We start from the raw sequence: 57,098 nt of genomic DNA, 5'->3' as shown, positions 1-57,098 counted from the left end.
GGGTGTGGCTTTGGCAACGGTCGTGTTCTCACTCGGGCTCACGAGAGCGAGTCTAGGGTGAGGGTCTGACAGTCCTACCTGTCGTGTCGGTTGCGGGCTGTCGGCGGAGCTGCCCGCCAGGCCGGAGGCCCCGCGATCGGGGTGGCGGGTTCACGAATGTTAAGGAGCTTTGCGTGACCGATCAAGCCCTCGAATCCTTCGCCGGGATCGACCCGGCCTTCGCCGGCCAACAGCTCAACGACAAGCTCGGGCTCGAGATCAGCGAACTCGGTCCCGAACGCGTCGTGGGCAGCATCCCGGTAGAGGGCAACCTCCAGCCGTACGGCCTGCTCCACGGCGGCGCGAACGCCGTCGTCGCCGAGGCGCTCGGATCGCTGGTCGCCGCGCTCAACGCGGGCACCGACAAGGCGACCCTGGGCCTCGAACTCTCGTGCACCCACCATCGGGCGGTCCGCTCCGGCCGGGTGACCGGAGTCGCGACGCCGGTGCACGTCGGGCGAGGGACCATCACCGCGGAGATCGTGCTGACCGACGACGAGGGGCGTCGGTCGTGCACCGCGCGGCTGACCTGCATCGTGCGGGAGCGGCCGCCGGGCACCTGAGCACCGGTCCAGGGTGTGCAATGAGCCTTTTCCATCCTGAGGTTCAGAGGGTGTGGGGGCGTGAGTGGCGCCATTCACGAGCAGATCTTACCTCGCAGGTAGTCGACTGTGCGGTAAGACCTGGCCGGGGTGTCCTTCGCCCTTCCGTAAGGCGGCTGGAGGGTTTGACCCGGTCGGGTCGGGGTGGCGATGTGGGGATCGGGACAGTGAGTGTCCCGATTCCCACATCGTCGTGAGGTTGCCCCGGCCCGATGTTGATCAACGTCGTGCCGCTCGGGCCCCCGCGGCTGACACAGCCGAGTGGGGAGGATTCCGGCCGTTGGACGGCCGGAATCCTCCCCACTCGGACGTAGCGGCACCAAGGCGAGGTCAGGTTCCAGCAGGTCAGCAAGTACCGGTCCGCCAGAACCGTCATCACCACTCACGCCCCCCACACCCTCGAAACCTCAGGATGGAAAGGCCCCTTCATTGCACGACACGGGAGCAGGAGCGGGCGTGGACCTCGACACGGCTCAGGTGCGGGCGTTCGTCGCGACCGCCGACCACGGGCATTTCGGTCGCGCGGCCGAATCCCTGTTCCTCACCCAGCAGGCGCTGTCGAAGCGGATCCGGAAACTCGAGGCCACCCTGTCGGTCCAGCTCTTCCGGCGCACCAACCGATCCGTCGAACTGACTCCCGACGGTGACCGCCTTCTCCCGCACGCGCGCGAGCTGCTCCGCGCCTCGGACGCCGCCGTCGCCGCGATGGGGTTGCGGGACCGCCCGCCACGGCTCGACGTCATCGACCCGCGCCTGTCGCCCCTGTTCCTGCTGCGGCGCATCGCCGAACGCGATCCCGAGCTGGCCGTCGAACGCGTCGCCGGACGCGGGCTGGCCAACGCCCTCGACCCGCTGGTCCGTGGCGAGATCGACCTCGCCTTCGGCCGCGTCGCCGACCTCGGCCGCGAAGTACCCGCGGAACTCGATCATCGGCTCGTCCGACTGGAACCGCTGGTCGCCCTTCTCGCGCCGGAACACCCACTCGCGGACAACGATGTCCTGAAAATGTCCGATCTCCGGAGTGAGGGCATCTGGATCCCGCAATTGGCAGGCCCGGTCGAATGGCTTTCTTATTTGCAACGCCTATGCAAAGAATTCGGCGTCCCGATCGACGATTCAGGGGTCAGTTACGACCTCAGGCACACCCTGGAACAAACCCGTTACGGGAAGCGACGGGTAACGCTCGCCGGTGCCGACATGGATCTCGCCTCCGACCTCAATCTGCGGGTCCTGCCCTTCGAGCCTTCGCCCTTGTTCCCGTGGTCGATGGTGTGGCGGCGCGGTGAAGGCCCGGCCCTGCGGCGCCTGCTGGCGCTCGCGGGCCGGACCGGTCACGAAGAGGGTTGGTGCGCCTACGATCCCGAGCGGTCCTGGCTGCCAGACGACGACCTCAGACAGCTAAGTGCCGGGCGAACCAGCGGGTGAGTTCGGCGTCGACGAGCCGGGCGTGCGCGGTCTGTGGTGCCGGTTCGAAGCCCGGCGCCTCCGCGAATTCGTGCGCCATCCCGGGAATGGTGACGAGTTCGGATCGCCGCTCCCCCAGCGCCTTGTGCAGCGCTTCGGCCGGTTCGGTGATCGAGACGTCGTCCTCCTCGCCGACGACGAGCAGCACCGGCGCGCCCAGTTCTTCCGCCCGCCGCACGTAGTCGTACTCGTCCGTCACCGCGCGGGACCGGTCCGACCAGCGGTAGGTGACGTCGTAGACGCGCTCGTTCGCGGCGATCACCGGAGCAAGCTGGATCACCGGGTTCACCAGCGCGGCCGCGGCCACTTCGAACTCGGGGTGCGTCAACAGCTGCAGCGCGACCGCGCCGCCTTGCGAACCACCGACCAACCCGATCGGGCCGTCCTCAATGGACAAACGAGAGCACAGTTCCGCCAGCGCCGCCGGGAACTCCGCCTCGACCTGCCGGGTGAGCGGTTCGACGACGTTGAGCACGTTGTCCTCGCTCGCCAGGCGGAAGAAACCCTCGAAACCGCCTTCCGGGAAGCGTTTGCCGGTCAGCGGCAACCCGAGGTGCACCCGCCACGCGTGCAGCTCCCGCATCGGCAGCGCCGCCGCCATCGCCGCCTCGCTGAACGGCGCGCCCAGCAGATGCCAGGTCAGCACCAGCGGCGCCGGACGCTTTCCGTCCGACGGCGGCACCGCCACGAACGGGACTCCCGCGGCCATGCCTTCGATCGTTTCGACGCTCATCTTCATGCTCTCCCAGTCCTCGTTTCCGGCTCTGGGTACAGCCAATCCCCTGGCCAGGGCCGGAATCCAACAGCCGTTCGGATCTCGGTGACAACCGGCGGTTGTCAAGCCCGAAGGAGAAGAGGGCACCGTTGACGCCCTTTGGGGCAGCATTGTTACGGCGAACGGACGCCCACGAAGGTGGTGAAAAAGCCCAAGATACGCGCCTGAAACATGATCATTACCCACGAGCATGATCGACGTGGTAACGGTGAATCCCCAGCGTGACCAGCGGAGACTCGCCAACCGGCAACATTCGCCTTTTCGTGCAATTCGTTCTGGTTTCGACCGTCACGATGTGGACACAGAGTGATGGGCGCCTGTGCAGATCATGGCGTAGGGGGATATCTTCCTGCCCTAACCTAGCCCCTGTGTCGGGGGCAACGCCTACCGGCGGCTGGTTGGTCATGGGAGGTAGTCGGTGTCAGGAGTGCGTTTTGGACGGGTATTCGCCGTCGCGGCGGCTGCATCGCTTGCGCTGGCAGGCTGCGCTGGCGGCAGCAGCTCGTCCGGCAGCGGTGACAGCAGCACGCTGAAGATCGGGTTCATGGGTGACCTCACCGGTGAGAACTCCGGGATCGTGATCCCGCCCCGCAACGGCGCCAAGCTCGCTATCGACGAGTACAACAAGACGAACCCGGCGACGAAGCTGGAACTCAAGGAGTACGACAGCCAGGGCAAGCCCGAGCAGGCGACGTCGCTGATCGCGACCGCCGTCGGCCAGGACAAGATCACCGCGCTGATCGGCCCGGCCTTCTCCGGTGAGTCGAAGGCCATCGGCGGTCAGCTGGAGCAGAACAAGATCCCGAGCGTCTCGCCCTCGGCGACGGGCCCGGGCCTGGCCGCCAACGGCTGGAAGTACTGGCACCGTGTCGTCGCGAACGACAACGACCAGGGCCCGGCGATCGCGAACTTCCTCATCACGGCGAAGTCGCCCAAGAAGGCCTACGTCATCTCGGACGACCAGGAATACAGCGTCGGCCTCGCGGACGCCTTCGAGAAGACCTTCAAGGAAAAGAACGTCCCGGTCGATCGCGACAAGTTCGCCAAGGACGCGTCGGACTACTCCTCGACCGTGCAGAAGGTCAAGGCCGCCAACCCGGACGTCATCCTCTTCGGTGGCTACTACGCCCAGGGCAGCCGTCTGCTCAAGCAGCTTCGTGACAGCCAGGTGACCGCGACCTTCGCCACCGGCGACGGTTCGCTCGACGCCCAGCTCGTGAGCGGCGCGGGCACCGCCGCCGCGGAGAAGGCCGTCATCGGCTGCCCCTGCAACATCAAGGACGCCGGCACGGGCGACGAGTTCGTCACCAAGTACAAGGCCGCGTACAACGCCGACCCGGCGATCTACGCGACCGAGGGCTACGACGCCGCGACCGCCATCATCAACGCGGTCAAGGCCGGCAACACCACTTCGGAGAAGATCAACGAGTTCCTGAAGACGGTCGACTTCAAGGGTGTCTCGAAGCAGATCAAGTTCAAGGAGAACGGCGAGCCGCAGACGAACGCGATCTACGTCTACCAGGTCACCAACGGCGCCATCAAGAACCTCGGCGCCTCGACCGAAGCCAAGCTCAACGGCTGACGGAGCAGGTAGGAACACGTAACGGAGGCGGGGGCGCTGTGCGAACACAGCACCCCCGCTTCCCGCAAATGTGGCGAAAGAATCCGCCCCGTCCCGTAAGGCATCCACGTCATGCTTCAAGATCTGCAAGCCCAGTTCCTCGGTAGCACCATCGGCGGACTGGTCGCCGGAAGCATCTACGCCCTCATCGCCCTCGGCTACACAATGGTCTACGGCGTGCTCCGGCTCATCAACTTCGCACATTCCGAGATTTTCATGATCGGGACGATCACGTCCCTGTTCGTCCTGATCAGCATCGCGGGCGGCACCGCCCCGATCACGCTCGGCGTGTTCGGGATGATCGCCGTACTGCTGCTGATCATCATCGCTTCGGCCGCCGTGTCCGGCGGCGCAGCGGTGTTGCTGGAGCAAGTGGCGTACCGGCCACTCCGCAAGAAGGGCGCGACCCGCCTGGCCGCCCTGATCTCCGCCATCGGCGCCTCGCTGTTCCTGCAGGAGCTGTTCGGCCTCGAGGTCATCGAATGGATCACGGACAAATCCGGCCGGGTGCAACAGAACGCGCCACGGTTCATCCCGCACGAGGAGCTCTTCCGCATCGGCAACGGTGTCGTGCGCACGGACCACGTGTTCGTCATCGTCGGTGCCGTGATCATGATGGTGGTCCTCGACCAGCTGGTCAGCCGCACCCGCATCGGCCGGGGTATCCGCGCCACGGCGCAGGATCCCGAAGCCGCCGTGCTGATGGGTGTCAGCATCGACAAGATCGTGCGTCTCACCTTCCTGCTCGGTGGCGCGATGGCCGGTGTGGCAGCGGCGCTGTACGTCATGGAGTACGAGAACACCGATTACCGGATCGGGTTCCTCCTCGGCATCAAGGCGTTCACCGCGGCCGTGCTGGGAGGTATCGGCAACCTGCGCGGCGCTCTGCTCGGTGGCATCGTGCTCGGTCTGGTGGAGAACTGGAGTTCGATCTTCTTCGGTTCACAATGGAAGGACGTCACCGCCTTCGTGGTACTGGTGCTGGTCCTGATGTTCCGTCCCACCGGCATTCTCGGTGAATCGCTGCAGCGGGCACGCGCATGAAGGGCAACGAAGAAGTGGCTGAAAAGTCCTCAGAGAACGGAAAGTCCGCGCGCGCCGGCTTTCACCCCATCGACGGGATGCGGGATTGGTGGGCCGTTGCTCCGCATTGGCAGCGGTATGGCGTTTACCTCGCCCTGATCATCGGGGCGCTGATTCTTCCCGCGCCCGCGATCGGTTCCATCATGTCTCCGGACGCGGACTGGACGACGGTGCTGATCTTCCCGGTCGGGGTCTACATCCTGCTGGCGATCGGCCTGAACATCGTCGTCGGTCACGCGGGCATGCTCGACCTCGGTTTCGTCGCGTTCTTCGCGATCGGCGCCTACACACTCGCCGTGATGGGCACCACGTACGGTTGGGGATTCTGGGCCTGCCTCGTGCTGGGCATCTTCCTCGCGGCGATGTCGGGGGTGATCCTCGGTGCTCCGACGCTCCGGCTACGCGGTGACTATCTGGCCATCGTGACCCTCGGCTTCGGTGAGATCGTCCGGATCACCGCGACGAACACCGACGCCATCGGTGGCGCCCGCGGGATCACCAACGTCCCGCACCCGGAGCCGATGTTCGGTACCGAGTTCCTGCTCGACCCGGCGCCGTACTACTACCTGATCCTGGCCGCGATCGTCGTCGCGATCGTCTTCTCGGTGCGGCTGCACCGAAGCCGGGTCGGCCGGGCGTGGGCGGCGATCCGCGAGGACGAGGACGCCGCCGAACTGATGGGCGTCCCGACCTTCAAGTTCAAGCTGCTCGCGTTCGCCATCGGCGCCATGATCGGTGGGATGGCCGGTGTGGTCTACGCCAGCAAGGCCGTCTTCATCGAACCGAACAACTTCCCGTTCATCCTGTCGGCGACCATTCTCGCGGCCGTGGTGCTCGGCGGCGCGGGAAACCTGCCCGGCGTGATCCTGGGCGCGTTCCTCGTGGCTTGGCTGCCGGAGCGGTTCCGGTTCCTGTCGGAGTACCGCATCCTGATCTTCGGCGGCGTGCTGGTGCTGATGATGGCGCTGCGGCCGGAGGGTCTGCTGCCGTCGCGGCAACGCAAAGCGGAACTACACGAAGGAACGGGCGGAATGGGTGCCATGGGCGCCGAAGTCGCGGGTCCGGATTCCGAGGCTTCGGCGGAGGTGACGAAATGAGCGCGTTGCTCGAATTCGACAACGTGACGATGCGCTTCGGCGGCGTCACGGCCCTGAAGGAAGTCAACCTCACCATCAACCAAGGTGAGATCTTCGCCCTGATCGGCCCGAACGGCGCGGGCAAGACCACGGTCTTCAACGTGGTCACCGGCGTCTACCAGCCGACCGAAGGCCAGGTGCGCTTCAACGGCGGCCAGGTCAGCGGGATGAAGCGATTCAAGATCAACCAGGCCGGGATCGCCCGCACGTTCCAGAACATCCGGCTGTTCCACAACATGTCGGCGCTCGAGAACGTGATGGTCGGTGCCGACTCGCACCACAAGACCGGGGCGATTTCGGCGACGCTGGGTCTGCCCGTGCACCGCAAGGAAGAAAAGCGGGGCCGCGAGCTGGCGAGGGAACTGCTGGACTTCGTCGGGATCGGCCGGGTCGAGAACAACACCGCGAAGAACCTCTCCTACGGCGACCAGCGCCGTCTGGAGATCGCGCGTGCGCTCGCGACCGACCCGAAGCTGCTGCTGCTGGACGAGCCCGCCGCCGGGATGAACCCGGCGGAGAAGAACTCGCTGCAGCAGCTGATCCGCAAGATCCGTGACGACGGCCGGACCGTGCTGCTCATCGAGCACGACATGAGTCTGGTCATGCACATCAGCGACCGGCTGGCCGTGCTCGACTTCGGCCAGAAGATCGCAGAAGGGCTCCCCCACGAGGTGCAGAACAACCAAAAGGTGATCGAGGCTTACCTGGGGGTGGCGGAAGATGCTTCTTGAGGTCCAGGACATCAACGTCCACTACGGGAAGATCGCCGCGCTCAAGGGAATGACCATCGAGGTCGGCGAGGGCGAGATCGTTTCGCTCATCGGGGCCAACGGTGCCGGCAAGACCACGACGCTGAAGACGATCTCGGGGCTGCGTCCGCTGACCAGTGGCCGGATCCTCTTCGACGGCAAGGACATCTCGAAGACTCCCGGGCACAAGCGGGTCGAACTCGGGATCGGCCAGTCACCGGAAGGCCGGGGCGTGTTCCCCGGTATGACGGTGCAGGAAAACCTTCTGATGGGTGCCTACACCCGCAAGGACGACCTGAAGGCCGACCTCGACGAGGTCTACGAGCTGTTCCCGCGGCTGAACGAACGCAAGAGCCAGTTCGGCGGCACGATGTCCGGTGGCGAGCAGCAGATGATCGCCATCGGCCGCGCGCTGATGACCAAACCCAAGGTGCTGCTGCTCGACGAGCCGTCCATGGGTCTGGCGCCGATGCTGATCGCGCAGATCTTCGACATCATCCGCGAGATCAACAAGCGCGGGACCACGGTCCTGCTGGTGGAGCAGAACGCGCAGCAGGCGCTGAAGCTCTCCGACCGCGCGTACGTGCTGGAGACCGGTCAAGTGGTCAAGAGCGCCCGCGGTGCCGAGCTGCTGGACGACCCGCAGGTGCGGGCCGCCTATCTCGGTGGTGACCTCGGCGTCTGACGCCTTTCGGGAAGGGCCCCGTCGCGGTTCGCGGCGGGGCCCTTTTCTTCGTGAGAAGGAAATCGAGGCGTGGATGTCCGGTGGCCATGCCCCGGAGCATCGCGTTTGACCTACCCCTCATCCCAGCTTGACGTCGGTGCCGGTGAGGTTCTTCATATCGGTCAGCGTGGGACCGCCGAAAGCCCGTAGCACCACGGGTTTCGCCTCCTTGGGGAGGTCGAAGTAGAGGTCGAACTCGACCCGGACGCCGCGCCCGAGCTCGAACTTGTCCGGCTGCCGTTTGATCGTCATCGCCTGGTTGTCGACCGCGATGACCGCACCGGAATCGGTGACGAGTTGCTGGCGCCGCGTATCGAAGAGAATGCCGGACAGTCCTTTTCCGGTCACCACCAGGCGGAGCCGGACGAACTGTCCCTTGGCCTCGAATTCGGCGTGGCTGCCGGTGATGCTGGGGAGCCCGGCGGCCAGTCCGATCACCGAGAACTCGGTCTCGCCGTTCGTCGCCGGTGGCAGGTGCAGGGCGGTCTCGTCCGGCCGGACCTCCCGGGCGGGCAGGTCGTAGACGGGTTTGACGGGCGGCTGCTCATGCTCGGCTGAGCATCCCGTGAGCAGGGCCAGGACCGAAGCCGCCGCTGTCAGGCACTTTCTCATCGGACGACCTCCACAGTCCAGTACGGCCACCCGCCGACATCCGGCAGGCGCACCGGGACGCCACGTTCGTACCGCTGGGGTCCGAGAGCCGTCGGGGTGGACCGTGACGACGGTATTCCCGCCGCCATTCTCCTACGGGTTACTGTGCGGCTGTGGAGTTACGACGTCTTCGATATCTGTGTGCCGTGGCGGAGGAAGGGCATCTCACCCGCGCGGCGGAGCGTCTCGGCATTCGCGCGTCGTCGCTCAGCCAGCAGATCATCGCGCTGGAACGGGAACTGGACGCGACCTTGTTCGTCCGGACCCCAGCGGGGATGACGTCCACCGCCGCCGCGCTGGCGCTGCTCCCCCACGCTCGGCGGATCCTGGAGGAGGCCGAACTCGGCGCGCGGGCCGTCCGCGACACCGTGCGCCGGCCGCTCCGCATCGGCGTGACGCCGGGCGCGCCGCCGTCCGTCCTCGCGACCCTGTACGCCGAAGCGGTGGAGATCGACGACCTGTCCGCCGCGCGGCAGCTCGACCTTCTCCGTCGCGGCGCGCTCGACGCCGGGCTGCTCGCCCTGCCGGAAGACGTGGACGGTCTCCACGTCACCGTCGTGAGCGAGAGGCCGTTGGGCGCGCTCGTCTCCGAAGCTCACTCCCTGGCCCGGCTCGACGAAGTGGGCTGGGACGATCTCACCGGGCTGGACCTCCTTCTGTACGAACGAAACCTGGCTCCCGGCTACCACGACCGGCTGCTCGCGGACTGCGCGGCGGCGGGCTGGCGGCCGGCACACGTGCGCGCCGGGCCGCCTCGGCGATCGCTGTTCGTCGCCGAGTTGCGGCACGGCGGCGACGTCGTCGCCTTGCGTCCCCGGGAGGAACCGGCCGAAGGCCTGCGCTGGTTGCCGCTGCGGGAGGCACCGATCGTCCGGCACGCGCTCGTGTGGGATCCGGCGCACGAGTCTTCGGAGCGGATCGCGGCGCTGGTATGACAGCGCCCACATCGGATTCCCACGCTGCCCGCCCGGCCTCCCCTCTTCGGTGATCCCGAACGGCCGTACGGATCCGCCTCGTGGACGGCGCACCGCGTTTCGCGATTACCTCACGGTGTTCGAGAACGAAGGAGAATCGTCATGCGACAGTGGGGTTTCGTGTACATGGCCGATGGCTGCGACCCGGCGCGGGACGTGTCCCGTGTGGACAGTGGGGAATGTCTGACGGTGCTGATCGGGGTCGGCCGCGTGGACCAGGTCGTCGCCGCGGCCCGGCGGCTGGTCGACGAAGGGGCGCAGCTGATCGAGCTGTGCGGCGCGTTCGGTCCCGTGTGGACGGCGCGGGTGATCGACGCGGTGGGAAGCGAGGTCCCGGTCGGGAGCGTCATGTACGGCGCCGAGGCCACCGAGCAGCTTCACGACCTGTTCGGTCTCGGGGCCTGACATGCCGTTGGCCGAAGCCGGCCAGGCCGAGGCCGAACGAACGCGCCATCGCCGCGCTGTGGACACCAGTGGCCGCTTGATCGTTTCGAGGGGAATCATCGTGGTTCCCGGACGGGGCCGAAGGTCCCGAAGCGGGCTTCGAGTTCGCCGGCGGCGGCCAGGCAGACATCCTCGCGGTGGCGCGGTCCGATCAGCTGCACACCGAGCGGCTGGCCGTCGTCGATTCCGGTGGGTACGGCGACCGCGGGAACCCCGACACAGGTGGTGGCGGTGCACAACCGCATGCCGAACATGACCCGCAGACCCTGCTCCGGGTCGAACGGGTCGGCGTCGAAGGGGCGCCAGGTCGAAACCGGGCCGAGAATCACCGGATATCGCTCAGCGAAGGCCGCCCATTCGCGCATCACGCCGAAGCGGGTGGCGGTCGCGTCCAGATAGTCGTCGAGTGTCGCTTCAGGACGCTGAGCGAACGAGAGTTCCATGTGCTGCGCCGATTCTTCGGTGAGCAGCGGCCGGATCGACGGCCAGCGACGGCTGAACTCCGCGGTGATCAGCGTGCCGTAGGAGGTCAGCGCGTCCGCCAGTCGCGGCGGTTCGGCTTCCTCGACCTCGTAACCCGCTTCGGCCAGTGCGGCGGCGGCTTTGTCGATCTCGGCCCGGATCCGCGGGTCGACACCGAGTCCGGCGGGGTCCGCGCAGACGGCGACCCGGCGCGGCACCGCCGGAAGCCGCCCGCCGTACGGAATGGCCCGGGGATCGGCCGGATCGGTGCCCGCGAGCACGTCGAAGGCCAGCGCGAGGTCCTCGACGGTCCGGGCGATGGGACCGTCGACCGGGAACAGCTGCGAGGCGAGCGTCGGATCGGACCCGCCGATCCGGTGGTCCGTCGCGACCCGCCCGTACGAAGGCTTCAGCGCGGTCAGGCCGCAGAACAAGGCGGGTAACCGGACCGAGCCTCCGGAGTCGTTGCCGAGGCCGATCGACGCCATACCCGAGGCCACCGCGGCCGCGTCGCCACCACTGCTCCCACCGGGGGTCCGGATCGCACCCCAGGGATTGACGGTCTCGCCGAACAACTGGCTCACCGTGACATTGCCCGCCAGCGTCAGGTCCGGCATGTTGGCGTGCCCGAGTGGAATCGCGCCCGCCGCGCGCAACCGCCGGACCGGGGGTGCGTCCGCGCTCGCCACGGCGTCCTTGAACCGCGGGACGCCATGGGTCGTCGGATGTCCGGCGACGTCGATGTTCTCCTTCACCGTCACCGGGACCCCCGCGAGCGGACCGGGATCCACGCCGTCGCGGACCAGCGCGTCGATCCGATCGGCTTCGCTCGCCGCCTCGTCGAATTCGGCCGTCACGGCGTTGACCAGCGGATTGACCTCGGCGATACGGGTCGCGTGGACCTCCAGAACCACGCGGGCCGACACCTTTCCGCCGCGCACCGCGTCGGCGATCTTCGCCGCGGACCACGTCCAGATCTCGCTCATGGCAGCGAATATACACACCTGTATCCGAATTCAGATACAGGTGTGTATATCAAGGGGCCCGCGTCAGCCGATGCCCGCCGCGAAGATGTGCATCGCGGTGTTCGACGGAAGCGTCACCGCGACGACCTCCTTCCCCGCGGTCAGCGGGACGGAGTTCGCGAACACCCGGTACGGCGTGGTCGGATAGGCGGCCCCCGCACGGGTGTTCTTGCCCATCACGGTCGCCACCGTGGTCGCGCCGTAGTGGGCGGGATCCGCGCAGCACCAGTTGGGGAAGCCGAGTTCGGCCTGGCTCGTGCTGCCGTCGGTGTAGCGGACGACGACGGTGCCCTTCGCCGTGCCGGTACCGGTTCCCGCCAGCACCAGCTTGGCGCCCGCACCGCGCACCGCGATCGTCTGGCCGGACGCGAGGATGTTGTCCTTTTGCCCGGTGCCGGTTCGCGGCCAGGTCAGCTGGGCGCCGAGAGCGGAGAAGCCCGCCCCGGGTTCGAGACCGGCCTCGGCGAGTCCTTCCGCACGGAAACTGCTACCGCCACCGTCGAGGTCGCCCACCGTGACGTGGGCGGCGTCGGTGACACCGACGTTGTCGTAGGCCGCCGCCAGCGAACCGTGCGGGACGGTGACCGTCACCGAGTCGGTGACCCGGTTCTGCCCGAGCCGAGACTGGTACGACGCGGACGCGGTGAGCTGGTAGTCGTCCGGCTTGATACCCGCGTCCGGCGTGACCTTCACCGGCATCCGCACGGTCGCGCCGGGCATCACCAGCCGTGGACCGGCGGGCACCTCGACCCGGAAACCGTTGGCGGGGAGGGAGAACGCGACGTCCCGCACCGGCAGCGGCGTGCCGTTGGTGAAGCTCAGCGTGCCCGTCGCGGTCTGTCCGGGACCGGCGACCGCCGGCACGGACAGGGTCACCGAACCGTTGCGGTCTTCGGGGAAGATCCCGCCGACCGCACTGGTGCCGAACAGCCGGACGTCGTGGCGGGCACCGGCGCCGAGCACACCGGTCTTGACCCGCACGACTCCGCCGGCGGCCGGATCGAACCACCAGCCCGACGGGGCCGCGTCCAGTTGGGCCTTGCCGCCGTACTGCCGCAGGGGTGACGTGCCGGTCAGGACGGCGGCGGGCTTGCTTCCCGTGTGGACGGTCAGCTGATAGTTCCGCGCGGCGGGTTTTCCGGCATAGGTACCCGTACTGGCACCGATCCCGACCGTCACCGTGCCGAGACCGGACGTCGGCGCGTCCACGGTGAACGTCTGCTTCGCCTGGTCACCCTTCTTGTAGGCCCGGGTGACACCGTCGTCCTCGGTGAGCGTGAACGAGCCCTTGCCCTGCGGGTAGACGTCGAGGTCGAGCACCCCCTTGTCCCGGGTCTGCCACGACGTCGTGCCCTCGGCCCACATCGGGACCACGGCGCCCGCGCGGACGAACAGCGGCAGCGTGTCGAGCGGCGCGTCGTAACCGTCCACAGTGGTCGGTCCGGTGTAGGTCTTGCCGCTCCAGTAGTCGACCCAGGTCCCCTTCGGCAGGTAGATGCCGTTGCGGACGGTGGAGTTCTCATAGACCGGAGCGACCAGGAAGTCCTTGCCGGACAAGAACTCGTACTTCGCCTTCGCACCCCAGACGTTCGGGTCGTCCGGGTACTCGAGCGCCAGCGGCCGGACCTGCCCGACGCCGGTCTGGTGCGCCTCCACCGAATGACTGTAGGTGTAGGGCAGCAGCCGCTCCTTGAGCAGCAGGTACTTGCGGTTGATCGAGGTGTACGGCTCCCCGTAGCGCCACGGCTGCTTGTCCGACGCGGCCCAGCCGTCCATGGTCATCGAGACCGGCAGGAACGCCTTCCACTGCAGGTCGCGGACGTAGGTCTGCGGGCTGCCGCCGAAGATGCCGTCGATGTCACCGGTGTTGTACGCGATCCCCGACGTCGTGGCACCGGCGTAGGTCGGGATCTGCCACTTGATGTAGTCGTAGGAACCGGCCTGGTCGCCGCTCCACAGCACGCCGCAGCGCTGCGCGCCCGCCCAGCTGACCGGTGTCCAGACGAAGCCGCGCGCGTCACTGTTGTCCTCGATGCCCTTGTGCGCGGTGTCGCAGGCGTCCAGCGCGAACTGGTAACCCGGGCCGACCCACGCGACGTCGAGTTTGCGGATCCGGACCCCGGCCTTGACCTCCTCGGCCTGGTTCGGCACGCCGTTCTCGGTCCACAGGCCCAACTGCATGTTGTTCTTGCGCAGGCCTTCGCCTGTCTGCTGGAGGTTTTCGTACCCGCAGCCGTAGCCGTCGTTGACCAGCATCCAGCCGCTGGGCATCCCGTGCTCGGTGTACCCCTCCGCGACCTTCACCGCGTCCAGTGTGTGCCGTTCGCCGCGGTTGGCGTTGTGCAGGTAGCAGTCGGCGTCACCGTTCTCGAGCCCGTAGAGCGGTGGCAGGAAAGGCTTCCCGACCAGATCGGTGTAACCGGTGATGACGTCCTTGAGGCCGTCGCCGACCACGTAGGTCGCGTCGAAGCGGCGCTCGTCGTGGGTGGTGCGCACCGGCTCGGTGAAGGCGTAGGTGCCTTGCGCGAAGGTGTTGCGCAGCACGCCGTATCCCGCCGTGGAGGCGTAGAACGGCTGCGAATTCGGTGCGCCGCCGTCGTTCCAGTTGTAGTCGGCGAAGATCCGGATCGTCTGGTCGCGGTGACTGAACCGGCCGTTCTGCTCACCGCCGCCGACGAACTGCTCGGTGGCCGTCCGCGCCAGGGTCTGCGTGGTCTGCTTGTCGGTCCAGGACAGCGGCGCCGACTCCTCCCAGAGCCGCTTGCGATCCGCGCCGTCGTACAACGCCAGCCGCATCGGGTGTTTGTACGCCCGCAGCGTCGCTTTGGCCGTGGAAACCGCCCAGTAGTCCCCTTTGTCGGTCTTCTTCGGGGTGACCGGGTCGCCCGTGCGCGGCAGCACGATCTTGCTCCCGGCCGGATCGGTGAACGTGCCGTCCGGCGCCAGCCACACCCGGACGGCGCCTTCGGCCGGGAAGCTGACGCGCACCGCGGCGCTTCCCGAATTCAGGGTGACCGTGGCGCCGTCGCCGGAGATTCCGGTCAGCTCGCCCAGCTTGCCGGACGGCGCCGCGGCCGGGTCGGCGTGGGCGGCGACCGGGGAAAGCCCGAGTAAGGCCACTGCGGCCAAACAACTCAGGGATTGCGCAACTCTGCTCATTCGAGACACCTTTCGCGCATGAATACGCAAGATAGTCTCTGTATAGCGCACGGATCGCGCAATGTCATCCACCGAAGCGGTGCTGCCGACTTTCGTCGGGTCGCGGGAAGATCCTTATGTCACAAGGAGTGCGTAAAAGACGTGGTGGCCCCCTTCCCACCCGCAAGGCAGGGTCTCGGTAAATTCGAGGGAGTGCCGACTCGGGGTGCAGTGCGCGCCGGTGACCGGTCCCGACGTCGCCAATGTCCCTCAGGCGTTAGCCGTCCCGAAACCCACACAGTCCCGCACGACAGTTCTCTGCGACGACGGGATCGGAGGCACCGACCTGATCTCAGTGTCCACAAAGGACACATCCTGACCGCTGCATGTCCCGTTGATGCCTTTATGTCCGGTTCTAAGGTCGTGAGTGGCGATTCGGGTTCTCACCCGAATCGCCACTCACGACCCCCTGTACCGAACGGCCCGACCAGCGTTGTCAGAGCAGGGAAGTGACGGTCGAAACCGCTTCGTCGACGGTCACGGTCCGCTGCTCACGCGTCGCGAGACTGCGGACCGTCACGTTCCCGGCGTCCCAGTCCTCCTGGCCGACGATGACCACGGCCCGCGCCCCGGCCTTGTCGGCCCGGGTGAGTTCCTTGCCCAGCTTGCGGAGCTCGATGGGCGTGGACGTCCGCAGACCGGCCTTGCGTAGTCGCCCGGCGACGTCGCGCGCGGCGTCGGTGAGCTCTTCGACCACCGGGATCACCACGACATCGGTCTCGCTGCGCGGTTTCGGCGTCAGTTCGTGGGTGTCGAGGAAGTCGATCAGCGTGACGTCGCCCATGCCGAAGCCGATCCCGGGGATCTGCTGCGACGTGAACATCGACGCCAGGTCGCTGTACCGGCCGCCGCCGAAGAGGGCCCGGCGGTTCTCCGGCGAGGTGTCGAAGACCTCGAACACGGTCGACGTGTAGTACGCGAGCCCGCGCACGATCATCGGATCGAACTTGATCAGGTCCGCGGCGCCGCTGGCGAGCACCTTCACCAGGTTCGAGTTCTCCTTCACCTGCTCCGGCAGCTCGTCGAGCAAAGCCGTGCCGGACGACAGGATCTCGGTCAGCTTCTCGAACTGCTTGTCGGTCAGGCCCGCTTCGGCCGCGGTGTCGCTCAGCTTCGTGCGGTCGGACTTCTCCCAGCGGTCCACCAGGGTGAACACCTGCGGCAGCTGCTCGGGCGTCACGCCGACGATGTCGGTGAGCGCCGAAGAAAGCAGGTTCCGGTCGTTGGCCCGCACCTGGAACATCTCCGGCGTCGCCCCGAGGGCGCCCATCATGTCGTGGATGAGTTCGAAGATCTCGATCTCGGAGTTCGCGCTGTCCGAGCCGAAGATGTCCGCGTTGATCTGCCAGTGCTCGCGGACCCGGCCACGCTGCGGCCGCTCGTAGCGGTGGCAGTTCGGGTGGCTGTACCAGCGCACCGGGAACTGCAGCGACTTCGCGTTGCCCGCGATCATCCTGGCGACCGACGGTGTCATCTCCGGGCGCAGCGCCAGCCGCTCGCCGCCCTTGGTGGTCAGCGTGTACAGCTGCTGGTCCGCGATCTCCTGGCCGGATTTCCGCTCGTAGATCTCGGCGGGTTCGAGGATCGGCCCGTCGTAGCGGAGGAAGCCGCGGAGTTCGAGCACGTCGTAGAGATGGCCGAACACCTGCGTCCGGACGGACATCTCGGCGGGCAGGAAGTCGCGGGTCCCCTTGACGGGGGCTGTCGGCAGGTATTCAGGCACGTCAGCAAGCTTAACGAGCGGCCTCCAGCGGTGTTGTCAGGGGAAGGCCACGCCGTACGCGGTGGTCAGGATCGCCGCTCCGAGCAGGACGGCTCCGGCGCCGGTGACCCGCCCGCCGAGGTGGCCCTTGCCCGGCGCTAGGTGCAGGAAGAAGCCGCCGGACTGGGCGAGGACGCCGAACAGCAGCAGGAAGCACACGATCCACCGCGCGGTGACCGAAAGCCCGGTCTGCCCGAGGATCTGCAGCGCGACCAGCGCCAGTACCAGCAGGACACCGGCGTGGGCATGGCCGGCGCGGAACATCCCGCGCTGGTGCTCGGTCAGTTTCTTCTCGCGCAGGACACCCATCAGCGCGTAGCCGCCGTACATCACCGTCGGCAGCGAAACGAGCGCGATCGCCGTGAACAGCCTGATCGGGCCTTCCATGGTTCTTCCCTTCGTGGGGTGGGAGCGAAGGCAACGATAACACTGTTTTAAAACGCTGTCACCAAAGTTGTCGTCCCGCTTTGGGGAGTCAGGCGCGGGAACCGCGAGCGAGGACCAGTCGGACGTTCCGCAGGGCGGACAGGTCAGCGAGCGGATCGCCGTCGACGACCAGGACGTCGGCGCTCAGGCCGGGAGCGAGCCGTCCGGTGACGTCGCCGAGACCGAGCCCGGCGGCGCTGTCCTCGGTCGCGATCTCCAGGATCCGGCGACGGCCGAACCCCAGCCATTCGTAGAGTTCGAGCGCGCCGACGGGGTCGTCGAAGACCGAACCGGGAAGTCCGGCGTCCGTCCCCGCCAGCAGCGGGACGCCCAGTTCCTCCAGCCAGGACAGCCGTCCGTAGACGTTCTTCGCGAGGTCCTCGCCCATGCGCTCGGCCAGCATCCGCCAGTTGCGGCTGCTGGTCGAACACGCCGCGATACCTTCGGCGGCCATCCGCTTCGCGACGCTTTCGCGCCTGTCCTGCCGCTGCGGTCCGGTCATCCAGGTGCAGTGCTCGATCGTGCGGACCCCGGCTTCGACCGACGCCTCGATCGCGTCGGCGCCATGGGCGTGCGCGGCGACCGGAAGTCCGTGGCGCGCCGCGTGCTCGACGATCAGGCGGAGGGCGGGGAAGTCGAACTGGGACTCCCACATCTCCGCGCCGCCCTCGGTGATCTGGCCACCGCTGGCCATCACCTTGACGACGTCGGCGCCCGCGGCCGCGTTCGCGTCGATCAGGGCGCGGATGGCGTCGTCGTCGCCGACCTCGCCGCCGAAGAAATGGCAGTGTCCATCAGGGACGGTCAGGGGTGAGCCCGCGGTCAGCAGCCGCGGGGCCGGCACGCCTTCGGTCTCGAGTTCCGCCCGGACCCGCGCGCCGAGGGCGCCGCGATCACCGAGGTCCCGCACCGTCGTGACCCCGCTGCGCAGCAGCTGATCCAGGCGTTCCCGCGCGCCCGCGCGCAAGGCGGCGTCGTCGCTCGCCAGGAAGTTCGGGAGCATCTCGCGGGTGGCGTCGAAAGCCAGGTGTACGTGGGCGTTGAACAGGCCGGGCAGCAGTGTCGCGCCGGGGAAGTCGAGCCTTTCGGCGTCCGGCGACGCCTGTGCGGCGACTTCCGCGCGCGGTCCAGCGGCGAGGATCCGGTCGCCGTCGACGAGAACGGCGCCGTCTTCGACGGGGGTGCTCGGACGCGGCAGGATCCGGCTCGCGGTCAGCAAAAGCTGCAAGGTCATGCCCCGTTCCGGGAAATCGCGGCCGAAAGCGCGAGCAACGGCCGTACGTCGGATTCGATGTCGGCGCCACCGCCGGGGAGCACGAGTTTCGCCCGCCCGTCGGTCTCTTCACCGGCGGCTTGCCTGGCGATCGCCGTCTTCAGTGCCTCGGCCGCCGCCAAGGGGTCGTCGACGGCGAGCGCGGTGAGGTCCGTTTCCAGATAAGGGCTCAGCTGCACGAGTCCGTCACGGATCTCGATCACACGGCGGTAGTAGTGGCGGTGGACCGTGCGCGGGCGCCAGCGCTCCCACGGCCCCTGCGGGGTGCTCCGGAGCACGATGTTCGGGTAGACCTCGGCCAGTGCGGTCCACAGCGGTGTGAGTCGTTCGTGGTGGAGCCGATGCAGACGACGGCGGCGCAGTGCGGCGAACCGGGCGCGAACGCCGGGATAGGTGATCCCCGCGAGGAAGAGCACGATCCCGAGGATCACCAGCGGGACGGCGACGGTGAGCAGAATCGGGATCGACGGCCCGAACGCCCACGCGATCACGATGTAGAGCGCGCGGAAGACGCTGCCCGCCGACAGGCAGATCAGCCCGGCGGCGCTGAGTTTCAACCCGGTCTTCAGATGCCTGTCCGCGGTGCGGATGTACCGGAAGATCCACCAGGCGCAGGCGGCGAGGCCGTAGATCAGGTACAGCCCGGCCCCGAGGTAGAACAACGCGACGCCGGGCACGTGCACGAGCTTCGGGCTCAGCGCGAGCCCGCGTGCTTCCGCCGGGGTGAGCGCCATGGCGACCAGCATCAGCGCGATCGCGCCGGAGAGCGGGACCAATTCGAAGAGGACCCGGCGTGGCCTGCGCGGGCCCAGCGCGGAGCCGAGAAAGACGATCAACAGCGCGCAGACGCCGATGGCGAGCAGGATGTTGTTGACCAGACGGCCGGTACCCTTGCCCGCCAATCCGTCGAGCCAGCCGGAGATGACCTTCTGCTGGGCGAGGAAGGAACCGGCGACGCAGACGATCGTGACGGTGATCGCCCAGTTCGGCAGCACCCGCGGCGCCCGGTAGGTCTGGTAGATCCGCCAGGCGAGCGCGGTCGCGAACAGCGCCATCGCCACGATGTTGACGGGAGAGAACAGCGCGTTCACAGCCACCCTTGATGGTCGCCCAGCGCGCCTTGGACGCGGCGGACGTCATCGTCGTCGGCGCGACGGGGGATCGTGTAGTTCAAGACCGACGCCCATTCGAGGATGATGGTCGCCACGGTCTCGGCTTCCCATTCGTGCGCCTCATCGTAGGAGGTGCGGCGTAACGCGCGATGGACCGCGTCGCCGTCGAGGCCCGGTGCCGGGCCGCGCAGGAAGTCGGCGGGTTCGGCGTCGCCGCCGGGGTGGTGATCGGCGAGCATATGCCCGAGTTCGTGCAGGATGATGTGATCCTGATGGGACTTCGTGGTCTCCTGCTGGAAGAAGATGTAGTCCGCCGTCGAGGTGGCGATCCAGCAACCGAACGGGCCGGGCACTTCCAGCGGATACGGCATCAGCCGGATCGGCCTGCCCCGCTGCTCGCCGAGCCGCTCGCAGAGCACGCCGACGTCGAGCGGCGGTTCGATGTCGAGCTTGTTCAGCATCTTCCGGCAGCGTTTGCGGAGCTCGCGTTCCTTCATCGGCTTTCGCCAGGCTGGTCGCGTTCGGCGGCACGTTCGTACCGTTCGACGAGTTCCAGCAGGTCCATGACCTGACGACGGCCCTGCGGGGAAAGCTCCTGCGCGCGCATGGCCATGAGCTTCGCCTCTCCGACGGGTTGCGGTTCCTGGTCGTCGAAGAAGTAGGTGACCGGGACACCGAAAAGCCTCGCGAGAGCCTCGACGTAATGGATCTTCGGATTGATCCGCTTTCCGGTGGCGAGCTGCTGGAGATACGCGGGTGACATCGCGGGGCCGCCCGCGCGGTCGATCGCCGCGGACAGTTCGCGATAACTGTGCGGGGCACCCTCGTCGGCGCGCACCGAATCGATCAGCGCGCTGAGTTTCTCGGCGAAGGTCTGGTGCGGCGACATGACCCCCCGTTCATTTCCTCGTCCCGTTCCGTAGTGGGAGTGTAACGCGATCCGGCCTGTCCGCAGCTGTTGACAGCGCCTGTATGCAGTGGTTTACAGTTGTCAAGCGGTTTCGGACCGTGCCTGGCCTCTCTCTCCGGAATCCGTGCTCTGGGGGTGCCCGGATTACGGAGTGAGAGGCGTTTTTCCAGGTGGGTGCACAAGATCGTGCCGGGTGTAGTACGCTTCGGTGGTCAAGGTCGATCGCCATCACGGCGAACCCTTGACCTAGGCCTGTTGCCGGAGGTCGACCCCCAGGGCTTCCGGTGACAGGCCCCTTACTTTTCCGGGTCGTTTCGCATTTAGAGGACTGAACGCGGTGGTTCGTATCGCCAACTACCGCATCTAGAGGACTAAACGCGCGGCGAGGGTGCCGCCCAGTTCGAAACAAGCCGCCAAATCCGCTTTGCCCGGTTCGCCGGTGATGAGCACCGGGGCGGCGGCGAGTTCCCAGCCGAGGCCGGTGGTGATGCTCTCGATCCCGCGCACGGTTCCCGCGGTGTCGTTGTTGCCGTGCACGAAGAACCCGAACGGCCGTCCCCGCGTGGCATCCAGGCACGGGTAATAGACGGTGTCGAAGAAGTGCTTCAGCGCCCCCGACATGTAACCGAGGTTCGCCGGGGTGCCGAGCAGGTAGCCGTCGGCTTCGAGGACGTCGGGCACCGTCGCGGCCAGCGCCGGACGACGCACGACGTCGACGCCCTCGATGTCCGGATGCTTCGCGCCGGAGAGCACGCCCTCGAACATCGCCTGCGTCGAGGGCGACGGCGTGTGGTGGACGATCAGCAGCTTCGCCATGGATCGATGGTCAGGCCAGCCGGGACTCGATATCGGCCCGGAGTGCGGCAAGCCGCGTTTCCGCTGTGGCGCGCGCTTCGGCGAGGTCACCGGAAACCGGCTGCTTCACCTGGAGGTACGCCTTCAGCTTCGGCTCGGTTCCGGACGGCCTGATCACGACGCGCAGACCTTCACCGGTCAGGCGGAGGACGTCGGCGTCGGGCAGGAGATCTTCCATCGTGACGTCGGTGCCCGCCACCGACGCCGGGGGAGTGGCGCGCAGGCCGGCCATCAGCTTCTCCCGCACCGACAGATCGGTGACCCGCAGTGAGACCTGATCCGTCACGTGCACCCCGTGTCGCACGGCCAGTTCGTCGAGGACGTCCAGCGGGCCTCGGCCCGCCGCGCGCAGGGAGGCGACCAGTCCGGCGGCGTACACGGCGGCGGAGATGCCGTCCTTGTCCCGCACGAAGTGGGGGTTCACGCAGAGACCGAGCGCTTCTTCGTAGGCGAACACGAGCCGCTCGCCCGCGCGGACCAGCCACTTGAACCCGGTCAAGGTCTCCGCGTAGCGCGCTCCGGACTCCTTCGCGATCTCACCGAGCATCGACGACGACACGATCGTCGTGGCCACCAAAGGGTCTTCGATGTCCACAGTGGACAGGATATGCCAGCCGAGCAGGACGCCGGTTTCATCGCCCCGCAGCATCCGCCACGAACCGTCCCGCTCGCGCACGCCCAGCGCGCATCGGTCGGCGTCGGGGTCGAGCGCGATCGCCAGATCCGCGTCCACTGCGGACGCCAACGCCAGCAAGAGGTCCGTCGCGCCCGGTTCCTCCGGGTTCGGGAAGGAAACCGTCGGGAAATCCGGATCCGGCGTCGCCTGCTCGGTCACCTGACGCAGCTCGGTGAACCCGGCACGGTCGAACGCCGCGCGCAGCGTCTCCGCGCCGACGCCGTGCAGCGCCGTCGCGGCGACCTTGATCTCCCGTTCCGTGCCGCGGGGGAGGAGCGCGACCTTGCCGAGGTAGGCGTCCAGGAGTTCGTCGCCCAGCACCTCGGCGCCGGACGCGCGCGGTACGCCGATCGCGGGGGGAGCGGCTTCGATGGCCCGCTCGATCCGGCCGTCCGACGGCGGGACGATCTGGCCGCCGGTCGCGTCGTAAAGCTTGTAACCGTTGTCGGCGGGCGGATTGTGCGACGCGGTGATCTGGACGCCGGCGACCGCGCCGAGTTCCAGCACGGCGAACGCGAGCACCGGGGTGGGCAGCGGCCTCGGCAGCACCTTCACCGCGAATCCGGCGGCCGTCAGAACTTCGGCGGCGGCCGAGGCGAAGGCTTCCGAACCGTGCCGCGCGTCGCGGCCGACCACCACGACGCCGCCCGAATGTCCTTGCGCGCTCAGCCAGGCCGCGACCCCCGCCGTGGTGCGGGTCACGACCGCGACGTTCATCCCGTTGGGGCCCGCGCGCACGGGACCGCGCAGCCCGGCCGTGCCGAACGCGAGCGGTCCCGCCATCCGGTCCGCGAGTTCCTCCGCCGCCCCGGCTTCGCCGCCCATCGCGCGGGCGAGGATGTTCTGCAGTTCGACGCGGGAACCGTCGTCCGGATCATCGGCGATCCAGCGGAAAGCCTGATCCCTCAGCGCCGGGGTCAAGGAAGTCGTCACCGAGCCAGCCTACGGGTACCTTGGAAAAGGTGCGATTGATCTTCACTTCTCTGGTGAGTCATGGTCATCTCTATCCCCTACTACCGCTTGCCGTCGCCGCGCGCGACGCTGGGCACGAAGTACTCTTCGCCACCGGCGAAGACATGCGGCCGGTCGTCGAAAAGGCCGGTGTGGCCACGGAAAGCGCCGGATTCGGGATTCGCGAAGCGTTCGCCTCGCTCCTCGGTTCCGACGCCGATCCCCGTGACTCCACCGCCCCGCCGGAGTCGTTTTATCCCGTTATCGGGCAAGTGTTCGGAAGTGTGCTGCCGCGGCGGTTCGTGGCCGACCTGACGCCGCTGCTCGAGCGGTACCGGCCGGATCTGGTCGTCTACGAAAGCGGCAACCCGGGTGGCGCCATCGCCGCCCGGCTCGCCGGGATTCCCGCGATCGGGCACGGTTTCGGCCGGGTTTCGCCGAGCGAAGTCCTCGACCTCATCGACGGCCACATCGAGGACTACGCCGGCGAGGTCGGTGTCGATGGCGCCAAGCTGCCTTCCTTCGGGGACCCGGTCGTCGACATCTGTCCGGAATCGGTGCAGTCGCCCGATTTCCTGGCCGAGGCGAACAGGGTTCCGCTGCGTCCCGTCGGCTGGGCCGAGCCGGGTGACCTCCCCGCCGGGGTGGTGGGCCGCGACAAGAGCCGTCCGCTGATCTACCTCACGCTCGGCACCGCTTTCGGCGACGAGGGCGTGCTGAAGCGGGCCATCGCCGGTCTGGCGCGACTGGAGGCGGACATCGTGGTCGCCGCGGGTCCGACGGTGGAGCCGGCCCAACTGGGCGAAGTCCCGGGGAACGTGCGCGTCGAGGCGTGGGTACCGCAGACCGCGCTCCTGCCGCACGTCGACCTCGTGGTCCACCACGGTGGAAGCGGGACGACGCTGGGGGCTTTCGGCGCGGCACTGCCGCAACTGGTGCTTCCGCAGGGCGCGGACCAGTTCACGAACGCCGAAGCCGTGGTCGCGGCCGGGGTCGGCGGTCAGCTCATCGGCGAGGAAGGCACCGAGGAGGCGATTTTCGAGCAGTCGCGCAAGCTGCTCGCCGACGACGGCGTCCGTGCCGCCGCGCGGGAACTGGCCGACGAGGTCGCCGCGATGCCGTCACCGGCGGAGGTCGCCGCGCGGCTGCCGGAGTTCGCGGGCTGAAACCGGTAAAGCGCGTGAAGGCCCCTCCCTCGGCCGGTCACTCAAAACCTCAGCCGAGGGAAGGGGCCTTCACGCGCGAACAGGTCAGGCGCGGGCGACGAGTTCCTTGAGGAGGGTGCCCATGCGGGTGGCCGACTGACGACCGGCTTCAAGGACTTCTTGGTGGTTCAGGGGTTCTCCGGTCATCCCGGCCGCCAGATTGGTCACCAGCGAAAGCCCGAAGACCTCGACCCCGGCGGCGCGGGCGGCGATGGCCTCCAGCACCGTGGACATGCCGACGAGGTCGGCGCCGAGCGTCCGCAGCATCCGGATCTCCGCCGGAGTCTCGAAATGCGGTCCGGTCAGTCCCGCGTAGACGCCCTCTTCCAGCGACGGGTCGATCGTCCGGGCGATGTCGCGCAGGCGCTTCGAGTAGAGATCCGTCAGGTCGACGAAGTTCGCGCCGACGATCGGCGAACGCGCGGTCAGGTTCAGGTGGTCGGAGATCAGCACCGGCTGCCCGACGCGGAAACCTTCGCGCAGCCCGCCGGCCGCGTTGGTCAGCAACACTGACCGGGCGCCTGCCGCCGCGGCGGTACGCACGTTGTGCACGACCGGGGCGATGCCCTTGCCTTCGTAGAAGTGCGTGCGGCCCAGCATGATCAGCGCGCGCTTCTCGCCGACCTGGACCGATCGGACGGTTCCCCCGTGTCCCACCGCGCCCGGCGCGACGAATCCGGGCAGTTCGCCCAGCGGGATCTCCGCCTGGGGCTCCCCGATGACGTCCGCCGCCGGGCGCCAGCCCGAACCGAGCACGACGGCGATGTCGTGCTTCTCGACGCCGGTGCGTTCGGCGATGGCGGCGGCCGCCGCGACCTCGTTCTCACTCATGCCGACGAGCGTATCCGGACAGTTCGCACGACCAGGAACGCCACCAGCCCGAACGGCGACAGGAAGATCGTGAGCGCCAGGATCGGACCGGTCACCAGCGGATGGATCCGGTGCTCGCGGGCCTCGAAGTACATCCACCGCGCGATGAACAGGTCGAAGGCGATCAGATGGGCCCAGATCGCCGCCGCCCCGTACGGCGATCCCGTGAACGCGCTGAGCACGTCCAGATCCGGCCTGCTGACCGCCGTCCACAGTTCGCCGAAGTGCGGGATGGCGAGGGCGAAGTACGGCACGAGCGGCAGCAGCGGCACCCACGGCGAGGACAGGATCCGGCGGGTCCACGACCAGCCCGGCAGGAAGATCATCAGCAGCCAGAACGGCGTGGCGATCGGGAAGGTCCAGGTGAACAGGGTCTCGACACTCATCGCGGCGAAGCCTCCAGCTTCCGGTCCTTCGACGGCCGCCCCATCGCGATCAGCCCGCTAAAGGCGACGCCGGCCACGAGCAGGGCGAAGGCGGTCAGGGTGAGGCTGTCCGGGGCGACGATCGACTGGCCGCGCAGAGCCTGCCAGGTGACCAGTGCGAGCAGGCCCGCGTAACCGATGCCCGCGATCACCACGAGCCGCAACCGGAGGACGTCGTCGCGAAGGCGTGGGTAGCGCGCGGCCAGGACGCCGAGGGCGAGCGCGAGCAGCGGAAGCGCCTGAAGGGCGTGCAGCCCGAGGAAATGCGGGATCCGCAGGTCGCCGCCGACCGTGCTCCAGCCGAGGATCGGCAGGCCGGGGCCGCCGTCCGGCAGTCCGACGGTATGCGCGCCGATCATCGAGGAGGTCCCGGTCGTTTCGAGGGAAGCCTGCTGGTCGGCAGTCGGGCCGTTCATCAGAATCGCCAGCGAGATCCCGGCCATGCCGAGGAGCGCGCCGAGCCGGGCCGCCCACGCCGTCGCGCGGTCGGGGAGCCGGGTGAACAGGAGGGCGATCGTCAGCACGAGATTGACCAGCCACAGCGTCGCGATCATGCCGCCCATCACCTGGAAGATCGTGTTGTCCAGGGGGGTCTCGTTGTTGAAGTGACTCGCCCGGACGCGAAGGGCCTGGAACACCAGCAGCACGTACTCGGCCGCGAAAATCACGACGAGGGCGTTCGCCAGCCAGTTCGCCGTCCGCCGGAACTTGGGCAGCAGGGAGACGAGCCAGCTCCAGGTGAAGAAGTACAGCGCGCCGGAGATGGCGAATTTGAACGGTTTCGCCCAGAGCGGCGCGCCGTGCAGTGTCCGCTGGTCGACGATCAGGGCGACGACGCACAACACGGTGATCACGGCGAAGGCCTGGGCCGCGCGATACGAACCTCGGTGCCAGGTGCGGGTTCTCTCGTGGAAGTCGGTCAAGATGGTCATGGGTCCCTCCCAAAATGGATAGTCAAGCTCTCCGTTATGGGAAGTTAGACTATCCATGCTGAGAAGTCTTCAGGGTCGACCCTGAACCGTCCCGGAGATCGGAGCGACAACGCGTGCGCATGGCGGAACTGAGCGAGCGGGCCGGGGTACCGGTCGCCACGATCAAGTACTACCTGCGGGAAGGGCTGGTCCCACCGGGGGAACGGACGAGCCCCAACCAGGCCAGGTACGACGACGGGCACGTTCAGCGGATCAAGCTGATCAGGGCGCTGATGGACGTCGGCGGCCTGTCGCTCGCGACGGTCGGCGAGGTGCTCTCCGCGGTCGACGCCGGGAAGGTGAGCCCCCACCGCATCCTCGGCCTCGCCCAGGAAGGCATCACCGTCTCGCGGCAGAACGTCGACGACGAAAGCCGCGAATGGGCGCTCGCCACGGTCCGTGACCTCGCCGGACGCCGCGGCTGGCCCTGCAAGGACGACGAGGATCCGATCATCCAGGCCCTGGTCGGCGTCCTGTGCGCCATCCGGGACGTGGGGCACGGCTGGTACCTCGACAAACTCGACGACTACGCCGAGATCGCCGACCGGACGGCCGACCTCGACCTCCAGGGCCTCGCCGGGGTCGAGTCGCTGGAGCGGATCATCGAGATCGCCGTCGTGGAGACCGTGCTCGGCGACAGGCTGCTTTCGGTACTGCGGAGGCTGGCGCAGCAGCGTGCGTCGAAGGAGCACTTCGCCCGGCTGGCCGTCGAGGGTGAGTTGGGTTCGTAGCCGTAGCACCGCACTCGCGTGCTCGGAGCCGTATCTCGCGTGCTTGAACCCGGATCTCACTGGCTCGGATCAAGGCGCCTAGCCGTCGACGGTGAGTGACTGCGCCACCGGCTCGAAGATCGCCGTCTTCGCCGACGACTCCTGCTCGATCGGCGCGGTCACCGACAAGATCCACAGGTCCGTGCCCGCGCCGAACAGGTCCATGAACGTCGTGCGCCTGATGGTGTCGTTCGTGGCGTCCCTGGCCGCCACGGCGGCGCGCTCGGTCGTCCGGTAGACGTACCGCATGCTCTCCGGTCCCCGGCCGGGCACGGTGCCGGGCTGGCCGACGAGCGAGAGTTCCGGATGCTGCGACTTCAGCCAGCTGAAGTAAGCCCAAACCTCGGCGTCGGCCATGAATCCGCCGAGCCGTTCGACCCGGATGACCTGTCGGCCGTCGGGTGAGACGTACTGGACCACCGTGCTCGCCAGGCCTTTGGTGACGTGCGGTGCGACGAACTTCTTCCAGCCCTCCGGCACGCCGATGCTGAACCGGCCGCCTTTGACGCCGTTCACGATGCTGGCGTCACCCTGCTGAGTGAGCAGCTTCGGCGGCGGCTGGGGAACGATCGTGTCGCCCTGTTCCAGCGCGGCGGGCGGGCGCAGGTCCTCGCCGCCGACGGCCCTGGCGAGGACGAAGCCGCCGCCCGCGGCCAAGAGGAACACGACGATCGACGCGATCGCCAGTACCACCGTGGCCGCCGTCGACCGGCCCGGCGGACGCGGCGCCGCCGGCGTGACCGTCGGCATCGGCGCCAGTTCGGCAGAGAAGTCGGGAGAGCCGGTTTCCGGAGAGAGAGGTTCCGGAGAGCGAGGTTCCGCGGCGGGCTCGGACGGGCGCAGGAACGGCAGTGGACCGGGGTCGGCGGCGAGTTCGGAACTCGTGCCCTCCGACGGCTTTTCGGGGGCGACCGTCTTGATCACCTGGGTGTCGGTCGCGTCCAGATGCGCGGTGGTCTTCTTGCCGTCGGGCGTGTGGAACAGCTCGGCCGGGAAGAGGTCGATCAGCGTCTTGGCCTGCAACGGGTACAGGCGGCGCCGCACCTCGCGCAGCGTGATCCGCTTCGACGGCTCCTTCTTCATGAGCGCGCCGATGACGTCGGACAGCGGACCGGGGCCGGGCTTCGGCACCTTCCCGTTGACGACCTTCCCGACGGTTTCGAGCGGGTCGCCGTCGGCGTCGTAGGGCGGCGAGCCCTCGACGGCGGCGAACAGCGTCGCACCGAGGCCCCACAGGTCGGCGGCGGGGACGACCGCGCCGCCGGAGGCGACTTCCGGCGCGATGTAGGCGGGGGAGCCCAGCATCATCCCGGTGCGGGTCATGGTGGCTTCGGAGACGTTGCGGGCGATCCCGAAGTCGGTGAGCTTGATGCGGCCGTCGCCGGCGACGAGGACGTTCCCCGGTTTGACGTCACGGTGGGTGATTCCGGCGGCGTGCGCGGCTTCGAGCGCGGACGCCACCGCGATACCGACCGCCGCCGCCTGCTCGACCGTCAGCGGCCCGTGGTCGCGCAGGATGTGCGCGAGGCTGCGCGACGGCAGCAGCTCCATGACCACGAACGGTTCGTCGTTCTCGCGTGCGACGTCGTGCAGGATGATCACGTTGGGGTGACTCAGGACGGCGATCGCGCGGGCCTCGCGCAGGGTCCGTTCCCGTAGTTCGTCGGCCTGCGAAGCCGGGACGCCGGGCGGGAGCCGCACTTCCTTGACCGCGACCGGACGGTGCAGGAATTCGTCGTAGGCCGACCAGACCGTGCCCATCGACCCTGATCCGATGACCGAGCGCAACCGATATCGCCCGGCGACGACACGCGTCTCTTCGCCGGGGCTCTCGCTGGACTCGGTGGTGTCGGACGGCACGGCCCCAATTGTGTCGTATGCCCCCGTGGCGGCCTGATGCGCCGTGCCCTGTCGGAGTGAATGGGCCACCCCTTGGCGCGACTAGCGTCACAGGTAGGGGTAGTTGCGGGCCGTTAGCATCGTTGGTTATGACGGAAGTGGCCGAGACGGAGTCAGTGCGGACCCCTGACGAGCCCGACGCGCCCGAGGTGCTGAAGCTCGCCGCGGAGTTCCCGGAAGCAAGCCGGGAGCAGTGGCGAGAGCTCGTCGCCGGGGTGCTGCGCAAGAGCGGCGCGATCGACGAGGCGTTCGACGGGCCGCCCGAAAGCAAGCTCGTCACCCGGACGTATGACGGCCTGGAGATCCAGCCGCTGTACACCGCCGAGGACTCGGTCGAGGGCACCGGCTTCCCCGGTCTTCCGCCGTTCGTGAGAAGCGCTCGTCCCGAAGGTTCGGTGACGACGGGGTGGGACATCCGTGCCCGGTACGCGCGCCGCGACGCCAAGGTCACGAACACCGCCATCCTCGCCGACCTCGAAGGCGGCGTCAGCTCGATCTGGCTGCGCGCGGGCGCGGGCGGGGTGCCCGTCGCCGAGCTGGCCGACGCGCTGAACGAGGTCTACGTCGACCTCGCGCCTGTCACCCTCGACGCGGGCGAAGAGTACGAAGCCGCGGCCACCGCGTTGTTCGAGATCTTCGCCGAACGCGAGATCCCGGCGAGCGCGGTCACCGCGGCCCTCGGCGCCGACCCGATCGGGTCGACCGCGCGCACCGGTACGGCGAGCCCGCTCGCTCCCGCCGCCGCGCTCGCGGCGCGAGTCGCCACCAGTCACCCGAAGGTGCGGACGATCGTCGCCGACGGCCTGCCGTTCCACGAGGCGGGCGGTTCGGACGCGCAGGAACTCGGCGCGGCCATCGCGGCGGGCGTCGCGTACCTGCGGGCGCTCACCGAAGCGGGCTTGGACGTCGACACCGCGGCCGGACAGCTCGAATTCCGGCTCGCCGCGACGGCCGACCAGTTCCTCACGATCGCCAAGTTCCGCGCCGCGCGGCGGCTGTGGGCCCGGGTCACCGAGGTCTCCGGCGGCAAGGCTTCCGGTATGCGGCAGCACGCGGTCACCTCGCCCGCGATGCTGACCCAGCGCGACCCGTGGGTGAACATGCTGCGCACGACGGTCGCCTGTTTCGCCGCCGGGGTCGGTGGCGCGGACGCGATCACCGTGCTCCCGTTCGACGCCGCGCTCGGTCAGCCGGACGCGTTCTCCGCGCGGATCGCGCGCAACACGCACGCCGTCCTGCTGGAAGAGGCCAAACTGGCCGGTGTCATCGACCCGGCCGGTGGCTCCTGGTACGTCGAGAACCTCACCGACGAACTGGCCAAGGCCGCCTGGCGCGAATTCACCGCCATCGAAGCCGCGGGCGGGATCGAGGCCGAACTGGCCTCCGGCTCACTCGCCGGACGGCTCGCGGAGACCTGGGAGAAGCGGTCGAAGCGGCTCGCGACCCGGCGCGACCCGATCACCGGGGTGAGTGAATTCCCCAACCTGACGGAAAAGGCGGTCGTCCGCGACCCGGTCGGTGACCTGCCCGGTGGCGGCCTGCCGCGGCACCGGTACGCCGAAGCCTTCGAAGCCCTGCGCGACCGCGCGGACGCGCACCCCAGCCGTCCCCGCGTCTTCCTCGCCACCCTCGGCCCGGTCGCGGCACACACCGCGCGGGCGAGTTTCGCGGCGAACCTCTTCCAAGCGGGCGGGATCGAAGCCGTCAACCCCGGCGCGACCGAGGATGTCATCGCGGAATTCCGGGCCAGTGGAACGAAAATCGCCTGCCTCTGCGGGAGCGACACCTCCTACGCGGAAGAAGCCGCCAGCGTCGCGAAGGCGTTGAAGGAAGCAGGCGCCACAGCGGTGCTTCTCGCCGGAAAACCCGGCGACCACCCGGACATCACGGACTATCTCTTCACGGGCTGCGACGCCCTCGAAGTCCTGACCGGCACCTTGAACGAGCTCGGAGTGCAGTGATGACCATCCCGAACTTCGCCGGTGTCGACCTGGGCACCCCCGACCCCGCCGACCGTCCTCAGTGGACCGAAGCCCTCCAAGCCGCCACCGGCAAGGGGCCCGACGCGCTCGCCTGGGAGACGCCGGAGGGCATCGGCGTCAAACCGGTCTACACCGCCGACGATCTGTCCGGAGTGGACTTCCTCGGCACGTATCCCGGCATCGCGCCGTTTCTGCGCGGCCCGTATCCGACGATGTACGTCAACCAGCCGTGGACCATCCGCCAGTACGCGGGTTTCTCCACCGCCGAGGAGTCGAACGCCTTCTACCGCCGCAACCTCGCCGCCGGGCAGAAGGGCCTTTCGGTCGCCTTCGACCTCGCGACGCACCGCGGCTACGACTCGGACCACCCCCGCGTCGCCGGTGACGTCGGCATGGCGGGCGTCGCGATCGACTCGATCTACGACATGCGCCAGCTCTTCGACGGCATCCCGCTCGACAAGATGAGCGTCTCGATGACCATGAACGGCGCCGTGCTGCCGGTGCTCGCGCTCTACGTCGTCGCGGCCGAGGAGCAGGGTGTCACGCCGGACAAGCTGGCCGGGACCATCCAGAACGACATCCTCAAGGAGTTCATGGTCCGCAACACCTACATCTACCCGCCGCAGCCGTCGATGCGGATCATTTCGGACATCTTCTCGTTCACCTCGCGGAACATGCCGAAGTACAACTCGATCTCCATCTCCGGCTACCACATGCAGGAAGCCGGGGCGACCGCCGACCTGGAGCTGGCGTACACGCTCGCGGACGGCGTCGAGTACCTCCGCGCCGGTGTCGAGGCCGGGCTCGACGTCGACAAGTTCGCACCGCGCCTGTCCTTCTTCTGGGCGATCGGGATGAACTTCTTCATGGAGGTCGCGAAGCTTCGCGCGGCACGACTCCTGTGGGCGAAGCTCGTGAAGGGCTTCGAGCCCAAGTCGTCGAAGTCCCTGAGCCTGCGGACACACTCGCAGACCTCGGGCTGGTCGCTGACCGCGCAGGACGTCTACAACAACGTCGTCCGCACCTGTGTCGAGGCGATGGCGGCGACCCAGGGACACACGCAGTCGTTGCACACCAACGCCCTCGACGAGGCCCTCGCGCTGCCGACGGACTTTTCCGCCCGCATCGCGCGGAACACGCAGCTGCTGCTGCAGCAGGAATCCGGCACCACCCGCGTCATCGACCCGTGGGGCGGCAGCGCGTTCGTCGAGAAGCTGACCTACGACCTCGCCCGCAAGGCTTGGGGTCACATCACCGAGGTCGAGCAGGCGGGCGGGATGGCCAAGGCGATCGACGCGGGCATCCCGAAGCTGCGCATCGAGGAGGCCGCCGCGCGCACCCAGGCGCGGATCGACTCCGGCCGCCAGCCGGTGATCGGCGTCAACAAGTACCAGGTGACCGACGACGAGCAGATCGACGTGCTCAAGGTCGACAACGCCGGCGTGCGCGCGCAGCAGCTGGAGAAACTGCGGCGGTTGCGTGAGGAGCGGGACGAGGACGCCACCCAGGACGCGTTGCGGCGGCTCACCGCCGGCGCCCACGCCGACGGCAACCTGCTCGCGCTGGCCATCGACGCCGCCAGGGCGAAGGCCACGGTCGGGGAGATCTCCGACGCGCTGGAGAAGATCTGGGGACGCCACTCCGGTCAGATTCGTACCATCTCGGGTGTGTACCGCGAGGAGGTCGGCAAGACCGAGAACGTCGAAAGGGCCCGTGAACTGGTCGAGAGTTTCGCTCAGGAGGAGGGCCGCCGTCCCCGGATCCTGGTCGCGAAGATGGGCCAGGACGGCCACGATCGCGGCCAGAAGGTCATCGCGACCGGTTTCGCCGACATCGGTTTCGACGTCGACGTCGGCCCGCTGTTCTCCACCCCCGGCGAGGTCGCCCGGCAGGCGATCGAGGCCGACGTGCACGTGATCGGCGTTTCGTCGCTGGCGGCCGGGCACCTTTCGCTCGTCCCGGCGCTGCGCGCCGAACTCGCCGAACAGGGCCGTGAGGACATCATCGTCGTGGTCGGCGGCGTCATCCCGCCGCAGGACTACGAGGAACTGCGCGCGGCGGGCGCGGCGGCGATCTTCGGTCCCGGCACGGTCATCGCCGAAGCGGCGATCGACCTCATCGGACAGCTGACCGCGCAGGAGCCCGTAGGCGGAGCTGAGATCGATCCGGGGAACGGACACAACGCGTGAACCCGCCCGGCCGAAGGCCCCGCTATCGCGGTGGCAGGGCGCCCTTCTCGGTCGACGTGACAGGTTCGCCCAGGCCGCGCCCTGGCGACTCGATCGCGGACGCGGGTTCACAGACCGAGATACAGGAGTCCTGAACCTTGCCGCGCAAGATCGACGTCGGGGCGCTGGCCAAGGGTGTCCTCGCGGGTGACCGCGGCCTGCTTTCGCGGGCGATCACGCTCGTCGAGTCGAATCGCGAGGACCACCGGGCGCAAGCGCAGGAACTGCTGGTCGAGCTGCTCCCGCACGCGGGCGGCGCTCGGCGCGTCGGCATCACCGGCGTCCCCGGTGTCGGCAAGTCGACTTTCATCGACCAGCTCGGCACGGATCTCACGCAGGTCGGGCACCAGGTGGCCGTCCTGGCCGTCGACCCGTCGTCGACGCGGACCGGCGGTTCGATCCTGGGCGACAAGACCCGGATGGCGCGGCTCGCGGTGGACCCGAAGGCGTTCATCCGTCCTTCGCCGACTTCGGGCACGCTCGGCGGTGTCGCGAGGGCGACCCGCGAAACGATCGTGCTGATGGAAGCGGCCGGATACGACATCGTGCTGGTCGAGACCGTCGGCGTCGGGCAGTCCGAGGTGACCGTGGCGAACATGGTCGACTGCTTCCTCTTCTTGACGCTGGCCAGGACCGGCGACCAATTGCAGGGGATCAAGAAGGGCGTCCTCGAACTCGCCGACGTCATCGCGGTCAACAAGGCCGACGGCGACCACGAACGAGAAGCGAAGCGCGCGGCCCGCGAGCTCTCCGGGGCGCTGCGGATGATCTACGGACGCGACGCCGCATGGACCCCGCCGGTACTGACGTGCAGCGCGCTCACCGACGTCGGGCTGGACGAGGTGTGGGCCGAGATCGGCCGTCACCGTGACGTCCTGCTCGCGTCCGGCGAACTGGCCGAACGGCGACGGCGGCAACAGGTGGAGTGGACCTGGTCCATGGTCCGGGAACAGCTGCTCGGAAACCTCGCCGCGCATCCGGACGTGCGAGCGGTCGTTCCGGACGTCGAACGGGCGGTCCGGGACGGTGAACTGACCCCGACACTGGCCGCCCAGCGGATCTTGGCGGCGTTTTCCGGTCCTCCGCGTGGCGGCTGACGCGGGAACACGGCAAAGTGCAGAATCGGATTCGCACTCTGTCAACGAGCACTCTGTCAACGAGTGGAGTGCCGACGAAAGGGAGTCATGCCGAAAAGGTCTCGCCTCGGACAGCTGGCCGGGCTGATCGCCGCCGGGCCTCTCCTCTGCGCTCCGATCGCGCAGGCCGCGCCGGTCACGGCGCTCCCCGCCGCGTCGTCGGTGATCACGCAGGCGGCGGCGGTGCACGAGGTGCCGTCGCAGGCGCAGCCGGGCCCGGTGCTCGACCCCGCCGAGACCGACAAGGCCAACAGCCAGGAGACCAAGAACAAGATCATCGCCGGCATCGTCGCGGCGGTGCTGCTGGGGCTCGTGATCCTCGGTCGCCGCACCCGTGCCAAGAAGAAGAAGTCCTGAACCGCTACCGGTAAGTAGTAGAGCTCTCCGCTTAGTCCGGGCTGAACTCCTCGTAGCCGTTCAACGCAGATCCACTACCGGCCGTCTAGGGCTCGATCACTCGACGAGCGGCTTGTCATCTGCATGGTGCACGATCTATCGCAAATGCGTATCACAGATCGAACGGCACCCAGCGTGTCTTCAGCGACCACTCCTACGGTGGTAGACGAGGGCAACTGTGTTGCGGGAGGAGGGGCGGCGTGACGGTGCTCGATTCACGTCCGGACATTCCAGGCGACCCCGAGGGTCGCGTCGTTGCCCCTATAGAGGCGCCCACCGCGCTCATCTCCGAAACCGGCGTCAGCATGGCACCTGTGCATGATCTGGGTGCCGGCCGTGGCCCCTTCTGGCTCGACGACTGGCTCCGCGCGAACGCCACCGACGTCCTCGCGTGGCGCCGGCACATCCACGCGCACCCGGAGCTCTCCCGCCACGAGTTCGCCACGACCGAAATGGTCATGTCCCTGCTCCGCTCGGTCGGGCTCAAGCCCTGGGTGCTGCCCGGCGGCACCGGTGTCGTCTGTGACATCGGGAGCGACGACGCCGGTGGTGGCCGCTGTGTCGCGCTGCGCGCCGACATGGACGCCCTGCCGCTGACCGAGGCCACCGGGCTCCCGTACGCCTCCAAGACCGACGGCGCCGCGCACATGTGCGGGCACGACGCCCACACCGCGATCCTGCTGGGCGCGGCGCGGGCGCTGGCCGGCGCGCCGGAGCTGCCCGGCCGGATCCGGCTGATCTTCCAACCGGCCGAGGAGGTCATGCCCGGCGGTGCGCTGGACATGATCGCCGCGGGCGCGATGGAAGGCGTCGAGCGGATCTACGGGCTGCACGTCGACCCGCGGCTCGAGGTCGGCAAGGTCGGTCTGCGCGAAGGCGCGCTGACGTCGGCCGCGGACATCATCGAACTGCGGCTCACCTCGCCGGGTGGCCACACCTCGCGGCCGCATCTGACCGCCGATCTGGTGCACGCGCTCGGCACGGTGATCACGTCGCTGCCCGCGGTGCTGTCGCGGCGCGTCGACCCGCGCTCCGGGACCGTGCTGGTCTGGGGCGCGGTGCACGCCGGGCAGGCCGCGAACGCCGTCCCGCAGGACGGCGTGCTCCGCGGCACGCTCCGGACGGCGGACCACGAGGTCTGGACGATGCTGGAGCCGCTCGTCGCGGCTTCGGTGGAGTCGCTGCTCGCGCCGACCGGTGTCGGCTTCTCGCTCGACTACCGCCGCGGCGTCCCGCCGGTCGTCTCCGACGCGGAATCGACCGCGCTGATGCGCGCCGGTGTCGAAGCCGCGCTGGGCGAGAGCGCGGTGGCCGAGACGCAGCAGTCGTCCGGTGGCGAGGACTTCGGGTGGTACCTGGAGCACGTCCAGGGCGCCTTCGCGCGGCTCGGCGTGTGGCCCGGTGAAGGCCCGATGGCCGACATCCACCGCCCGACCTTCACCTTGGACGAGCGCGCGCTTCTGTGCGGTGTCCGCACGCTGGTCCACACCGCGTTGGCCACCCTGGCCTGAACCGCCCTCAAGCACGCGAGTTACGTCCCCAAGCACGCAAGCCCCGTGCACAGAGTTATCCACAGTCTGACCAAGTTATCCACAGCTCTGAAAAAGTCCCTTCCCAAGACCGAATCGATCTTCGATTCTCGAAGGCGTGATCAACTGGGGAGGACGTCATGGGGCCGTCTTGCGTAGCGAGGCGGACAAGATCTTGGGGCGGCGAGCCGTCAAAGAAGGGCTGGCGCGTGGTGTGCTGGCCCAGCCTTGGCGCGGCGTGGTGATCCACGCGGCGGATCTGCTGCAGTTGCCGAGCCTGGCGCAGGCGGCACTGCTCGCGGTCGGACAGCCCGCAGTGCTTTCCGGCGCCACATCTCTTGCCCTACATGGGATTTCGGCTGCTGAGGCAACCACTGTCCACTTGACCGTTCCCTACTCGAGACGGGTCGGATCAAGGCCGGGGCTCGTGGTGCACAGGGCGGAATTTCACCCGTCCGATGTGCTCGAACTCGACGAACTCCCGGTGTTCCCGTTGGATCGCGCGCTGGCCGATCACCTCTGCGACGGCGACAAGCGAACGGCGTTCGCCGCGCTCGAAGAGGCACTGCACAATCTCGCTCCGGACCACCGGGGAGTCCTTCACGCCAACGTCCGGGATCGCATCATCGACCGTCGCGACCGGCGAGGTATCCACAGGGCACAGATGCTGCTCGCGCTCGCCACGGGCGAGGCCGAATCGCCGTCGGAGAGCATCCTTCGCTTGATCGTCGTGGAGGCCGGGCTGCCCGTACCGGTCGCCCAGTACGAGATTCGCACCGTCGATGGACGGAAGCTGTACGTACTCGATCTGGCGTGGCCTGAGCTGCGCATCGCCCTGGAGTACGACGGCTACGCCGCTCATGAGGGAAGACAGGACTACGACACGGAGCGAGATGCCCGGATGGCGGCGCGCGGGTGGATCACGATCCGCGCGACGGCGGCCGATCTGCGGGATCCACGACGGTTGCTGGCGAAGCTGCGTGGAGCGTTCGAGCGACGTACGGCGCGACTCGCGTGATCGGCGTCGGGCCTCGCGTGCTTGAAGGCGAAACTCGCGTGCTTGAAGACGGGACTCCCGTGATCAGCCGGTGATGCCCCGGCAAGGGCGCGTGCGGAGCGCTTCGACGTAGTCCGCCGGGGCGCCCGCGGCTTCGGCGGCGTCGGCGAGAACGCCGAGGTAGCGGGCCGACGGGAGGCCGCCTTCATAGGCGTCCAGGACGTACAGCCACGGCAGCACGGACCCGTCCATGGTCTGCACGCGCAGCCGGATCTTGGTGTGCACGCCGAGCTCGCCGCCTTCCCAGCGGTCGAGGCCGTCCTCGTCCAGCGGGGTGACGTCGTACAGCACCACGAAGACCCGGGAACCGGGGTCTTCGACGATGGTCGCCAGCGCGCCTTCCCAGCCGATGTCCTCGCCACCGAAGGTCAGTCTCCAGCCCTCTAGCCAGCCGGTGCCGGCCATGGGCGAGTGAGGAGCGCGCTCCAACATCTGGGCGGGCTCCATATTGGATCCATACGCGGCATACAACGGCACGGCCACAGCCTAGCGACCCGTCGGTCACCCGGCTGGACGCACATGCCGTGTCCGGCCACTCAATCCGCCCAGCGGTCGCCCGCGTACGGTAAACGCAGTCACAGACACCGCTAAGAGGAGGAGACCAGTGACCAAGATCGTGATCATGGGCGGAGGCCCCGCCGGTTACGAAGCGGCACTGGTCGCGGCCCAGCACGGAGCCGACGTCACGATCGTCGAACGCGACGGTCTCGGCGGCGCGTGTGTTCTCTACGACTGTGTCCCGTCGAAGACCTTCATTGCCTCCTCCGGCGCTCTCGCGAACATGCACGACCTTCGTGAACTGGGCATCAACACCGACATGGCCGACACCAGTGTCGACCTGCCGACCGTCCACGGCCGCGTCAAGGGACTCGCGCTCGCGCAGTCCGCCGACATCCGCGCCCGGGTGCAGCGTGAGGGTGTCCGCGTCGTCATCGGCCAGGGCCGCTTCGACGACGAAGAGACCGGCCTCGCCACCCACAAGGTCGCCGTCACCGCCCCCGACGGCTCCGTCGAGGTGCTCGACGCCGACGTCGTCCTCATCTCGACCGGCGCCACCCCGCGTGTGCTGCCCGGCGCGGTGCCGGACGGCGAGCGCATCCTCGACTGGCGTCAGCTCTACGACCTGCGCGAGCTGCCCGAGCACCTGGCCGTGATCGGCTCGGGGGTCACCGGTGCCGAGTTCGCCTCGGCCTACACCGAGATGGGCGTCAAGGTCACCGTCGTGTCCAGCCGCGACCGCGTGCTCCCGCACGAGGACGCCGACGCCGCCGCCGTCCTCGAAGAGGTCTTCACGCAGCGCGGCACCACGGTCGTCAAGCACGCGCGCGCCGACAAGGTCGAGCGCACCGAAAAGGGCGTCGAGATCCACCTCTCCGACGGCCGCGTGATCGAAGCCAGCCACGCGCTGATGACCGTCGGTTCCGTGCCCAACACCGCCGACATCGGCCTGGAGAAGGTCGGCATCGAGCCGGGCCCCGGCGGATTCATCGGGGTCGACCGGGTCTCCCGCACCAGCGCGCCCGGCATCTACGCCGCCGGCGACTGCACCGGCGTGCTGATGCTCGCCTCGGTGGCCAGCATGCAGGGCCGCATCGCGATGTGGCACGCGCTCGGCGAAGGTGTCGCGCCGATCAAGCTCAAGACCGTCGCCGCCAACGTGTTCACCCACCCAGAGATCGCGACCGTCGGCATCAGCCAGCAGGCGATCGACTCGGGTGAGGTGCCCGCCCGCACCATCATGCTCCCGCTCGCGACGAACGCCCGCGCGAAGATGGAAGGCCTGCGGCGCGGTTTCGTGAAGCTGTTCTGCCGCCCCGCCACCGGCGTGGTCGTCGGTGGGGTGGTCGTGGCGCCGACGGCGAGCGAACTCATCCTTCCCATCGCGCTCGCCGTCCAGAACCAGCTCACAGTGGAGCATCTGGCACTGACATTTTCGGTGTACCCGTCGCTCTCGGGGTCGATCACCGAGGCCGGCCGCCAGCTCATGCGCCACGACGACTTGGACTGATCTTCACCGGCGAAGCAACCCTCGCGGGGGTGCCCGCGTCTAGCGCGTGTCAGGTGTTTCGTTGACAGCTAGGGGTTTTCGTGGTCCGCAGGGTTCTTTTCGGAGTGGTGGCGATCGGCGCGGCGGTGCTGGCGGGTCCGGCGACCGGTCTCGCCCAGCAGCCTCAGCCCGACCCCCAGCCCGGTTCCGGTGTCACGGTGCAGCTCAACGACGACACGGCCTACGACCTCGGACTCGTCAACAAATACGTCCACGGTGATTCCAACGTCGCGTTGGCGCAGTGCCCTGGCGACGGGCTGAAGGCGCCGAAGTCGACGACGTTCTCTTCGCCCGTCCTCACCGTCGGGAAGTACGACTACGGCCCGCTTATCGGGGTTCCGGCGAACGTCAGCGCCGAGGTCGAACTCAAGGCGGGCACGGCGCCCGGCACCTACCCGCTGACCGTCAACTGCAGCGGAAAGTCTTATACGGCAACGTTTTCCGTTCCCGCCCGGCAGGTGAACGCGGTGCCTTCCGGCGGTGCTCGCGCGGGTGACGGCAGCATGGCCTCCTGAGGTCCTCTCTCTTCGAAACCGCCCTCGGACCTGTCTGGGGGCGGTTTTCTTTGCCCGGACATTCGCGACCTTTTCGTGATGGAAGCGGGCAACCACCCGGGCACGTACGGCGTCAGGCAGGAGTGGGGGCAACGAAGAGCCGGTCCCGGCCTGGGGGCGGGGTCGGCTCGCGTCACCCCGCCACCGGTTCATTACAGGGGTGAAGATGAAGTCGACTTGGTTACGGGGATGGCGGGCGCCGCTGGCGCTCGCCGTCGTCCTGCTGGCGGTCTTGGCGACGCTGGCCTTCGTCCTGTCCGGTCCGGGGGAGACCGGACAGGACGCCGCGCCGCAGGTCACGGGGGAGACGTCGGCGGCGGAGCCGGGTTCCGAACCCGGCGCGTCCGGAACGGAGGCCGCCGTCGAGGGCATGCCGAAGGCCGACCCGGTGTCGATCGAAGTGCCGAAGATCGAGGCGAAGTCCAGCTTGATCCCGCTCGGGCTCAACGCGGACAACACCGTCGAGGTGCCGCCGGTGACCCAGCCGATGCAGGCGGGCTGGTACCTGAACGGGCCGACCCCGGGGGAGGTCGGGCCTTCGGTGATCCTCGGGCACGTCGACGGGAACAAGCAGAAGGGCATCTTCTTCCGGTTGAAGGAGCTCGCGCCCGGCGACAAGGTGTCGATCGCGCGCAAGGACGGCACGACGGCCGCGTTCGCGGTCACGAAGGTCGAGCGGGTGGCGAAGGACAAGTTCCCCACCGACGCGGTCTACGGCGACACCACCGCGCCGGAACTGCGGTTGATCACCTGCGGCGGGGTCTTCGACAAGGCGTCGCAAAACTATCTCGACAACATCATCGTTTTCGCTCGGCTGATCGCGAGGTGAGTTCCATGATCAGGTACCGGTCCGCCCTGCTGGTGGCGTGCGGAGTGGCGCTGGCCGTCCCGGCCGTCGCCTACGCGCAGGACGACGTGCCGCCCACCACGACCGCGAGCCCGAAGGCGGATCCGTACCCGTTCCTCGGCCTCTCCCCGCGGCAGGCGATGGCGGGGGAGGACATCCTGGTCTCGGTCGGTTGTCCGGTCGGGGAACTGGGCGAGGTGAAATCGATGGTGCTCGACCACATCGGGGAATTCGAGGTCACGAACCCGGATCCGGTGATCCACGGAGCCGTCGCGCGGGTCAGTGACAAAGCGAGGCCGGGCTTCTACGCGATCACGGCGACCTGCAAGACGACGACGATGACGGCGAATCTCCAAATCGTGGCGAAGCCGACTTCGTCGGACAAGCCGCCGAAACCGACTCTGACTCCGACTCCGGGTCCGGCTCCTGGTCCGGCTTCGGCTCCGGTGAAATCGGGTTCTGCGGTGAAACCGGCGTCGGGGCGGCAGGTCTCGAAGATTCCGGTGGGAGCTCCGCAAACCGGCGGCGGGGGCACGGCCCACTGACTCGTGAGTGGTAATGACGGTTAGAACCCTCATTGCCACTCACGATTCTTTTTTCGGGCGAAGGCAACCGATTCCCTTTCCCGGGAGTGTTCTTTGTGCGAGGGCACGCACTGAGGGAGAAAGAACATGGGAATCAAGGGAATCGTCGCGGGCGCGGGTTTGCTCGCGATGACGGCGGGGGTGCTTTTCGCGCCACCGGCGGCGGCGACGGCGCCGCCACCGAAACTGTGGGTCAGTCCGGCGAAGGTCGCGCCGGGGCAGGCGCTGGAATTCACGGCCAGCTGCTACGGCACGCGCACCGCGGTGACGTCGGACGGCTTGACCGGTCCGGTCACGCTCGAAGTCCAACCTGGCTCGGGGAATCAGGCGCCGTACATCGGGCACGGCAAGGCGGGCGCGAACATCGGCAAGTTCAAGGCGAGTTTCCACTGTGACGGTGGGCCGAACCTCCCGGCGGCCAGCGGGACGGCGACCGTCGAGTTCGAGGTCGTCTGCCTGCCGCCTACGACGTCGCCCACGGCGCCGCCGTCGAGCAGCAAGCCGCCGTCGAGCAGCGAACCCCCGTCGAGCAGCAAGCCGCCGTCGAGTTCGAGCGCGCCGCCCAGCAGCGCGCCGTCCTCCAGCGCACGCGCCGTCGTCCCGGCGGCATTGACGAAGTCGTGCGCGACGCCGCCGTCCTCGCCGGGCAAGCAGCCGCAGGTGAAGGTCACGCCGAAGGGTGCTCCGCAGACCGGTGGCGGCGCACTCGGCTGAAGTACATGAAGGCCCCCTTCCTTGCGCCAGACGCAAGGAAGGGGGCCTTCATGTACTCGGAATCAGTCCTCGCCCTCGACCCAGTCGAAGGTCTTGGTGACGGCTTTCTTCCAGTTGCGGTACTCGGATTCGCGGCGGGCCTCGTCCATCGACGGGTCCCACTGCTTGTCCTGCGCCCAGTTGTTGCGGATGTCGTCTTCGCTCTTCCAGAAGCCGACCGCGAGACCGGCCGCGTAGGCCGCGCCGAGCGCGGTGGTCTCGTTGACCACCGGGCGGATCACGGGCACGCCGAGGATGTCGGCCTGGAACTGCATGAGCAGTTCGTTGACGACCATGCCGCCGTCGACCTTCAGCGACTTGAGCGGGACACCGGAGTCGGCGTTCATCGCGTCGATGACCTCGCGCGACTGGAACGCCGTCGCTTCCAGGACCGCCCGCGAGATGTGACCCTTGTTGACGTACCGGGTCAAACCGACGATCGCACCGCGGGCGTCGGAGCGCCAGTACGGCGCGAAGAGGCCTGAGAACGCCGGGACGAAGTACGCGCCACCGTTGTCCTCGACGGTGCGGGCGTGTTCCTCGACCTCGGCCGCCGAGCCGATCAGGCCGAGGTTGTCCCGTAGCCACTGCACGAGGGAACCGGTGACCGCGATCGAACCTTCGAGCGCGTACACCGTGTCGTTCGAGCCGATCTTGTAACAGACCGTGGTGAGCAGCCCGTTGTTCGACATGACCTTCTCGGTACCGGTGTTGAGCAGCATGAAGTTGCCGGTGCCGTAGGTGTTCTTCGCTTCACCCGGCGAGAGGCATGCCTGCCCGAACGTCGCGGCCTGCTGGTCGCCGAGGATGCCCGCGATCGGGACGCCGGCCAACGCGCCCTTCTCGCGGACCTTGCCGTAGGTCTCCGAGGACGACCGGATCTCCGGGAGCATCGACAGCGGGATCGTCATCTCCTCGGCGATCCCGGCGTCCCAGGTCAGGGTGTCGAGGTCCATGAGCATGGTCCGCGAGGCGTTGGTCGGATCGGTGACGTGCACGCCGCCGTCGACCCCGCCGGTCATGTTCCACAGCACCCAGGTGTCCATGTTGCCGAAGACCAGGTCACCCGCTTCGGCCTTCTCGCGGGCACCGTCGACGTTGTCGAGGATCCACTTGATCTTCGGTCCGGAGAAGTAGGTCGCCAGCGGCAGGCCCACCTTCTCGCGGTAGCGCTCCTGTCCGCCGCCGAGCGCGCCCAGGTCGTTGACGATCTTGTCGGTGCGGGTGTCCTGCCACACGATCGCGTTGTACACCGGCTTGCCGGTGGTGCGGTCCCAGACCAGCGTCGTCTCGCGCTGGTTGGTGATACCGACCGCGACGATGTCGCCGGCGACCAGGTCCCCCTTGGCGAGCGCGCCCGCCGCGACCGCGCGGGTGTTCTCCCAGATCTCCTCGGCGTTGTGCTCGACCCAGCCCGCCTTCGGGAAGATCTGCTCGTGCTCCCGCTGGTCGACGGCCACGACCCGGCCCGAGTGGTCGAAGATCATGCAGCGGGTCGACGTGGTGCCCTGGTCGATCGCGGCTACGTACGAAGTCATCGAAGCTCCAGTCTGTTTGTCGTCGGTGAACCCGCGCCCGCGATCGACGTCGGCAGGGCGCCACCTGGTCATCCATCTCACGATGGCGGACAAGGCGCCCCGCCACCGCGATAGCGGGGCCTCCGGCCGGGGCGGGTTCACTCGTTTGGTCCTGTGCGCAGTGCGTCTTCAGCTCCGCCGACAGGCTCTCAGGTCAGGTTGTGGACGGCGAGGAAAAGCAGGGCGGCCAGGGCGCCGCCGACCAGCGGGCCGACGACCGGGATCCAGGAGTAGCCCCAGTTCGGGTTGGCCTTGTTCTTGATGGGCAGGAGGAAGGCGTACGCGATGCGGGGGCCGAGGTCTCGGGCCGGGTTGATGGCGTAACCGGTCGGGCCACCGAGGGACTGGCCGATGACCAGCACGACGAACGCTACACCCGCGTAGCCGAGCGCGGAGTTGCCGAAACTCGGCGTTCCGTTCTCGCCCGTGGCGTTGGCGTAGACCGGGCTGAGCAGGATCCACGCCACCAGCACGAAGGTGCCGATGATCTCGGTGACGAGGTTCCAAGCCTTGTTCGGGATCTGCGGCGCGGTCGAGAAGATCCCGAGGGTCTCGTCGCGCTGCGGGTGGTCGTCGAACTGCAGTTTGTAGGTGGCCCAGCAGAGCACGGCGCCGAGGATCGCGCCGACCATCTGGCCGGCGAAGTAGATCGGGACGTCCGCCCATTTCGTCTTGTCCGCGATGGCGAGCCCCAGCGTCACCGCGGGGTTGAGGTGCGCGCCGCTCGGCGCGGCGATGCTGGCACCGGTGAAGACCGCGAACGCCCACCCGAGGGTGATCATCACGACGCCGCCGTTGTGGCCGTTGTTCTTCCGCAACACGTGGTTGGCGACCACGCCGTTACCCAACAGGATCAGGACCGCCGTTCCCAGCAGTTCCCAAACGAATATGGCTCCCACACTCACCGCATGACCTCCACTTTGGACATTCCGCGCAGGGTCGAACACGGTGTGCTACGGCGCCCTTGCCGACCCACGTCCGTGGCACGTTACCGTCGCGTATTTGTTCCTTCCAGGCGTCGCGGGCACCAATCCTTCCAAGATCGACGAGGGTTACGCCACACGTGTCACCCGCACAACGGACCGGTCGCGGCCGATCGTGCGATGCTGGAGTCACAGCGGCACAAGGAGGAATGTCACGTGGCAAGCTCTCAGCGCGAAGCCGAAAACAGCCCCGCCAGGCTGGGACCGCTCAAGCGGGAAGAGTCTTGGCAGCGGCTGGGTGAGGACAAGTTCGACCTCGTCGTCATCGGTGGCGGAGTGGTCGGGGCGGGCACGGCGCTCGACGCCGCCACGCGCGGCCTGCGGGTCGCCCTCGTCGAAGCGCGCGACCTCGCGTCGGGGACTTCGAGCCGGTCCAGCAAGCTCTTCCACGGCGGGCTCCGGTACCTCGAACAGCTGGAATTCGGTCTCGTGCGGGAGGCCCTGCGTGAACGCGAGCTGATGCTGACGACGATCGCCCCGCATCTGGTGAAGCCGGTCAGCTTCCTGTACCCGCTGACCCACCGGGTCTGGGAGCGTCCGTACACCGCGGCCGGTCTGCTGATGTACGACACGATGGGCGGTGCCCGCTCGGTCCCCGGCCAGAAACACCTGAGCCGCGCGGGTGCGCTGCGGATGGTGCCCGCGCTGAAGCGGTCCGCGTTGATCGGCGGGATCCGTTACTACGACGCGCAATCCGACGACGCGCGGCACACGATGACCGTCGCCCGCACCGCCGCGCACTACGGCGCCGTAGTGCGCACCTCCACCCAGGTGGTCGGTTTCCTCCGTGAGGCCGACCGTATTTCCGGTGTCCGCGTCCGCGACGTCGAGGACGGCCGCGAGACCGAGATCCACGCTTCCGCGGTGGTCAACTGCACCGGCGTCTGGACCGACGAACTGCAGCGCCTTTCCGGCGGCCGCGGCCGGTTCCGTGTCCGGGCGAGCAAGGGCGTGCACATCGTCGTCCCGCGCGACCGGATCGTCTCGGAAGCGGGAATGATCCTGCGCACCGAGAAGTCCGTGCTGTTCGTCATCCCTTGGCGCAATCACTGGATCGTGGGCACCACCGACACCGACTGGAATCTCGACCTCGCGCATCCGGCCGCGACGAAACACGACATCGACTACCTCCTCGAACACGTCAACACCGTGCTCGCGACCCCGCTGACACACGACGACATCGAGGGCGTTTACGCGGGACTTCGGCCATTGCTGGCCGGGGAAAGCGAAGAGACGTCGAAGCTTTCGCGTGAGCACGCGGTCGCCCGGGTCGCACCGGGACTCGTGGCGATCGCCGGCGGGAAGTACACCACCTACCGGGTGATGGCGGCCGACGCCGTCGACGCCGCGGCGGTCGACCTTCCCGGCAGGCCGCAGCCGTCCATCACGGACAAGGTGCCGCTGCTGGGCGCCGACGGGTACCACGCGCTGGTGAACCAGGCCGACCATCTGGCGAGCGAGCACGGGCTGCACCCGTACCGCGTCCGGCACCTCCTCGACCGGTACGGCTCGATGGTGCACGAGGTCCTCGCGCTCGGCGAAGGACGGCCGGAACTGCTGAAGCCGCTGGAGCACGCGCCGGACTACCTCGGTGTCGAGGTCGTCTACGCGGCCAGCCACGAGGGCGCGCTTCACCTGGAAGACGTCCTGGCGCGCCGGACGCGGATCTCGATCGAGTACGCCCACCGCGGCGTCGACTGCGCCGCGCAGGTCGCCACGCTGGTGGGCGAGGTGCTCGGCTGGTCGAAGGACCAGGAGAAGCGCGAGGTCGAGGTCTACCAGGCACGGGTCGACGCGGAACGGGAGTCCCAGTCGCAGCCGAGCGACGAGGCCGCGGACGCGTTGCGTTCGGCCGCACCGGAGGCGCGTTCGGGGATCATCGAACCGGTGAGTTGATTCCCGCTGCCGAGTGGTGTGCCGAGCGCGCAGGGATCATTGCCTGACCCGGTGAATCTGCCATAGCGTCGGCCGTCCCCGATACGGAAGGCGGCCTTTGTGGTGTTTCTCGACTCGTCGACGTGGACGGACCGGATCTTCGCCGGAGGTTCCTGGGTGCCCGGGACCGGCGGCACCCGTGAGGTCACGGAGCCCGCGACCGGAGCGGTGCTGGGAAGCGTGGGGATCGCCTCGGCCGAGGACGCCGCGAAAGCGGCCGAGACCGCGGCCGAGGCGCAGCGGGCCTGGGCGGCGACGCCGCACGCCCAGCGGGCCGCCGTCCTGCGCAAAGCCGCCGGGCTGTGGTCCGAGTACGCCGACGAGATCCGCTGGTGGAACGTCCGCGAGGTCGGCGCCGTGCCGGCAGTGGCGGGTTTTTCGCTGCACGTCGCGGAGCAGGAGTGCTACGAAGCTGCGGCGCTGCCCGGCCGTCCGTACGGCGAACTCCTGCCGAGTGAAGAGCCGCGGCTTTCGATGGCGCGCCGCGTCCCCGCCGGTGTCGTGGCGGTGATCTCGCCGTTCAACATGCCGATAATTCTCGGCATCCGCTCGGTCGCCCCGGCGCTCGCGCTGGGGAACGCGGTCATCCTGAAGCCGGACCCGCGCACCGCCGTCACCGGTGGCGTCGTCCTCGCGCGGATCTTCGAGGAGGCCGGCCTGCCGCCGGGAGTGCTGCAGATGCTGCCGGGCGGCGCTGACGTCGGCGAGACACTGGTGACGCATCCGGCGGTCCGGGTCATCTCGTTCACCGGATCGACCGGTGCCGGGCGCAAAGTCGGCGAACTCGCCGGAAAGCATCTGAAGCGGGCACATCTGGAGCTGGGCGGGAACTCCGCGCTCATCGTGCTCGACGACGCGGACGTGGACGAAGCCGCCGGAGTCGCCGCGTTCGGCTCCTTCTTCCATCAGGGCCAGATCTGCATGACCACCGGGCGGCACCTGGTGCACGAGCGGCTGTACGACGATTTCGTCGAGCGGCTCGCGGCGAAGGCGGCCGCGTTGCGGGTCGGTGACCCGGCGCGGGACGAGGTCGCGCTCGGGCCGATCATCGACGCCGGGCAGCGGGACAAGATCCACGATCTGGTCACCGCCAGCGTCTCGGCGGGCGCGCGGATCGCCACCGGTGGCGAGTACGACCGGCTCTTCTACGCCGCGACGGTGCTCGCCGACGTCCCGCCGACGGCGCCCGCGGTCGCCGAGGAGATCTTCGGCCCGGTCGCGCCGGTCGTGCGGTTTTCCGACGCGGAGGAGGCCGTCCGGCTCGCCACGGCGAGCGAATACGGGCTCTCGCTGGGAATCGTCACCCGTGATGTCCTCAAAGGACTGGAGCTGGCAGACCGCGTCCCGACCGGGATCGTGCACATCAACGACCAGACCGTCAGCGATGAGGCGAACAGCCCCTTCGGTGGCGTCGCCTCGTCGGGTACCGGAAGCCGCTTCGGTGGCGCGGCGGCGAACATCGAGGCGTTCACCGAGACACGCTGGGTCACCGTCCGGAACCCGCCCCCGACCTACCCCTTCTAACCCCCGCATTTCGTCCTCTAAACGCGCTAGTTGGCACTACGTACTACCGCATTTAGAGGACGAAATGCGGGGGTGCGGGGCGGGGTCAGGCGGTGCGGTGCCAGCGGATGAGGCGTTCCCCGGTCGGGGCCGGGGCCGGTTCGGGCCCGACCAGGGTGAACCCGCATTTACGGGCGACCGAGGCCGAAACCTCGTTCGTCTCTTCGTAGCGGTAACTGACTTCGCGCAGGCCGAGTCCGCCGAAGCCGAACCGCAGGGCCGCGTTGAGCGCGGTACTCGCGACGCCCTTGCCCCGGGACGCGGCGCGCACCCAGACCGACGCCTCCGCGTAGCCGAGGTCGAGGTCGAGATCCCGCAGGCCGACCTCGCCCAGCAGCTCCCCGGTCGTCGGCTCGGCCACCGCCCAGGAGCAGCGTTCGTCACCGGCCCACTGCGCCACCCGCAGCGCGACGTACTCGGTCGCCTCGTCGAGGTCGCGCAAGCGGTAGTTCAAGACGTACTTGCGGTGTGTCGGGTCGGCGAAGGCCGCGACCAGCGCCGGACGGTCGTCGATGGCCTTGTCCGCCCGCAGCTGCCGCAGGTAGTACTCGCCCGCGTTGATCTCCACCGGTTCCACCCTTCGAGGGTAACCGGAACGACGGCGCCGCTTCAGCGACGGCGGCTCATGATCAGCGCGACCGCCAGCGGGAGCAGGAACACCAGGAACGTCCCGCGGGTGAAGAAGAACAGGGCGATCGCGACCGCCGCGGCGATCGGCACGGCACTGGCCGTCAGCCATTTAGGCGTCTGGACCTCGTTCTTCGCGGACGCCTGGGCGACGCCGGGCATCGGGGCCAGCGGGAGAAGCGCGCTGGGTCTCGGCGAGGGCAGGTCCGTGAACAGCGGTTCGAGGTCGCTCACCATCCGCGCGGCGCTGACCTTCGCCGACCGCGAGCCGAACTCGTCGAGGTCGAGTCTGCCGGTGCGGACATGTTCTTCCAACGCGTCGAGCGCGTCTTGGCGTTCGGCGTCGCTCAGCCGCATGTCCGGTCTCTCGGCACTCACGGTCCGAGTCTACGGGCGGTTCAGCTCTCGAGTTCCCCGTGACGCCCGTGCCGTAGATCCCGGCGGTGCTGTTTCGCGAGCTTTTTGTGGGCGTTGTCCCACCCTTTGCCCCAGATGCCCTCGCCGACGGCGCTGATTCCGATCGGAACGAGGATGAACCACCAGGTGAGGTCGGTGGTGACGATGAGCGCGATGGTGGCGATGAAGAGGATCGGCAGGAGTGCGCCCATGACGCGTTGCATCGGGGAGATGCCCGCCCACGGCGTCGCCGGTTTCTCGGGTTCGCTCACCGCCGCCTGGGGTTTGTCGAAGACCGGATGCGGTTCGGGCAGGTCGAGGAAGACCTCGGACAACTCGCCACGCGTCTTGGCCGCGGTGACCTTCGCCGATCGCTCACCGAATTCGTCGATGTCGATCCGGCCGACGGTCAGGTGGTCGCCGAGCGCGGCCAGCGCGGACTCACGATCCTGATCACTGATCCGCAAGTGCGGTGACGGCGCCTCGTTCACCCTTTCGATGGTAGGCCGGGCGAGGCGCCGTCGACCACGACATTCGTCAGTCTTTCAGCTCGAACAGCTGGGTTCCCTGGGTGACCGCCGCGCCGACCTCGACCGAAAGACCGGTCACGGTGCCCGCTTTGTGCGCGGTGACGGGGTTTTCCATCTTCATCGCTTCGAGCACGACGACCAGCTCGCCCGCTTCGACCCGCTGGCCTTCTTCGACGGCGACCTTGACGATGGTGCCCTGCATCGGCGCGGTGACCGCGTCGCCGCTCACCGCCGCCTTGGTGCCACCCGCACGCTTGCGCGGCTTGGCCTTGACGGCCGTGGCGCCGCCACCACCGGCGTCCAGCGAGAACCCGCCGGGAAGCGACACTTCGAGACGACGGCCGCCGACCTCGACGACGACGTTCTGGCGCGGCTGCTCTTCCTCGGCCTCGGCGGCTTCGGGCGCGACGAACGGTTCGATGGTGTTCTCGAACTCGGTCTCGATCCAGCGGGTGTGCACGCTGAACCCGTTCCCGTCACCGATGAAGGCCGGGTCGTTCACGATCACGCGGTGGAACGGCAGCACCGTCGCCATTCCGTCGGCGACCATCTCGGCCAGCGCCCGGCGGCTGCGTTCGAGCGCGTTCTGCCGGTCCGAACCGGTGACGATCAGCTTCGCGAGCATCGAGTCGAACTGGCCGCCGATGACACTGCCGGACTCGACACCCGAGTCCACCCGGACTCCCGGCCCGCTCGGCGCGACGAACTTCGTCACGGTGCCGGGCGCGGGGAGGAATCCGCGACCGGCGTCTTCGCCGTTGATGCGGAACTCGATCGAGTGACCGCGCGGCTCCGGGTCCTCGGTGATGCGCAGCTTCTCGCCGCGCGCGATGCGGAACATCTCGCGCACGAGGTCGAGACCCGTGGTCTCCTCGGACACCGGGTGCTCCACCTGCAGCCGCGTGTTGACCTCGAGGAACGAGATCGTCCCGTCGACGGCGACGAGGTACTCGACGGTCCCGGCGCCGTAGTAGCCGGCTTCCTTGCAGATCGCCTTCGCGGATTCGTGGATGCGCTTGCGCTGATCGTCGGTCAGGTAGGGCGCGGGCGCCTCCTCGACCAGCTTCTGGTGGCGACGCTGCAGAGAGCAGTCGCGGGTGCCGACGACGATGGCGTTGCCGTGCTGATCCGCCAGCACCTGGGCCTCGACGTGACGCGGCTTGTCCAGGTAGCGCTCGACGAAGCATTCGCCGCGGCCGAAGGCGGAGATCGCCTCCCGCGTCGCGGATTCGAACAACTCCGGGATCTCCTCGCGAGTGCGGGCGACCTTGAGACCGCGGCCGCCGCCGCCGAACGCCGCCTTGATCGCGACCGGCAAGCCGTGCTCGTCGGCGAAGGCGATGATCTCGTCCGCGTTCGCGACGGGGTCCTTCGTGCCGGGCACGAGCGGGGCCCCGGCGCGCAGCGCGATGTGGCGCGCCGTGACCTTGTCGCCGAGGTCACGGATGGCCTGCGGGCTCGGCCCGATCCAGGTCAGCCCGGCGTCGATCACCGCCTGCGCGAAGTCCGCGTTCTCGGAAAGGAACCCGTAGCCGGGGTGGACCGAGTCCGCGCCCGACCGCTTCGCGGCGTCGAGCAGCTTGTCGAAGACGAGGTAGCTCTCAGCCGCGGTCGTGCCGCCGAGGGCGAAGGCCTCGTCGGCGAGCCGGACATGGGGTGCGTCACGATCCGGATCGGCGTAGACGGCCACGCTGGTCAGCCCGGCGTCCTTCGCCGCCCTGATCACCCGTACCGCGATTTCCCCGCGGTTCGCGATCAGGATCTTGGTCACCGGACCACCTGTGCCGGCCTGCTCGGTCACGCCGTACCTCCTGCGTTCGCACGTCGGGCCGCCCCGATGCGGCTCCGCAGCAGTTTAGAAGAAATCCCCGCCCCGATTAGTGAGAGCAAGGCCACCCAGTGACCTCTGTTTTATATCAGCGCGGCGCGGTTCTTCGGTTCTTCCATCAGGCCTTACACCAGCGCCTCACGGTGGCGCAGTTCGTCCGGAAGGTCGGAATCGAGCACGATCAGGTCGTACGGCTGGGCCTGGTAGACCCGGCCGAGGTGCTCGGCCTTGACCAGCGCCCACGGCTGATGCGGGCCGCAGCACTCGACCAGCCGCTGGACCGTGCTGAAGGCGATCAGCGCCATCCGGCCGTCGCCGGTCTTGCGGAGCTCGATCTCCGCACGCGTGAAGTCCTTCGGCTTTTTCGCCGTGGGGAGGAACAGGGCGTTGGGCAATCCGGGATTCGTCACGGGAACAACATAGACGTGCACTCTGTGCTAGATCACTTACGCTCTCGGATATGCGGACTCAGGAAGCGCGGGCGCCGCGATCCGTGCTGTTCACCGCGCTGCTGGCGGTCGTGGTGACGGCCGGGGTCCTCGTTGCCGTGTTCCTCCTCCGCCCGGACGCCCCGGTACCCGCGGACGCGCCCGGCGGGCCCTCTGTGCCTGACAGTGCCTCCGCCGTGCCCGCCGTCAACTGCGGTCAGTCGGCCTGCCGGGAGATCGGCGCGATGACCGTCGGCGGGATGCCCGTCGTGCTCCTGGCCGACGAAGCGGGGAAACAGGGCGTGGTCCGGATCGGCTCGGACACGGTGTTCCCGCTGATGGTCAATGACATGGGAGTCACCCTCAAGGGCGATTCTCTGCGCTGCGTCGACGGCGCGGCCCAGGTCTGCCTGGTGCGTGGCGACGTCAGCGGCGGTTCGACGGGCGAGTTGTTCGTCGCGCGCGGCGGGATCTGGCGGGACACCGGGAAGCCGTACTTCTCCGACGCCGGGACGATCGCGCTGAACGACGTGACCGCCGACGGGATCGCGGACGTCATCGTCGTGCGGCACGAGTGCCCCGGCGCGCGGTCCGGGTCGGCCCGCTGTCAGGCGGCGCCGGTGCTCGCGGAGGTCTACGACGTCGCCCGCGGCTCGGTGGGGTGCACGCGCCGGTACACCGCGCCTTCGGAATTGAGAGGCTGGCCGGACATCCGGCTCACCCGCGCCGACCTGCGCACCTGCCCCTGAAAGAGAGCAAGGGACCTTTGCTATCGCTCGCCCCCTCGCCCGCATTTAGAGGACTAAACGCGAGCGGGGCGGCAAGGGATCAGGAGGTCGCGCCCGCCGCGACAGGCTTCTTCTCCTGCGTAGCGGCTTCGCCGTCGGCAGTGGGCGAAGGGTCTGTCGGCGAGTTGAGCACGTCGTCGTCCAGCAGGCCTTCGCCGCGAGCGACGACGACCGGCACGACGATCTGACCCGCGACGTTGGTCGCGGTCCGCATCATGTCCATGATCGGGTTGACCGAGTAGATCAGCGCGATCCCGAGCGCCACCTGCTGCGCGTCGAGGCCGATGAACGCCGTGGTCAGTGTCAGCGCGGTCAGCCAGCCGGTGGTGCCGGCGGTGGCCAGCGCGCCGAGCACGGCGACCACGACGATGCCGACGTACTGCCAGATGTTCAGCGAAACACCGGACAGGTTCGCGATGAAGATCGCGCCGATCGCCGGGAACACCGCGGCGCAACCGTCCATCTTGGTCGCGCTGCCGAGCGGAGTCGCGAAGGCGGCGTACGCGGGCTGAACGCCCAGGTTTACGGCGGACTGCCGGGTCAGGGGCAGTGTCGCACCCGAAGACTGCGAAGCGAACGCGAACTGGATCGCCGTGCCGGCCTTGGAGAAGAAGGTCAGCGGGCTGACCTTCGCCACGAACCGCAGGAGAATCGGGTAGACCACGAACAGGACCAGGAGGCAGCCGACGTACACCGCGACCGTGGTGGACAACAGCGGCCGGAACAGGGCGTCACCGTAGTTCGAGACCGCCGCGCCGATCAGGCCGATGATGCCGATCGGGGCGAGCCGGACGACCCAGCCGAGGTAGCGCTGGATGATCTCGAAGACGCTCGTGGTGAAGTCGACGAACGGCTTGGCCTTGTCGCCGAGGCTGTAGGCCGCCGCACCGATCAGCACCGCGAGGAACAGCACCTGAAGTGTCTCCCCCTCGGTGAAGGCGGTGAAGAAGTTCTTCGGCAGGAAACCTTCGACGAAGGCGCTCCAGGAGCCCCAGTTGTCGACGCTCTTGGTGGCCTTGTCGGCGTTTTTCGCGGTCGCGGCGACACCTTCGCCGAGGCCGCCGCTGCCCGGGTTGAACAGCTTCGCGACGGCGATGCCGATCAGTGACGCGATGAACGACGTGATCGCGAACCACAGGACGGTCTTGCCGCCCAGCCGGGCGGCCTTCCTGCCGCCGCCGAGGCCGCGCAGGCTGTTGATGCCGACCACGATCGCCGTGAAGACCAGCGGGATCACCGCGATCTGCAGCAGTGTCGTGAAGATCGTGCCGATCTGGTCGAGCAGTTCGGTCAGCCAGCTCGCCTCGGTCGTCCTGGCGAGGATGCCGAGGAGGGCACCCACGAGGAGCGACCCGAGCACAGCCGCCGCGAAGACCCTTGGCCTGGTGTAGGTCCGAATGAAAGACACGGGGCGACTCCGGTGCGTGAAAGTTTCCTGATTGGCCGAACGTGAAGAACGTTCGACGAGGCAGGACTCTTCCGGATCACCCGATCGTGTGGGGGCTGTCTCAGGATGCGGGACGGGTCCACAGATCGACGACGCTCACGTCGATCTCGCTCAGGAGGCGCCGGGTCAGCGGCAGGCTGATCCCGATGACGCTCGAGGGGTCGCCGTCGATCCCGTCGACGAACCAACCGCCGAGTCCGTCCAAGGTGAAGCCGCCCGCTACTTGGAGCGGCTCGCCGGACGCGATGTAAGCGTCGATTTCCTCCGGCGAGGGCGTGCCGAAGCGAACCCTGGTCCCCTCGGTCCCTGAGGTTTCCTTCGTCTTCTCGCCGTTCTCGACACGGATGATCGCGTGGCCGGTGAGGAGTTCACCGGTTTTGCCCGCCATCGACGCCCAGCGTTCGCGCGCGACCTCCGGCGTGATCGGCTTGCCCACCATGTCGCCACCGATCGACAACATCGAATCGCAGCCGACGATGACCAGGTCGGCGCTGCCCTCGTGGGACCCGGCGAGCGTCTCGAAAACCGCCTCCGCCTTGGCTGCGGCGAGTGCCCGGACCAGCTCCGCCGGTGCCGGGTCGGTCAGGGACGCGGCCACCGCGTCTTCGTCGACGCCGGAGACGACGACGCTCGGTTCGAAGCCGGCGGAACGCAGGACGGCGAGGCGGGCGGGGGACTGGGACGCGAGGACAAAACGCACCACCGGAAGGTACTCGACGACCCTCCGTTGCCTGATTGTGACCTGGGACACCCCATCGTGGAGCTAGTTTGTTGTGGCGCGCAACATATGGATTGTTCGAGCTACGGAGGAACCAATGCCGTCCCGCCTCCGCGTCAGAAGATCGCTTCGCACGACGCAAACCACAATGCTCGCAGGCCTGCTTTTGGCCGGTTCGGCCTTGACGCCGATGGCGTCGGCCACACCGGGGCCGCTGTACCGGAACCCCTACGCTTCGGTGTCCTCGCGGGTCGACGACCTGCTGAAACGGATGAGTCTCGACGACAAGATCGGCCAGATGACGCAGGCCGAACGAGGCGCAGTCACGCCCGATCAGGCCGCCGCGCTCAAGCTGGGATCGCTGTTGTCCGGCGGTGGCTCCGTGCCGGCCGGCAACACGCCGAACGGCTGGGCCGACATGGTCGACTCGTATCAGAAGGCGGCGGTTTCGACGCCGCTCGGCATCCCCACGATCTACGGCGTCGACGCCGTGCACGGCCACAACAACGTCTACGGTGCGACGATCTTCCCGCACAACATCGGCCTCGGCGCCGCCAACAATCCCCGCCTGGTCGAGAAAATCGGCCGTGCGACCGCGTTGGAAGTCGCCGGAACCGGGCCGCAGTGGGACTTTTCGCCGTGCCTGTGCGTCGCCCGTGACGATCGCTGGGGCCGGACTTACGAATCCTTCGGCGAATCCCCGCGCGACGCCATCGCCAACGCGTCGGCCATCACCGGTCTCCAGGGGCGCAGGCTCGGGGAGAAGCCGGGCTCGGTACTCGCGACCGCGAAGCACTACGTCGGCGACGGGGGCACCACGAACGGCGTCGACCAGGGCAACGTCGAGATCAGCGAACGCGAACTGCGCCAGATTCACCTTCCGCCGTTCCGCGAGGCGATCGACCGCGGCGTCGGCTCGGTGATGATCTCGTTCTCGAGCTTCCAAGGCGTACGCATGCACGCTGAGAAGTACCTCATCACCGACGTCCTCAAGAAGGAACTGCGGTTCTCCGGACTGGTGATCTCGGACTACAACGCGATCAACCAGATCGACGGGCAAGAAGGCTTCACGCCCGAAGAAGTGCGGCTTTCGGTCAACGCGGGCATCGACATGTTCATGGTCCCCTGGGACGCGCCGCAGTTCATCTCCTACCTCAAGGCCGAGGTCGAGGCGGGGCGCGTCCCGACGGCCCGGATCGACGACGCGAACCGCCGCATCCTGGCGGAGAAGTTCAAGCTCGGCCTGTTCGAGCGCCCGTACACCGACCGTTCGCTCCAGAAGACGTTCGGCAGCAAGGAACATCGCGACCTGGCCCGGCAGGCCGTCCGCGAATCGCAGGTACTGCTGAAGAACGACGGTGTGCTGCCGCTGGCGAAGAAGAACAACAAGATCTTCGTCGCGGGCAAGAACGCGCACGACATCGGCAATCAGGCCGGCGGCTGGACGCTCACCTGGCAAGGGCAGAGCGGCCCGGTCATCCCGGGCACCACCATCCTCGACGGGCTCAAGTCGGGGGCGGGGAAGGGAACCACGGTGACCTATGACCGTGCGGGTGAGGGAATCGACAAAAGCTACCGCGTCGCGGTCGCAGTGGTGGGCGAAACGCCGTACGCCGAAGGGCAGGGAGATCGCCCGAACGGTTTCGGACTCGACGCGGAAGACCTCGCCACGATCGCCAAGCTGAAGAGTTCCGGTGTCCCGGTCGTCGTGGTGACCGTATCCGGCAGGCCGCTCGATATCGCCGCGCAACTGCCGCGGTTCAACGGGCTCGTCGCCGCCTGGCTCCCGGGTAGCGAAGGCGCCGGTGTCGCCGATGTCCTTTACGGCGACTACAACCCGACCGGGAAACTGACGTTCAGCTGGCCGACCAGTGCGGCTCAGGAGCCGGTGAACGTCGGCGACGGCAAAAAGGCGCTGTTCCCCTACGGCTTCGGTCTGCGGTACCGGCGCTAGAGACGTCCGCCCTCCCGCGGATGAAATGAAGGGGCCTTTCCTTGCAAATTTTGCAAGGAAAGGACCCTTCATTGAGCCTTTTCCAACCTGTTTTGGGTTGGTAGGGGTGTGTTGGTGAGCTGGGTATGGCGAAGCTCCTGGTAGATGCGTGGAACGACC

54 protein-coding genes (1 of these 54 running past the window's edge) are annotated in these 57,098 nt (G+C 68.2%); 26 read left to right on the top strand and 28 right to left on the bottom strand.

Translation table 11 applies throughout. The annotated features are described in order from the left end of the window. Positions 1-42, bottom strand: partial view of a DNA polymerase I gene (gene polA, locus ACZ54P_RS39090; protein ID WP_465466655.1) — the beginning only. It extends 2,700 nt beyond the left edge of the window; only the first 42 of its 2,742 coding nucleotides appear in the window; its start codon is at positions 40-42; the stop codon falls past the left edge of the window. A 131-nt stretch (positions 43-173) separates the two neighbouring features. Here polA and ACZ54P_RS39085 point away from each other — a divergent pair, with 131 nt between their 5' ends. Together ACZ54P_RS39085 and ACZ54P_RS39080 are read left to right on the top strand one after the other, a co-directional pair. Continuing rightward, on the top strand, positions 174-602 hold the full coding sequence (locus ACZ54P_RS39085) for a PaaI family thioesterase (protein WP_465466654.1): 429 nt from the start codon (positions 174-176) through the stop codon (positions 600-602). 495 nt (positions 603-1,097) lie between these two features. Continuing rightward, entirely contained in the window at positions 1,098-2,066 is a 969-nt protein-coding gene (locus ACZ54P_RS39080; RefSeq protein WP_465466653.1) for a LysR family transcriptional regulator, read from the top strand. Here ACZ54P_RS39080 and ACZ54P_RS39075 read toward each other — a convergent pair. Next, a complete protein-coding gene (locus tag ACZ54P_RS39075) occupies positions 2,032-2,844 on the bottom strand; it encodes an alpha/beta hydrolase family protein (RefSeq protein WP_465466652.1) in 813 nt (270 codons plus the stop codon). The genes ACZ54P_RS39080 and ACZ54P_RS39075 overlap by 35 nt on opposite strands. Positions 2,845-3,282: 438 nt before the next feature. Continuing rightward, positions 3,283-3,426, bottom strand: a complete 144-nt coding sequence (locus ACZ54P_RS39070) for a hypothetical protein (protein WP_005159379.1) — start codon at positions 3,424-3,426, stop codon at positions 3,283-3,285. Here ACZ54P_RS39070 and ACZ54P_RS39065 point away from each other — a divergent pair. The 5 genes from ACZ54P_RS39065 to ACZ54P_RS39045 all read left to right on the top strand — a co-directional run bounded on the left by ACZ54P_RS39065 (position 3,425) and on the right by ACZ54P_RS39045 (position 8,154). After that, positions 3,425-4,462: a branched-chain amino acid ABC transporter substrate-binding protein gene (locus tag ACZ54P_RS39065; protein ID WP_465466651.1), complete on the top strand. Its 1,038-nt coding sequence runs from the start codon at positions 3,425-3,427 to the stop codon at positions 4,460-4,462. The genes ACZ54P_RS39070 and ACZ54P_RS39065 overlap by 2 nt on opposite strands. A gap of 111 nt (positions 4,463-4,573) precedes the next feature. After that, a complete protein-coding gene (locus ACZ54P_RS39060) occupies positions 4,574-5,545 on the top strand; it encodes a branched-chain amino acid ABC transporter permease (protein WP_465466650.1) in 972 nt (323 codons plus the stop codon). Further along, a complete protein-coding gene (locus ACZ54P_RS39055) occupies positions 5,542-6,681 on the top strand; it encodes a branched-chain amino acid ABC transporter permease (RefSeq protein WP_465466649.1) in 1,140 nt (379 codons plus the stop codon). The genes ACZ54P_RS39060 and ACZ54P_RS39055 overlap by 4 nt, the downstream gene beginning before the upstream one ends. Continuing rightward, positions 6,678-7,451 (top strand): ABC transporter ATP-binding protein, encoded by a 774-nt coding sequence (locus tag ACZ54P_RS39050; protein ID WP_465466648.1) that lies wholly within the window; start codon positions 6,678-6,680, stop codon positions 7,449-7,451. Before ACZ54P_RS39055 ends, ACZ54P_RS39050 begins: the two co-directional genes overlap by 4 nt. Beyond that, positions 7,441-8,154, top strand: a complete 714-nt coding sequence (locus ACZ54P_RS39045; protein ID WP_465466647.1) for an ABC transporter ATP-binding protein — start codon at positions 7,441-7,443, stop codon at positions 8,152-8,154. Before ACZ54P_RS39050 ends, ACZ54P_RS39045 begins: the two co-directional genes overlap by 11 nt. Before the next feature lie 117 nt (positions 8,155-8,271). Here ACZ54P_RS39045 and ACZ54P_RS39040 read toward each other — a convergent pair whose 3' ends face one another. Then, positions 8,272-8,805 (bottom strand): DUF4352 domain-containing protein, encoded by a 534-nt coding sequence (locus ACZ54P_RS39040; RefSeq protein ID WP_465466646.1) that lies wholly within the window; start codon positions 8,803-8,805, stop codon positions 8,272-8,274. A 152-nt stretch (positions 8,806-8,957) separates the two neighbouring features. On the opposite strand from ACZ54P_RS39040, the gene ACZ54P_RS39035 reads away from it, so the two are divergent. Then, positions 8,958-9,779 (top strand): LysR family transcriptional regulator, encoded by an 822-nt coding sequence (locus ACZ54P_RS39035; protein ID WP_465466645.1) that lies wholly within the window; start codon positions 8,958-8,960, stop codon positions 9,777-9,779. Between the two features lie 141 nt (positions 9,780-9,920). Further along, complete coding sequence (locus tag ACZ54P_RS39030) at positions 9,921-10,223, top strand: DUF6506 family protein (protein ID WP_465466644.1); 303 nt, start codon at positions 9,921-9,923, stop codon at positions 10,221-10,223. A gap of 95 nt (positions 10,224-10,318) precedes the next feature. Here ACZ54P_RS39030 and ACZ54P_RS39025 read toward each other — a convergent pair whose 3' ends face one another. The 10 genes from ACZ54P_RS39025 to ACZ54P_RS38980 form a co-directional block, all read right to left on the bottom strand. Continuing rightward, the gene (locus tag ACZ54P_RS39025; protein ID WP_465466643.1) at positions 10,319-11,710 is read right to left on the bottom strand and encodes an amidase; all 1,392 of its coding nucleotides are present in this window, start codon (positions 11,708-11,710) and stop codon (positions 10,319-10,321) included. Positions 11,711-11,773: 63 nt separating this feature from the next. Further along, a complete protein-coding gene (locus ACZ54P_RS39020; protein WP_465466642.1) occupies positions 11,774-14,908 on the bottom strand; it encodes a TIM-barrel domain-containing protein in 3,135 nt (1,044 codons plus the stop codon). 475 nt (positions 14,909-15,383) lie between these two features. Then, positions 15,384-16,670, bottom strand: coding sequence for a histidine--tRNA ligase (hisS, locus tag ACZ54P_RS39015; RefSeq protein WP_465466641.1), 1,287 nt, complete (start codon positions 16,668-16,670; stop codon positions 15,384-15,386). Between the two features lie 36 nt (positions 16,671-16,706). Then, positions 16,707-17,096 carry a hypothetical protein gene (locus ACZ54P_RS39010; RefSeq protein WP_465466640.1) on the bottom strand — a complete coding sequence of 130 codons (390 nt, stop codon included), beginning with the start codon at positions 17,094-17,096 and terminating at the stop codon, positions 16,707-16,709. Between the two features lie 88 nt (positions 17,097-17,184). Next, a complete protein-coding gene (locus tag ACZ54P_RS39005; RefSeq protein ID WP_465466639.1) occupies positions 17,185-18,369 on the bottom strand; it encodes an amidohydrolase family protein in 1,185 nt (394 codons plus the stop codon). Then, a complete protein-coding gene (locus ACZ54P_RS39000) occupies positions 18,366-19,499 on the bottom strand; it encodes an MAB_1171c family putative transporter (protein ID WP_465466660.1) in 1,134 nt (377 codons plus the stop codon). Before ACZ54P_RS39000 ends, ACZ54P_RS39005 begins: the two co-directional genes overlap by 4 nt. After that, the gene (locus tag ACZ54P_RS38995; protein WP_465466638.1) at positions 19,496-20,017 is read right to left on the bottom strand and encodes a hypothetical protein; all 522 of its coding nucleotides are present in this window, start codon (positions 20,015-20,017) and stop codon (positions 19,496-19,498) included. The genes ACZ54P_RS39000 and ACZ54P_RS38995 overlap by 4 nt, the downstream gene beginning before the upstream one ends. Then, the gene (locus tag ACZ54P_RS38990; protein ID WP_465466637.1) at positions 20,014-20,409 is read right to left on the bottom strand and encodes a helix-turn-helix domain-containing protein; all 396 of its coding nucleotides are present in this window, start codon (positions 20,407-20,409) and stop codon (positions 20,014-20,016) included. The genes ACZ54P_RS38995 and ACZ54P_RS38990 overlap by 4 nt, the downstream gene beginning before the upstream one ends. Positions 20,410-20,793: 384 nt before the next feature. Continuing rightward, positions 20,794-21,246 (bottom strand): flavodoxin family protein, encoded by a 453-nt coding sequence (locus ACZ54P_RS38985; protein WP_465466636.1) that lies wholly within the window; start codon positions 21,244-21,246, stop codon positions 20,794-20,796. 10 nt (positions 21,247-21,256) lie between these two features. Next, positions 21,257-22,894, bottom strand: a complete 1,638-nt coding sequence (locus ACZ54P_RS38980) for a phospho-sugar mutase (protein ID WP_465466635.1) — start codon at positions 22,892-22,894, stop codon at positions 21,257-21,259. Positions 22,895-22,923: 29 nt separating this feature from the next. On the opposite strand from ACZ54P_RS38980, the gene ACZ54P_RS38975 reads away from it, so the two are divergent. Next, a complete protein-coding gene (locus ACZ54P_RS38975; protein ID WP_465466634.1) occupies positions 22,924-24,078 on the top strand; it encodes a glycosyltransferase in 1,155 nt (384 codons plus the stop codon). Between the two features lie 84 nt (positions 24,079-24,162). Here the strand turns inward: ACZ54P_RS38975 and ACZ54P_RS38970 are convergent, their stop codons facing one another. From ACZ54P_RS38970 to ACZ54P_RS38960, 3 genes are read right to left on the bottom strand one after another with little or no spacing between them, the layout of a single operon-like run. Further along, entirely contained in the window at positions 24,163-24,948 is a 786-nt protein-coding gene (locus ACZ54P_RS38970; RefSeq protein WP_465466633.1) for a purine-nucleoside phosphorylase, read from the bottom strand. Continuing rightward, positions 24,945-25,373 carry an ABA4-like family protein gene (locus tag ACZ54P_RS38965; RefSeq protein WP_465466632.1) on the bottom strand — a complete coding sequence of 143 codons (429 nt, stop codon included), beginning with the start codon at positions 25,371-25,373 and terminating at the stop codon, positions 24,945-24,947. Before ACZ54P_RS38965 ends, ACZ54P_RS38970 begins: the two co-directional genes overlap by 4 nt. Beyond that, entirely contained in the window at positions 25,370-26,344 is a 975-nt protein-coding gene (locus ACZ54P_RS38960; protein WP_465466631.1) for a hypothetical protein, read from the bottom strand. Before ACZ54P_RS38960 ends, ACZ54P_RS38965 begins: the two co-directional genes overlap by 4 nt. A 119-nt stretch (positions 26,345-26,463) precedes the next feature. On the opposite strand from ACZ54P_RS38960, the gene ACZ54P_RS38955 reads away from it, so the two are divergent. Beyond that, a complete protein-coding gene (locus ACZ54P_RS38955; protein ID WP_465466630.1) occupies positions 26,464-27,114 on the top strand; it encodes a MerR family transcriptional regulator in 651 nt (216 codons plus the stop codon). Positions 27,115-27,192: 78 nt separating this feature from the next. On the opposite strand, the gene ACZ54P_RS38950 is transcribed toward ACZ54P_RS38955, so the two are convergent. After that, positions 27,193-29,013 carry a protein kinase domain-containing protein gene (locus ACZ54P_RS38950; RefSeq protein WP_465466629.1) on the bottom strand — a complete coding sequence of 607 codons (1,821 nt, stop codon included), beginning with the start codon at positions 29,011-29,013 and terminating at the stop codon, positions 27,193-27,195. A 128-nt stretch (positions 29,014-29,141) separates the two neighbouring features. On the opposite strand from ACZ54P_RS38950, the gene ACZ54P_RS38945 reads away from it, so the two are divergent. The 6 genes from ACZ54P_RS38945 to ACZ54P_RS38920 all read left to right on the top strand — a co-directional run bounded on the left by ACZ54P_RS38945 (position 29,142) and on the right by ACZ54P_RS38920 (position 37,341). Continuing rightward, the gene (locus tag ACZ54P_RS38945) at positions 29,142-31,013 is read left to right on the top strand and encodes a methylmalonyl-CoA mutase family protein (RefSeq protein WP_465466628.1); all 1,872 of its coding nucleotides are present in this window, start codon (positions 29,142-29,144) and stop codon (positions 31,011-31,013) included. Next, a complete protein-coding gene (gene scpA / locus ACZ54P_RS38940; RefSeq protein WP_465466627.1) occupies positions 31,013-33,223 on the top strand; it encodes a methylmalonyl-CoA mutase in 2,211 nt (736 codons plus the stop codon). Before ACZ54P_RS38945 ends, scpA begins: the two co-directional genes overlap by 1 nt. Positions 33,224-33,360: 137 nt before the next feature. Beyond that, positions 33,361-34,359 (top strand): methylmalonyl Co-A mutase-associated GTPase MeaB, encoded by a 999-nt coding sequence (gene meaB, locus ACZ54P_RS38935; protein WP_465466626.1) that lies wholly within the window; start codon positions 33,361-33,363, stop codon positions 34,357-34,359. Positions 34,360-34,446: 87 nt separating this feature from the next. Next, positions 34,447-34,755, top strand: coding sequence for a hypothetical protein (locus ACZ54P_RS38930; RefSeq protein ID WP_465466625.1), 309 nt, complete (start codon positions 34,447-34,449; stop codon positions 34,753-34,755). Between the two features lie 239 nt (positions 34,756-34,994). Next, a complete protein-coding gene (locus ACZ54P_RS38925) occupies positions 34,995-36,305 on the top strand; it encodes an amidohydrolase (protein ID WP_465466624.1) in 1,311 nt (436 codons plus the stop codon). 193 nt (positions 36,306-36,498) lie between these two features. Beyond that, a complete protein-coding gene (locus tag ACZ54P_RS38920) occupies positions 36,499-37,341 on the top strand; it encodes a DUF559 domain-containing protein (RefSeq protein WP_465466659.1) in 843 nt (280 codons plus the stop codon). A gap of 63 nt (positions 37,342-37,404) precedes the next feature. On the opposite strand, the gene ACZ54P_RS38915 is transcribed toward ACZ54P_RS38920, so the two are convergent. Further along, complete coding sequence (locus tag ACZ54P_RS38915) at positions 37,405-37,857, bottom strand: gamma-glutamylcyclotransferase (protein ID WP_208616241.1); 453 nt, start codon at positions 37,855-37,857, stop codon at positions 37,405-37,407. A gap of 127 nt (positions 37,858-37,984) precedes the next feature. Between ACZ54P_RS38915 and ACZ54P_RS38910 the strand changes: the two genes are divergently transcribed. The 5 genes from ACZ54P_RS38910 to ACZ54P_RS38890 all read left to right on the top strand — a co-directional run bounded on the left by ACZ54P_RS38910 (position 37,985) and on the right by ACZ54P_RS38890 (position 42,126). Then, positions 37,985-39,388: an NAD(P)H-quinone dehydrogenase gene (locus tag ACZ54P_RS38910; RefSeq protein WP_465466623.1), complete on the top strand. Its 1,404-nt coding sequence runs from the start codon at positions 37,985-37,987 to the stop codon at positions 39,386-39,388. Between the two features lie 104 nt (positions 39,389-39,492). Then, positions 39,493-39,942 (top strand): hypothetical protein, encoded by a 450-nt coding sequence (locus ACZ54P_RS38905; protein WP_465466658.1) that lies wholly within the window; start codon positions 39,493-39,495, stop codon positions 39,940-39,942. 205 nt (positions 39,943-40,147) lie between these two features. Beyond that, positions 40,148-40,810 (top strand): class F sortase, encoded by a 663-nt coding sequence (locus ACZ54P_RS38900; RefSeq protein WP_465466622.1) that lies wholly within the window; start codon positions 40,148-40,150, stop codon positions 40,808-40,810. Between the two features lie 5 nt (positions 40,811-40,815). Then, on the top strand, positions 40,816-41,373 hold the full coding sequence (locus ACZ54P_RS38895; protein ID WP_465466621.1) for a hypothetical protein: 558 nt from the start codon (positions 40,816-40,818) through the stop codon (positions 41,371-41,373). 126 nt (positions 41,374-41,499) lie between these two features. Next, positions 41,500-42,126: a hypothetical protein gene (locus ACZ54P_RS38890; RefSeq protein WP_465466620.1), complete on the top strand. Its 627-nt coding sequence runs from the start codon at positions 41,500-41,502 to the stop codon at positions 42,124-42,126. Between the two features lie 62 nt (positions 42,127-42,188). Here ACZ54P_RS38890 and glpK read toward each other — a convergent pair whose 3' ends face one another. Beyond that, positions 42,189-43,703, bottom strand: a complete 1,515-nt coding sequence (gene glpK / locus ACZ54P_RS38885; protein WP_465466619.1) for a glycerol kinase GlpK — start codon at positions 43,701-43,703, stop codon at positions 42,189-42,191. Between the two features lie 188 nt (positions 43,704-43,891). Beyond that, the gene (locus ACZ54P_RS38880; protein ID WP_465466618.1) at positions 43,892-44,647 is read right to left on the bottom strand and encodes an MIP/aquaporin family protein; all 756 of its coding nucleotides are present in this window, start codon (positions 44,645-44,647) and stop codon (positions 43,892-43,894) included. A 234-nt stretch (positions 44,648-44,881) separates the two neighbouring features. On the opposite strand from ACZ54P_RS38880, the gene ACZ54P_RS38875 reads away from it, so the two are divergent. Together ACZ54P_RS38875 and ACZ54P_RS38870 are read left to right on the top strand one after the other, a co-directional pair. Continuing rightward, entirely contained in the window at positions 44,882-46,621 is a 1,740-nt protein-coding gene (locus tag ACZ54P_RS38875; RefSeq protein ID WP_465466617.1) for a glycerol-3-phosphate dehydrogenase/oxidase, read from the top strand. A 99-nt stretch (positions 46,622-46,720) separates the two neighbouring features. Further along, the gene (locus ACZ54P_RS38870) at positions 46,721-48,184 is read left to right on the top strand and encodes a benzaldehyde dehydrogenase (protein ID WP_465466616.1); all 1,464 of its coding nucleotides are present in this window, start codon (positions 46,721-46,723) and stop codon (positions 48,182-48,184) included. 85 nt (positions 48,185-48,269) lie between these two features. Here ACZ54P_RS38870 and ACZ54P_RS38865 read toward each other — a convergent pair whose 3' ends face one another. The 5 genes from ACZ54P_RS38865 to ACZ54P_RS38845 all read right to left on the bottom strand — a co-directional run bounded on the left by ACZ54P_RS38865 (position 48,270) and on the right by ACZ54P_RS38845 (position 52,014). Further along, positions 48,270-48,800, bottom strand: coding sequence for a GNAT family N-acetyltransferase (locus ACZ54P_RS38865; protein WP_143104647.1), 531 nt, complete (start codon positions 48,798-48,800; stop codon positions 48,270-48,272). 32 nt (positions 48,801-48,832) lie between these two features. Next, on the bottom strand, positions 48,833-49,207 hold the full coding sequence (locus ACZ54P_RS38860) for a DUF1707 SHOCT-like domain-containing protein (protein ID WP_465466657.1): 375 nt from the start codon (positions 49,205-49,207) through the stop codon (positions 48,833-48,835). A 41-nt stretch (positions 49,208-49,248) separates the two neighbouring features. Next, positions 49,249-49,737, bottom strand: coding sequence for a DUF1707 SHOCT-like domain-containing protein (locus ACZ54P_RS38855; RefSeq protein ID WP_465466615.1), 489 nt, complete (start codon positions 49,735-49,737; stop codon positions 49,249-49,251). Positions 49,738-49,783: 46 nt separating this feature from the next. Then, positions 49,784-51,577 carry an acetyl/propionyl/methylcrotonyl-CoA carboxylase subunit alpha gene (locus ACZ54P_RS38850; protein WP_465466614.1) on the bottom strand — a complete coding sequence of 598 codons (1,794 nt, stop codon included), beginning with the start codon at positions 51,575-51,577 and terminating at the stop codon, positions 49,784-49,786. Between the two features lie 152 nt (positions 51,578-51,729). After that, positions 51,730-52,014, bottom strand: coding sequence for an SAV_915 family protein (locus ACZ54P_RS38845; RefSeq protein WP_465466613.1), 285 nt, complete (start codon positions 52,012-52,014; stop codon positions 51,730-51,732). Positions 52,015-52,097: 83 nt separating this feature from the next. Between ACZ54P_RS38845 and ACZ54P_RS38840 the strand changes: the two genes are divergently transcribed. Further along, the gene (locus tag ACZ54P_RS38840) at positions 52,098-52,781 is read left to right on the top strand and encodes a hypothetical protein (RefSeq protein ID WP_465466656.1); all 684 of its coding nucleotides are present in this window, start codon (positions 52,098-52,100) and stop codon (positions 52,779-52,781) included. Positions 52,782-52,860: 79 nt separating this feature from the next. Here the strand turns inward: ACZ54P_RS38840 and ACZ54P_RS38835 are convergent, their stop codons facing one another. Then, positions 52,861-54,228, bottom strand: a complete 1,368-nt coding sequence (locus ACZ54P_RS38835; RefSeq protein WP_465466612.1) for a dicarboxylate/amino acid:cation symporter — start codon at positions 54,226-54,228, stop codon at positions 52,861-52,863. A 100-nt stretch (positions 54,229-54,328) separates the two neighbouring features. Then, positions 54,329-54,967 carry a Maf family protein gene (locus ACZ54P_RS38830; protein WP_465466611.1) on the bottom strand — a complete coding sequence of 213 codons (639 nt, stop codon included), beginning with the start codon at positions 54,965-54,967 and terminating at the stop codon, positions 54,329-54,331. Between the two features lie 166 nt (positions 54,968-55,133). Here ACZ54P_RS38830 and ACZ54P_RS38825 point away from each other — a divergent pair, with 166 nt between their 5' ends. Beyond that, positions 55,134-56,939 (top strand): glycoside hydrolase family 3 protein, encoded by a 1,806-nt coding sequence (locus ACZ54P_RS38825; RefSeq protein WP_465466610.1) that lies wholly within the window; start codon positions 55,134-55,136, stop codon positions 56,937-56,939. Positions 56,940-57,098: the final 159 nt, after the last annotated feature.

Source organism: Amycolatopsis sp. NPDC034160 (assembly GCF_055575355.1).
The sequence above is the reverse complement of the archived record's forward strand: the minus strand, read 5'-3'. Positions and strand labels throughout refer to the sequence as shown.

Excerpts from the sequence above, each read along its gene's own strand:
- ACZ54P_RS39075 (WP_465466652.1), bottom strand. The coding sequence starts at position 2,844 with ATGAAGATGAGCGTCGAAACGATCGAAGGCATGGCCGCGGGAGTCCCG.
- ACZ54P_RS39065 (WP_465466651.1), top strand. The coding sequence starts at position 3,425 with ATGGGTGACCTCACCGGTGAGAACTCCGGGATCGTGATCCCGCCCCGC.
- ACZ54P_RS39070 (WP_005159379.1), bottom strand. The coding sequence starts at position 3,426 with ATGAACCCGATCTTCAGCGTGCTGCTGTCACCGCTGCCGGACGAGCTG.
- ACZ54P_RS39060 (WP_465466650.1), top strand. The coding sequence starts at position 4,574 with ATGCTTCAAGATCTGCAAGCCCAGTTCCTCGGTAGCACCATCGGCGGA.
- ACZ54P_RS39055 (WP_465466649.1), top strand. The coding sequence starts at position 5,542 with ATGAAGGGCAACGAAGAAGTGGCTGAAAAGTCCTCAGAGAACGGAAAG.
- ACZ54P_RS39050 (WP_465466648.1), top strand. The coding sequence starts at position 6,678 with ATGAGCGCGTTGCTCGAATTCGACAACGTGACGATGCGCTTCGGCGGC.
- ACZ54P_RS39045 (WP_465466647.1), top strand. The coding sequence starts at position 7,441 with ATGCTTCTTGAGGTCCAGGACATCAACGTCCACTACGGGAAGATCGCC.
- ACZ54P_RS39040 (WP_465466646.1), bottom strand. The coding sequence starts at position 8,805 with ATGAGAAAGTGCCTGACAGCGGCGGCTTCGGTCCTGGCCCTGCTCACG.
- ACZ54P_RS39030 (WP_465466644.1), top strand. The coding sequence starts at position 9,921 with ATGCGACAGTGGGGTTTCGTGTACATGGCCGATGGCTGCGACCCGGCG.
- ACZ54P_RS39025 (WP_465466643.1), bottom strand. The coding sequence starts at position 11,710 with ATGAGCGAGATCTGGACGTGGTCCGCGGCGAAGATCGCCGACGCGGTG.
- ACZ54P_RS39020 (WP_465466642.1), bottom strand. The coding sequence starts at position 14,908 with ATGAGCAGAGTTGCGCAATCCCTGAGTTGTTTGGCCGCAGTGGCCTTA.
- ACZ54P_RS39010 (WP_465466640.1), bottom strand. The coding sequence starts at position 17,096 with ATGGAAGGCCCGATCAGGCTGTTCACGGCGATCGCGCTCGTTTCGCTG.
- ACZ54P_RS39005 (WP_465466639.1), bottom strand. The coding sequence starts at position 18,369 with ATGACCTTGCAGCTTTTGCTGACCGCGAGCCGGATCCTGCCGCGTCCG.
- ACZ54P_RS38995 (WP_465466638.1), bottom strand. The coding sequence starts at position 20,017 with ATGAAGGAACGCGAGCTCCGCAAACGCTGCCGGAAGATGCTGAACAAG.
- ACZ54P_RS38990 (WP_465466637.1), bottom strand. The coding sequence starts at position 20,409 with ATGTCGCCGCACCAGACCTTCGCCGAGAAACTCAGCGCGCTGATCGAT.
- ACZ54P_RS38985 (WP_465466636.1), bottom strand. The coding sequence starts at position 21,246 with ATGGCGAAGCTGCTGATCGTCCACCACACGCCGTCGCCCTCGACGCAG.
- ACZ54P_RS38970 (WP_465466633.1), bottom strand. The coding sequence starts at position 24,948 with ATGAGTGAGAACGAGGTCGCGGCGGCCGCCGCCATCGCCGAACGCACC.
- ACZ54P_RS38965 (WP_465466632.1), bottom strand. The coding sequence starts at position 25,373 with ATGAGTGTCGAGACCCTGTTCACCTGGACCTTCCCGATCGCCACGCCG.
- ACZ54P_RS38960 (WP_465466631.1), bottom strand. The coding sequence starts at position 26,344 with ATGACCATCTTGACCGACTTCCACGAGAGAACCCGCACCTGGCACCGA.
- ACZ54P_RS38955 (WP_465466630.1), top strand. The coding sequence starts at position 26,464 with ATGGCGGAACTGAGCGAGCGGGCCGGGGTACCGGTCGCCACGATCAAG.
- ACZ54P_RS38945 (WP_465466628.1), top strand. The coding sequence starts at position 29,142 with ATGACGGAAGTGGCCGAGACGGAGTCAGTGCGGACCCCTGACGAGCCC.
- scpA (WP_465466627.1), top strand. The coding sequence starts at position 31,013 with ATGACCATCCCGAACTTCGCCGGTGTCGACCTGGGCACCCCCGACCCC.
- ACZ54P_RS38930 (WP_465466625.1), top strand. The coding sequence starts at position 34,447 with ATGCCGAAAAGGTCTCGCCTCGGACAGCTGGCCGGGCTGATCGCCGCC.
- ACZ54P_RS38900 (WP_465466622.1), top strand. The coding sequence starts at position 40,148 with ATGAAGTCGACTTGGTTACGGGGATGGCGGGCGCCGCTGGCGCTCGCC.
- ACZ54P_RS38895 (WP_465466621.1), top strand. The coding sequence starts at position 40,816 with ATGATCAGGTACCGGTCCGCCCTGCTGGTGGCGTGCGGAGTGGCGCTG.
- ACZ54P_RS38890 (WP_465466620.1), top strand. The coding sequence starts at position 41,500 with ATGGGAATCAAGGGAATCGTCGCGGGCGCGGGTTTGCTCGCGATGACG.
- glpK (WP_465466619.1), bottom strand. The coding sequence starts at position 43,703 with ATGACTTCGTACGTAGCCGCGATCGACCAGGGCACCACGTCGACCCGC.
- ACZ54P_RS38860 (WP_465466657.1), bottom strand. The coding sequence starts at position 49,207 with ATGCGGCTGAGCGACGCCGAACGCCAAGACGCGCTCGACGCGTTGGAA.
- ACZ54P_RS38825 (WP_465466610.1), top strand. The coding sequence starts at position 55,134 with ATGCTCGCAGGCCTGCTTTTGGCCGGTTCGGCCTTGACGCCGATGGCG.